Source organism: Sphingorhabdus sp. (assembly GCF_040079335.1).
Classification (GTDB): Bacteria; Pseudomonadota; Alphaproteobacteria; order Sphingomonadales; family Sphingomonadaceae; genus Sphingorhabdus_B.
The window spans coordinates 1-56,078 of record NZ_JBEBKL010000005.1 but is presented as its reverse complement, the minus strand read 5'-3'; the positions used below and the strand labels follow the sequence as shown (position 1 = coordinate 56,078).

The 56,078-nt window shown below is 58.2% G+C and carries 55 protein-coding genes and 4 tRNA genes (1 of these 59 running past the window's edge); 23 read left to right on the top strand and 36 right to left on the bottom strand.

The window, feature by feature from the left end:
* The 3 genes from ABL922_RS03015 to ABL922_RS03005 all read right to left on the bottom strand — a co-directional run.
* Positions 1-2,819 carry the 5' portion of a M1 family aminopeptidase gene (locus tag ABL922_RS03015; RefSeq protein ID WP_349022725.1) on the bottom strand. Its footprint begins 775 nt before the window's first position, so 2,819 of the gene's 3,594 nt are visible here — the first part of the coding sequence; it begins with the start codon at positions 2,817-2,819; its stop codon lies off the left edge, out of view.
* Between the two features lie 12 nt (positions 2,820-2,831).
* The gene (locus ABL922_RS03010) at positions 2,832-3,707 is read right to left on the bottom strand and encodes an ABC transporter ATP-binding protein (protein ID WP_349022724.1); all 876 of its coding nucleotides are present in this window, start codon (positions 3,705-3,707) and stop codon (positions 2,832-2,834) included.
* 110 nt (positions 3,708-3,817) lie between these two features.
* Positions 3,818-5,311: an MBL fold metallo-hydrolase gene (locus ABL922_RS03005; RefSeq protein WP_349022723.1), complete on the bottom strand. Its 1,494-nt coding sequence runs from the start codon at positions 5,309-5,311 to the stop codon at positions 3,818-3,820.
* Positions 5,312-5,443: 132 nt separating this feature from the next.
* On the opposite strand from ABL922_RS03005, the gene parE reads away from it, so the two are divergent.
* The 4 genes from parE to ABL922_RS02985 all read left to right on the top strand — a co-directional run bounded on the left by parE (position 5,444) and on the right by ABL922_RS02985 (position 9,965).
* Positions 5,444-7,447 (top strand): DNA topoisomerase IV subunit B, encoded by a 2,004-nt coding sequence (gene parE, locus ABL922_RS03000; RefSeq protein ID WP_349022722.1) that lies wholly within the window; start codon positions 5,444-5,446, stop codon positions 7,445-7,447.
* 78 nt (positions 7,448-7,525) lie between these two features.
* A complete protein-coding gene (locus ABL922_RS02995; protein WP_349022721.1) occupies positions 7,526-8,056 on the top strand; it encodes a sigma-70 family RNA polymerase sigma factor in 531 nt (176 codons plus the stop codon).
* A complete protein-coding gene (locus tag ABL922_RS02990; RefSeq protein WP_349022720.1) occupies positions 8,053-8,664 on the top strand; it encodes a hypothetical protein in 612 nt (203 codons plus the stop codon). Before ABL922_RS02995 ends, ABL922_RS02990 begins: the two co-directional genes overlap by 4 nt.
* Positions 8,661-9,965 carry a serine hydrolase gene (locus ABL922_RS02985; RefSeq protein WP_349022719.1) on the top strand — a complete coding sequence of 435 codons (1,305 nt, stop codon included), beginning with the start codon at positions 8,661-8,663 and terminating at the stop codon, positions 9,963-9,965. The genes ABL922_RS02990 and ABL922_RS02985 overlap by 4 nt, the downstream gene beginning before the upstream one ends.
* On the opposite strand, the gene ABL922_RS02980 is transcribed toward ABL922_RS02985, so the two are convergent.
* The 11 genes from ABL922_RS02980 to ABL922_RS02930 form a co-directional block, all read right to left on the bottom strand.
* Positions 9,962-10,759 (bottom strand): DUF2785 domain-containing protein, encoded by a 798-nt coding sequence (locus tag ABL922_RS02980; protein WP_349022718.1) that lies wholly within the window; start codon positions 10,757-10,759, stop codon positions 9,962-9,964. The two genes, ABL922_RS02985 and ABL922_RS02980, sit on opposite strands and share 4 nt — an antisense overlap.
* 186 nt (positions 10,760-10,945) lie before the next feature.
* On the bottom strand, positions 10,946-11,614 hold the full coding sequence (locus ABL922_RS02975; protein ID WP_349022717.1) for a hypothetical protein: 669 nt from the start codon (positions 11,612-11,614) through the stop codon (positions 10,946-10,948).
* Between the two features lie 77 nt (positions 11,615-11,691).
* A complete protein-coding gene (locus ABL922_RS02970; RefSeq protein WP_349022716.1) occupies positions 11,692-12,483 on the bottom strand; it encodes a LysR family transcriptional regulator in 792 nt (263 codons plus the stop codon).
* Complete coding sequence (apaG, locus tag ABL922_RS02965) at positions 12,480-12,884, bottom strand: Co2+/Mg2+ efflux protein ApaG (protein WP_349022715.1); 405 nt, start codon at positions 12,882-12,884, stop codon at positions 12,480-12,482. The genes ABL922_RS02970 and apaG overlap by 4 nt, the downstream gene beginning before the upstream one ends.
* Positions 12,881-14,089 (bottom strand): aminotransferase class I/II-fold pyridoxal phosphate-dependent enzyme, encoded by a 1,209-nt coding sequence (locus tag ABL922_RS02960; protein ID WP_349022714.1) that lies wholly within the window; start codon positions 14,087-14,089, stop codon positions 12,881-12,883. The genes apaG and ABL922_RS02960 overlap by 4 nt, the downstream gene beginning before the upstream one ends.
* A 27-nt stretch (positions 14,090-14,116) precedes the next feature.
* The gene (leuB, locus tag ABL922_RS02955) at positions 14,117-15,163 is read right to left on the bottom strand and encodes a 3-isopropylmalate dehydrogenase (protein ID WP_349022713.1); all 1,047 of its coding nucleotides are present in this window, start codon (positions 15,161-15,163) and stop codon (positions 14,117-14,119) included.
* Positions 15,164-15,212: 49 nt separating this feature from the next.
* The gene (locus ABL922_RS02950; protein ID WP_349022712.1) at positions 15,213-15,818 is read right to left on the bottom strand and encodes a recombination protein O N-terminal domain-containing protein; all 606 of its coding nucleotides are present in this window, start codon (positions 15,816-15,818) and stop codon (positions 15,213-15,215) included.
* A 1-nt stretch (position 15,819) separates the two neighbouring features.
* Positions 15,820-17,151: a phosphotransferase gene (locus ABL922_RS02945; protein WP_349022711.1), complete on the bottom strand. Its 1,332-nt coding sequence runs from the start codon at positions 17,149-17,151 to the stop codon at positions 15,820-15,822.
* Between the two features lie 42 nt (positions 17,152-17,193).
* Positions 17,194-17,574, bottom strand: coding sequence for a ribose-phosphate pyrophosphokinase (locus ABL922_RS02940; protein WP_349022710.1), 381 nt, complete (start codon positions 17,572-17,574; stop codon positions 17,194-17,196).
* A gap of 49 nt (positions 17,575-17,623) precedes the next feature.
* Positions 17,624-18,139, bottom strand: coding sequence for a hypothetical protein (locus ABL922_RS02935; protein ID WP_349022709.1), 516 nt, complete (start codon positions 18,137-18,139; stop codon positions 17,624-17,626).
* Complete coding sequence (locus ABL922_RS02930; RefSeq protein WP_349022708.1) at positions 18,136-18,507, bottom strand: VOC family protein; 372 nt, start codon at positions 18,505-18,507, stop codon at positions 18,136-18,138. The genes ABL922_RS02935 and ABL922_RS02930 overlap by 4 nt, the downstream gene beginning before the upstream one ends.
* A gap of 53 nt (positions 18,508-18,560) precedes the next feature.
* Between ABL922_RS02930 and ABL922_RS02925 the strand changes: the two genes are divergently transcribed.
* On the top strand, positions 18,561-19,100 hold the full coding sequence (locus ABL922_RS02925; RefSeq protein ID WP_349022707.1) for a winged helix-turn-helix transcriptional regulator: 540 nt from the start codon (positions 18,561-18,563) through the stop codon (positions 19,098-19,100).
* Here ABL922_RS02925 and ABL922_RS02920 read toward each other — a convergent pair.
* The 4 genes from ABL922_RS02920 to dinB form a co-directional block, all read right to left on the bottom strand.
* A complete protein-coding gene (locus tag ABL922_RS02920; RefSeq protein ID WP_349022706.1) occupies positions 19,097-19,510 on the bottom strand; it encodes a DUF1330 domain-containing protein in 414 nt (137 codons plus the stop codon). The two genes, ABL922_RS02925 and ABL922_RS02920, sit on opposite strands and share 4 nt — an antisense overlap.
* A 113-nt stretch (positions 19,511-19,623) precedes the next feature.
* Positions 19,624-19,698: transfer RNA gene (locus ABL922_RS02915), tRNA-Val, on the bottom strand.
* Between the two features lie 64 nt (positions 19,699-19,762).
* Positions 19,763-20,407, bottom strand: coding sequence for a TetR family transcriptional regulator (locus tag ABL922_RS02910; protein WP_349022705.1), 645 nt, complete (start codon positions 20,405-20,407; stop codon positions 19,763-19,765).
* Positions 20,408-20,506: 99 nt separating this feature from the next.
* Positions 20,507-21,637 carry a DNA polymerase IV gene (gene dinB, locus ABL922_RS02905; RefSeq protein ID WP_349022704.1) on the bottom strand — a complete coding sequence of 377 codons (1,131 nt, stop codon included), beginning with the start codon at positions 21,635-21,637 and terminating at the stop codon, positions 20,507-20,509.
* 136 nt (positions 21,638-21,773) lie between these two features.
* Here dinB and ABL922_RS02900 point away from each other — a divergent pair, with 136 nt between their 5' ends.
* Positions 21,774-23,012: a multidrug effflux MFS transporter gene (locus ABL922_RS02900; protein ID WP_349022703.1), complete on the top strand. Its 1,239-nt coding sequence runs from the start codon at positions 21,774-21,776 to the stop codon at positions 23,010-23,012.
* A 51-nt stretch (positions 23,013-23,063) separates the two neighbouring features.
* Here the strand turns inward: ABL922_RS02900 and ABL922_RS02895 are convergent, their stop codons facing one another.
* The gene (locus ABL922_RS02895; RefSeq protein WP_349022702.1) at positions 23,064-24,587 is read right to left on the bottom strand and encodes an amino acid permease; all 1,524 of its coding nucleotides are present in this window, start codon (positions 24,585-24,587) and stop codon (positions 23,064-23,066) included.
* Between the two features lie 107 nt (positions 24,588-24,694).
* Between ABL922_RS02895 and ABL922_RS02890 the strand changes: the two genes are divergently transcribed.
* The gene (locus tag ABL922_RS02890) at positions 24,695-25,219 is read left to right on the top strand and encodes an MAPEG family protein (protein WP_349022701.1); all 525 of its coding nucleotides are present in this window, start codon (positions 24,695-24,697) and stop codon (positions 25,217-25,219) included.
* Here ABL922_RS02890 and ABL922_RS02885 read toward each other — a convergent pair.
* From ABL922_RS02885 to ABL922_RS02875, 3 genes are read right to left on the bottom strand one after another with little or no spacing between them, the layout of a single operon-like run.
* On the bottom strand, positions 25,216-25,593 hold the full coding sequence (locus ABL922_RS02885) for a histidine triad nucleotide-binding protein (protein WP_349022700.1): 378 nt from the start codon (positions 25,591-25,593) through the stop codon (positions 25,216-25,218). The genes ABL922_RS02890 and ABL922_RS02885 overlap by 4 nt on opposite strands.
* A gap of 3 nt (positions 25,594-25,596) precedes the next feature.
* Positions 25,597-25,914, bottom strand: a complete 318-nt coding sequence (locus tag ABL922_RS02880) for a phosphoribosyl-ATP diphosphatase (protein WP_349022699.1) — start codon at positions 25,912-25,914, stop codon at positions 25,597-25,599.
* A complete protein-coding gene (locus tag ABL922_RS02875) occupies positions 25,914-26,435 on the bottom strand; it encodes a MarR family transcriptional regulator (protein ID WP_349022698.1) in 522 nt (173 codons plus the stop codon). The genes ABL922_RS02880 and ABL922_RS02875 overlap by 1 nt, the downstream gene beginning before the upstream one ends.
* Positions 26,436-26,525: 90 nt before the next feature.
* On the opposite strand from ABL922_RS02875, the gene ABL922_RS02870 reads away from it, so the two are divergent.
* From ABL922_RS02870 to ABL922_RS02850, 5 genes are all read left to right on the top strand, one after another.
* The gene (locus ABL922_RS02870; RefSeq protein WP_349022697.1) at positions 26,526-27,623 is read left to right on the top strand and encodes a branched-chain amino acid aminotransferase; all 1,098 of its coding nucleotides are present in this window, start codon (positions 26,526-26,528) and stop codon (positions 27,621-27,623) included.
* A gap of 74 nt (positions 27,624-27,697) precedes the next feature.
* Positions 27,698-27,772: transfer RNA gene (locus tag ABL922_RS02865), tRNA-Gln, on the top strand.
* A 191-nt stretch (positions 27,773-27,963) separates the two neighbouring features.
* The gene (locus tag ABL922_RS02860; protein WP_349022696.1) at positions 27,964-28,656 is read left to right on the top strand and encodes a response regulator transcription factor; all 693 of its coding nucleotides are present in this window, start codon (positions 27,964-27,966) and stop codon (positions 28,654-28,656) included.
* A gap of 4 nt (positions 28,657-28,660) precedes the next feature.
* On the top strand, positions 28,661-29,953 hold the full coding sequence (locus ABL922_RS02855; protein ID WP_349022695.1) for a FecR domain-containing protein: 1,293 nt from the start codon (positions 28,661-28,663) through the stop codon (positions 29,951-29,953).
* Between the two features lie 30 nt (positions 29,954-29,983).
* Positions 29,984-32,254, top strand: a complete 2,271-nt coding sequence (locus tag ABL922_RS02850; protein WP_349022694.1) for a CHASE2 domain-containing protein — start codon at positions 29,984-29,986, stop codon at positions 32,252-32,254.
* Here the strand turns inward: ABL922_RS02850 and ABL922_RS02845 are convergent.
* The 3 genes from ABL922_RS02845 to ABL922_RS02835 are packed head-to-tail and all read right to left on the bottom strand — an operon-like array spanning position 32,232 to position 34,329.
* Entirely contained in the window at positions 32,232-32,759 is a 528-nt protein-coding gene (locus tag ABL922_RS02845; RefSeq protein WP_349022693.1) for a hypothetical protein, read from the bottom strand. The two genes, ABL922_RS02850 and ABL922_RS02845, sit on opposite strands and share 23 nt — an antisense overlap.
* A gap of 23 nt (positions 32,760-32,782) precedes the next feature.
* Positions 32,783-32,956, bottom strand: coding sequence for a hypothetical protein (locus tag ABL922_RS02840; protein WP_349022692.1), 174 nt, complete (start codon positions 32,954-32,956; stop codon positions 32,783-32,785).
* A complete protein-coding gene (locus ABL922_RS02835; RefSeq protein WP_349022691.1) occupies positions 32,956-34,329 on the bottom strand; it encodes a 3-deoxy-7-phosphoheptulonate synthase class II in 1,374 nt (457 codons plus the stop codon). The genes ABL922_RS02840 and ABL922_RS02835 overlap by 1 nt, the downstream gene beginning before the upstream one ends.
* 262 nt (positions 34,330-34,591) lie before the next feature.
* Between ABL922_RS02835 and ABL922_RS02830 the strand changes: the two genes are divergently transcribed.
* Positions 34,592-35,806, top strand: coding sequence for a cell wall hydrolase (locus ABL922_RS02830; RefSeq protein ID WP_349022690.1), 1,215 nt, complete (start codon positions 34,592-34,594; stop codon positions 35,804-35,806).
* Positions 35,807-35,816: 10 nt separating this feature from the next.
* Here the strand turns inward: ABL922_RS02830 and ABL922_RS02825 are convergent, their stop codons facing one another.
* The 8 genes from ABL922_RS02825 to petA form a co-directional block, all read right to left on the bottom strand.
* Complete coding sequence (locus tag ABL922_RS02825) at positions 35,817-37,202, bottom strand: ATP-binding protein (RefSeq protein WP_349022689.1); 1,386 nt, start codon at positions 37,200-37,202, stop codon at positions 35,817-35,819.
* Between the two features lie 2 nt (positions 37,203-37,204).
* Positions 37,205-37,924, bottom strand: a complete 720-nt coding sequence (locus ABL922_RS02820; RefSeq protein WP_349022688.1) for a response regulator transcription factor — start codon at positions 37,922-37,924, stop codon at positions 37,205-37,207.
* 85 nt (positions 37,925-38,009) lie between these two features.
* A complete protein-coding gene (locus ABL922_RS02815) occupies positions 38,010-38,594 on the bottom strand; it encodes an EF-hand domain-containing protein (protein WP_349022687.1) in 585 nt (194 codons plus the stop codon).
* A 154-nt stretch (positions 38,595-38,748) separates the two neighbouring features.
* Positions 38,749-38,822: transfer RNA gene (locus tag ABL922_RS02810), tRNA-Gly, on the bottom strand.
* A gap of 46 nt (positions 38,823-38,868) precedes the next feature.
* A complete protein-coding gene (locus ABL922_RS02805; protein WP_349022686.1) occupies positions 38,869-39,099 on the bottom strand; it encodes a hypothetical protein in 231 nt (76 codons plus the stop codon).
* Positions 39,100-39,155: 56 nt separating this feature from the next.
* Positions 39,156-39,989 carry a cytochrome c1 gene (locus ABL922_RS02800; protein ID WP_349022685.1) on the bottom strand — a complete coding sequence of 278 codons (834 nt, stop codon included), beginning with the start codon at positions 39,987-39,989 and terminating at the stop codon, positions 39,156-39,158.
* A gap of 18 nt (positions 39,990-40,007) precedes the next feature.
* Complete coding sequence (locus tag ABL922_RS02795) at positions 40,008-41,303, bottom strand: cytochrome b/b6 (RefSeq protein ID WP_349022684.1); 1,296 nt, start codon at positions 41,301-41,303, stop codon at positions 40,008-40,010.
* 13 nt (positions 41,304-41,316) lie between these two features.
* Entirely contained in the window at positions 41,317-41,859 is a 543-nt protein-coding gene (petA, locus tag ABL922_RS02790; RefSeq protein ID WP_349022683.1) for a ubiquinol-cytochrome c reductase iron-sulfur subunit, read from the bottom strand.
* 228 nt (positions 41,860-42,087) lie between these two features.
* On the opposite strand from petA, the gene ABL922_RS02785 reads away from it, so the two are divergent.
* Genes ABL922_RS02785 through ABL922_RS02770 form a run of 4 tightly spaced genes read left to right on the top strand, consistent with a single transcriptional unit; the run spans position 42,088 to position 44,479 of the window.
* Entirely contained in the window at positions 42,088-42,558 is a 471-nt protein-coding gene (locus ABL922_RS02785; protein WP_349022767.1) for a tRNA (cytidine(34)-2'-O)-methyltransferase, read from the top strand.
* A complete protein-coding gene (gene hemF, locus ABL922_RS02780) occupies positions 42,555-43,412 on the top strand; it encodes an oxygen-dependent coproporphyrinogen oxidase (protein ID WP_349022682.1) in 858 nt (285 codons plus the stop codon). Before ABL922_RS02785 ends, hemF begins: the two co-directional genes overlap by 4 nt.
* Before the next feature lie 4 nt (positions 43,413-43,416).
* Positions 43,417-44,004 (top strand): GNAT family N-acetyltransferase, encoded by a 588-nt coding sequence (locus ABL922_RS02775; RefSeq protein WP_349022681.1) that lies wholly within the window; start codon positions 43,417-43,419, stop codon positions 44,002-44,004.
* A 13-nt stretch (positions 44,005-44,017) separates the two neighbouring features.
* Positions 44,018-44,479, top strand: a complete 462-nt coding sequence (locus ABL922_RS02770) for a MaoC family dehydratase (RefSeq protein ID WP_349022680.1) — start codon at positions 44,018-44,020, stop codon at positions 44,477-44,479.
* Here the strand turns inward: ABL922_RS02770 and mutL are convergent, their stop codons facing one another.
* Positions 44,480-46,294, bottom strand: a complete 1,815-nt coding sequence (mutL, locus tag ABL922_RS02765; RefSeq protein ID WP_349022679.1) for a DNA mismatch repair endonuclease MutL — start codon at positions 46,292-46,294, stop codon at positions 44,480-44,482.
* A 178-nt stretch (positions 46,295-46,472) separates the two neighbouring features.
* On the opposite strand from mutL, the gene ABL922_RS02760 reads away from it, so the two are divergent.
* From ABL922_RS02760 to ABL922_RS02735, 6 genes are all read left to right on the top strand, one after another.
* Complete coding sequence (locus tag ABL922_RS02760; RefSeq protein WP_298598190.1) at positions 46,473-47,507, top strand: rod shape-determining protein; 1,035 nt, start codon at positions 46,473-46,475, stop codon at positions 47,505-47,507.
* A 15-nt stretch (positions 47,508-47,522) separates the two neighbouring features.
* The gene (gene mreC / locus ABL922_RS02755; protein WP_349022678.1) at positions 47,523-48,428 is read left to right on the top strand and encodes a rod shape-determining protein MreC; all 906 of its coding nucleotides are present in this window, start codon (positions 47,523-47,525) and stop codon (positions 48,426-48,428) included.
* Positions 48,425-48,982: a rod shape-determining protein MreD gene (gene mreD, locus ABL922_RS02750; RefSeq protein ID WP_349022677.1), complete on the top strand. Its 558-nt coding sequence runs from the start codon at positions 48,425-48,427 to the stop codon at positions 48,980-48,982. The genes mreC and mreD overlap by 4 nt, the downstream gene beginning before the upstream one ends.
* Positions 48,979-50,886 (top strand): penicillin-binding protein 2, encoded by a 1,908-nt coding sequence (gene mrdA, locus ABL922_RS02745; protein ID WP_349022676.1) that lies wholly within the window; start codon positions 48,979-48,981, stop codon positions 50,884-50,886. Before mreD ends, mrdA begins: the two co-directional genes overlap by 4 nt.
* Entirely contained in the window at positions 50,883-51,989 is a 1,107-nt protein-coding gene (rodA, locus tag ABL922_RS02740; RefSeq protein ID WP_349022675.1) for a rod shape-determining protein RodA, read from the top strand. Before mrdA ends, rodA begins: the two co-directional genes overlap by 4 nt.
* A 101-nt stretch (positions 51,990-52,090) precedes the next feature.
* Positions 52,091-52,166, top strand: a tRNA-Lys gene (locus ABL922_RS02735).
* 148 nt (positions 52,167-52,314) lie between these two features.
* Here the strand turns inward: ABL922_RS02735 and ABL922_RS02730 are convergent.
* A complete protein-coding gene (locus ABL922_RS02730; protein WP_349022674.1) occupies positions 52,315-53,088 on the bottom strand; it encodes a DUF6118 family protein in 774 nt (257 codons plus the stop codon).
* Between the two features lie 10 nt (positions 53,089-53,098).
* Positions 53,099-55,984 carry a Ti-type conjugative transfer relaxase TraA gene (gene traA / locus ABL922_RS02725; RefSeq protein ID WP_349022673.1) on the bottom strand — a complete coding sequence of 962 codons (2,886 nt, stop codon included), beginning with the start codon at positions 55,982-55,984 and terminating at the stop codon, positions 53,099-53,101.
* Positions 55,985-56,078: the final 94 nt, after the last annotated feature.

Sequence of the window (56,078 nt, the reverse complement as noted above, 5' to 3'; positions counted from 1 at the left end):
TGGTGGCCCAGTTCGTGTGCAGTGACATAAGTGACATAGTCGATCGACTCCGGATCGGTCACATCTGCCGCAAAACCGATATTCTCCGAATAGGGCATGGTGCCGGCAAAGGCCTGCGCAAACACCTGATAGCCCGGAAACTCGATGATGCGGGCGTGATCGAACTGATAGGGCCCGAAATTCGCCTGATAATAATCGAGCCCCTCCTCCAGCGCCTTGAGCATTGCGGGCACATTCCATTCGTGGCGCGGATCGTGGAAGATCGTCAGTTCAACGCCCTTATAGTTCTTGCTCGTCAGCTTGTACCGCGCCGACTGGATCGACAGGAAATTGTGGATCGGTGCGCTCGAAACGAAATGCGCGGTGCGGCGTCCGTCTTTGGTCGCATCCGTCACCTTGCGGCCCGGAGCGATGGGCACCTGATCGGCATCGGTGGTGACGGTGATATCCGACATCACCCAATCGGTGCGCACATAATTTTCGCGCGTCGCCGACATGTCCTCCAGCTTTGCCGGGCGCAACTCAGCAGGCAGGCCCTGCCGCCGCCGCACGGTTCTGTCCTGCAGCGCGCTCTGCCGGTTCATGCCGATTATCGGCGCGAATTCGAAATTGTTGACGAATGTGCCGTTCAGATTGACGCTGGTTTCGGGCAAGCCATTGCGGAAGCCGCGATGCCAGATTTCGGATTGGAAATTCAGCTCGGTTTCCGCGCCCGGTGCCAGCGGCGTATCGAACCGGTAGAACCGATAGCGATATTTCTCGTCATAACGCGCAAGCTTTGCGCCCTTGATTTCGAGCTCGCCAAATTTCGTGTCGCGGCTTCCCTGGCGGATATGCACTTCGGAAATCGGCGCGCCGGTATCGTTGCGCAGCTTATACTGGCCCGTGACGGCCAGCCGCTTTTGCTTTGGAAAGATCTGCGCGTCGAACTTGACTGCGGTGACGACTGGACGCGGCAGCTTTTCATATTTCAGATAGCGTTTCTCATAGTCCGCGGTCAGCTTTTCGATTTCGTCGCTGGTTTCAAAGCGGTTGAGTATTTTGAAATTGTACCAGGCATAGGCCCCCGTTCCGACCATCGCGACCAACGCCGCTGCGATCAGTGCAAGCGGTGCGCCGCGCAGGCCGTGGCGGATGCGCTGCAACCGGCTGCGCCAACGCGTATCGGTGCCGCGCGGCCAGACGATGTGGGCAACGACCATCAGGATAACCGCAAAGGCCATCCAATAAGCACGCAGCACCCACGCGCCATATGCAAATCCGCCACTGCCGTTCATGTCGCTCAGCGGCTCGGCGGGGTTCGATCCATAGCGGTAGAGCGCGTTGGTGTAGCCCATATTGACGAGAAAAATTCCGGCAATGAACCACACCAGAAACAGCCCCCAGCCCACATATTTGTTGGGACTGAGTGCCTGAAAAAATACCGCCAATATGGCAATCAGCAGCATGTCGACCGTCATCGGAACGAGGAACCATGCGAAATAGCTGGAAAGCCCGAATGCAGGTGCCCCCTTGATCATCTGATAGAGCAATCCGGTGGCCATCGCGACGCCGTTGAGCAGCATGAGGACAAGCAGGATCGCCAGCACCTTGGGCAGCGTGATCGCCCAATTGGGAGTCGGCGTCGAATCGATGATCTCGCCAATCTTCACATCACGTTCGCGCCAGACGAGCTCGCCACCATAAAAGACGGCGATAATCAGGAGGAAAATCGCAAAGCCCTGTTGAACATTGGTGATGATGTTCGCGGTGAGAGGGTGCGACGGCGTCCCGAACAATGTCTGTGTCAAAAACAGACCCGCGCCGGTGTTGATCACGGCGAGCAGCAAAAGCACGATCAGGCCGGGGCTGCGCAACACCTGCATGATTTCGGTCTTCAGTCGGGTCATGAACTGCGCGCGCACAGATCCTGCATCGAACCGCTGCGTAGCGGCCACGACCGCGATCCGGCTTGTGCTGACCGGCGCGCTTTCAGTCGAGCGATCGCGGGCCAACTTCTTCAGCATGCGCTTGGATGGTGCGCGCTCGGCCATCGAAAAACGCCAATAAGTCGCAATCAGCAAAATTGCCGACAGCCCGATTACCAAAGCGCGGTTGATCAACATGTTGCTGTCGAGCGGCAGCAGCTTTGCGTTCATATCCGCTGCTGTCCAATAGCGTGTCGATTCGGACAGCGCGCCAAATCCCAGCGGTTCTACCATCGCCATAATCTGCTGATATTCGATCTTGCTGGCGAGCAGCGTGGTAGTGATCAGATAGCCCATGAAAAAGATGACGACGCCAATATAACTCCACAACATCGAACGGGTGATCGTGGCGAAGCCGAACAACAGGCTGCTCATCAGCAGGATATTGGGTACGGCGAGGATGAGATAGGGCCAGAGATAATAGGCCGGATTGTTTGGCCCGACCGTTTCGGGGTCGACCCACGGCATCGAAACACCGACGAGCATCCCGACTGGTACGGCAAAAAAACCGAGCAAGGCGACACCAAGCCCGCCCATGAACCGGCCAAGCACATAGTTGCGTTTGCCGATTGAGGTTGCCTTGATGATCGGTCCATAGCCAGTCGTATCATCGCGCACGACGGCGTTGGCGACAAAAGAAGTGATGACGAAAAGATAGAATAACGACGACAGCGCGATCATAGAGGCGATCGCGAAAGGCGCATTTTCATGCACCGTTCCCGGCGTGCCCATGCTGACATTCTCGCTGGCAGTCACGCCAAAGCCAAGAAGGAAAAAGAGAAACAGCGAAACCCAAAAAACGGGATTGCGCAGCTGATATTTGAGCTCAAACCGAGCGACGTTCAGGAGCATTGTCGGTCCCCCTTATGCTGCGCGGCGCAAATCGGCGAGCGTGGTGAAATAGACATCTTCCAGCCCCGCTTCGACATCGTCAAAACCCGCAGGCTTGCTGTCGGCAAGGATGTGGATGATCGTGCGTCCGGCGAACAGCCGGGTCGAAATCACCTGATATTGTTCCTGATGCGCCTCAAGCTCGTCGCGGCCGATGGTCTTTTTCCAGATGCGGCCCTTGGTTTGCTGAATCAGGTCCAAAGGCGCGCCTTCAAGCTGCACCTTGCCGCCTGCCAGCACCGCCATGCGCGGGCACAGGTCGGCGACATCGTCGACGATGTGCGTTGAAAGAATGATGACGACATTGTCGCTGATCCCCGCCAGCAGGTTGAGGAAGCGGTTGCGTTCTTCAGGGTCGAGGCCTGCGGTGGGTTCGTCAACGATGATCAATTCGGGATTGCCGATCAACGCCTGCGCGATGCCAAAGCGTTGGCGCATGCCGCCCGAGAAACCGGCGATGAAGTGGCTGCGATGGTTCCACAAATTGGTCTGGTTGAGGAGGGTTTCGACCACCGCCTTTCGTTCACCCTTGTCGGCGATGCCCTTGAGCACCGCCATATGGTCGAGCATGTCCATCGCGGTGACGCGCGGATAGACGCCGAAATCCTGCGGCAGATAACCGAGCTTTTTGCGCAGCTCCTCTGGTTGGGCAAGAATGTCGAGGTCGCCAAATTTGATCGCACCGTCGGTGGGCGTCTGCAATGTCGCGATGGTGCGCATCAGCGTCGATTTGCCCGCGCCATTGGGGCCAAGCAGGCCATACATGCCACGCGGGATCGACAGATTCACATTGTCGAGAGCGCGCGTTCCGTTTGCATAGACATGGCTGACACCGGTAATTTCGAGCATAGCTGACCCCTCTGTATTGCGTTGGCAACACGGTAGAGGTGTAAAGCATTCTTGCCAAGTCTGTTCGACGAGTTGTCGACGCCGTTCGACGGGCGCAATCGAGATTTGCCTTAAAGCTTTGGTGTGCTTTGCTTCGTTACCTTCGCGGCAAAGGCGATCTGGTGCTGCGCATCGACGGTGAAGCGATAGGCTTCGTTCATCCCCGCCTTTCCGCTGTGGGTGAATGCCAGCACCCGTTCTCCATCGGTGCGGATGTGGATGATGCCGAAATTCAGCCGTTCAAATCCTTCATAGCCGGCCTCTTGCTTGACCGTAATTTCCTGATCGATACTCCAGCCACGATAAGCAAAAAAGGCAGCAAGTTCGGTGTTGAAAATGATGCCGGGCCCGGGATCGCGCGAAGCCTTGCCCAGCGCCGACATCAATGTGGCGCGGGGGTGGATATATTCCTTTGCGACGCTTTCATCACCGGAAGAGATCAGCGAAACCACCGGGCTGGCATCGCGCAGAAACTGCATATCGAAATCGGCCGAACCGTGATGTGGCGCTTTCAATATCTCGCATTCGAAATCGGGATTGTTCAACGCATTGTTGACCCGCGCCATCGATTCCTGGTTCATGTCGCCGGTGAGCAAAAGGCGCACATTGCCATAGGTCAAACGCAGGTTGATCGAATGGCCGTTGATGGTGTGTGAGGCGGAATAGCCCGGCTTTTTGGCCGACGGTTTGACCCCCAGCATCAGCCGCGCATCATCGGGCGGCTTGCGCAAAAAGGGCAATGCGGGCCCGCCATGCACAGTCTCAACAATCGGTCCGAATATCTCGACCTTTATCCCTTCGGCGTGGAGGAAATCAAAAAGCTGCGAGGGATCGCTACGATGATCGACGCGGCTGACCGCCATTTGGCCACCCGATCGCGCCTCCCAATGGTCAAGCGTATCGCACCATTCATTAAATGGCGCATTGCGATCTGCTGCAGACACGCTGCGCGGATCGTCGACCAGATCGTTGGCATAGGTAGTGCCATTGTCATCCACCGTGCTGCCGAACATCTCGGTTTCGCTGCGCTCGCTGTCATCAGGCTTTTTGCCCGGGCGTTTGACGATGCCATTATGGTATATCCGCTTGGGCTTGACGAAAATCGCCTTGCCCGGCCTGCGGTCGCTTTCGCTTTTTTTCAGTTCGGATAGCCCTTCGAAATGGTCGGCGTCACCGTGGGTGACGATAATCGCCTCGACCACTTGCGGGCGCGAAGCAGTTGTCGCTGGGTAGCGGGCAGCGGCGTGGCGAGCGAAAAGCTTGTTGTCGCCGCCATCGATCATCACCACCTTGCCCTTCGGCGTTTCAAGGATCATCCCGTCGCCCTGCTGGACGTCGATCATCGAGAAAGTGAGCACTTTCGAGGTCGCTTCCAGCTTCACCTTGTCCGACAACCAGCCAAGCACCAGATTGCCCTCGCGGTCGCGTGTAGCAACGCGCAGCTTGCCCGGCTTGTCGTCGGCTGGCATCCGCTCAACCGGATCGCCCCAGTAAAGCTCCCATGTCGATCCATTGTCTCGGCGAATGGTGGCAATATCATCATCGATATAGGCGGTGGTTGTCATTGCAACTTCCCTTGTCTGCGAGAAATCTCCGGCAACTTATGCACAACTTTTGTGACGGCTTGTGTGACCCGCGTCACGCGTCCTCGATACGACACTTGCCACAAAGAATCGCCGGAGCCTATAGCAGCGCGCATGAGTGATGATCTGTTCGGCGGAGCTATCCCCGCCGGTTCTGAATCTGGCGGTTATGATGCTTCGGCCATCGAGGTTCTCGAAGGGCTGGAGCCTGTGCGCCGTCGCCCCGGCATGTATATTGGCGGCACCGACGAGCGCGCGCTGCACCATCTTGCCGCCGAAGTGCTCGACAACAGCATGGACGAGGCGGTTGCGGGCCATGCGAATCGCATCGAGATTGTGCTTGGGCTCAACAACAGGCTGACGATCAGCGACAATGGCCGTGGCATCCCGGTCGATCCGCACCCCAAATTTCCTGGAAAGTCTGCGCTTGAAGTCATCATGACGACGCTCCATTCGGGCGGCAAGTTTGAGGGCAAGGCCTATGCCACTTCGGGCGGCCTGCACGGTGTGGGCGTTTCGGTGGTCAATGCCTTGTCGACCGACACTGTTGTCGAAGTGGCGCGCAACAAGCTTCTCTATCGCCAGCGTTTCTCCTGCGGCGCAGCCTTGGGCGGGCTCGAAGAATTGGGGCCGACCCCCAATCGGCGCGGCACGACCATAGCCTTCACCCCCGATCCCGAGATTTTCGGTGCGGACGCAAAGTTCAAGCCTGCCCGACTGTTCAAGCTCGCGCGGTCAAAGGCCTATCTCTTTGCCGGTGTCGAAATCCGCTGGAAATGCGACCCCGAACTGGCAAGCGACGATGTGCCGCAAGAAGCGGTGTTCCAGTTCCCCGGTGGGCTCGCCGACCACCTGAAAGAACAATTGGGTGCGCGCAACTGCGTCACCAGCGAATTTTTCCACGGCAATCAGAGCTTCCCCGCCAATGAATCAGGGGAAAGTCAGGGCCGCGTCGAATGGGCGGTCGCCTGGCCGCTCTATTCGGACGGCAGCTATAGCTGGTATTGCAACACCATCCCGACCCCCGATGGCGGCACGCCTGAAGCGGGTATCCGTGCGGCGCTGACGAAGGGCTGGCGCGCCTTTGGCGAGTTGATCGGCAACCAGAAAGCGGCGCAGATCACCGCCGAGGATATTTTCAACGAAGCCGAATTGATGCTGTCGGTCTTCGTCCGCAACCCGCAATTCCAGAGTCAGACCAAGGATCGGCTGACCAGCCCCGAAGCCGCGCGGCTTGTTGAAAATGCGGTGCGCGACCATTTCGACCACTTCCTCGCCGACAATATGGAGCGCGGCAAGGCGATGCTCGGTTTCATCCTCGAGAAAGTCGAGGACCGACTGAAGCGCAAGGCCGAGCGCGAAGTGAAGCGCAAGACCGCGACCAGCGGCAAAAAAGTCCGCCTGCCGGGCAAGCTGACCGATTGCGCATCAGACGATCCCAATGGCACCGAGTTGTTCATCGTCGAAGGTGACAGCGCCGGCGGCAGCGCCAAACAGGCGCGCGACCGCAAGACCCAGGCGATCCTGCCCATCCGCGGCAAAATCCTGAACGTCGCCTCAGCCACCAATGACAAGATCCGCGCCAATGCTGAAATCGCCGATCTTGGACTCGCGCTTGGATGTGGCACGCGCAAGGATTGCGATCCCGATAATCTGCGCTACGACCGCATCATCATCATGACCGACGCCGACGTCGACGGTGCGCATATCGCCACGCTGCTAATGACCTTCTTCTTTCAGGAAATGCCGGCGATCGTCGAGCGCGGCCATCTCTACCTCGCCCGCCCGCCGCTCTATCGCCTGACCAGCGGCAACCAGAGCGCCTATGCGCAGGACGACGCGCACCGGGCCGAGTTGGAAGCTACCCAGTTCAAGGGCAAGAAAGTCGATGTCGGCCGCTTCAAAGGCCTTGGCGAGATGAACCCCGGCCAGTTGCGCGAAACCACGATGGACCCCAAAACCCGGTCATTGATCCGCATCACCCTGCCGCATGAATATCAGAAGCAGATGGCGGTGAAGGAACGGGTCGAACAGCTGATGGGCAAAAGCCCCGAGGCACGCTTTCGTTTCATTCAGGAACATGCGACAACGGTGGACGAGGAAGCCATAGACGCCTGAACAAATTTTCATGGCGGCTGTAAGAAATCCTTTGGCGTGACGACTAATAGCTAAGTCGGCGCGATAGGGAAAACGGGCATGCCATGTACTCAAGGCGATCAGGACAAACTGTTCGAACAGGCGATGGCGCAATTTGGCCAAGCACTTGGGCGTATAGCAGCAGCCTATGAAGCCGATGCCGAACGGCGGCTTGACCTGTTACAGGACCTGCAAATCGCCCTGTGGCGGAGTTTTGCGAGCTATGATCGCCGTTGCTCGCTGAAAACCTGGGTCTTTCGCATCGCCCATAATCGGGGGACCTCATATATTCTCAGGCAAAAGCGTATGGCGCTAAGCCGCCTATGCAATATCGAAGATTACGAATTGCCATCAAACCAGCCTTGTCCCGAAAGTCTGACCGATTTGCAGAATGCCAAGGCGGCCATTCACCAGATTATAGATGCGTTGCACCCGCCCGACCGTCAAATCATGCTTCTATATCTTGAGGACCTAAGTGGCACGGAAATTGCCCAAATCACCGGTGTATCCGCCGGAGCCGTCGCGACCAAAATCAGCCGCTTCAAAGCACTTTTGGCGCGGAAGTTTGCTTTCTCCGGAGATGCGCAATGAACGACCGCCAGATAAAAACTGTGTGGCAGGATTCTTCTTCCCAGTTTCAGCCAATGTCGCTCGGCGAAGTTCATATGCGTGCTGCGCAGTTTTCCGACGTTGTCCGAAAACGGAATCTGCGCGAATATATTGCGGGCTATGTGATCGTGCTGGTGTTCTGTTTTTACATCTGGTTCTTGCCGATTCCAATTTTGAAGATCGGTAGCGCGCTGACCGCGGCTGCCGCTTTGTTTGTGATGTGGCAATTGCATCGTCGATCTTCAAAACCACAGCCAGAAACCGACGCCGAAGCCATCGTTGAGCATTATCGCGCAAATCTGGTTCGTGAACGCGATATGCTTGCATCGGTCGGATCATGGTATCTTGCACCATTCATTCCAGGCTTCGCGCTGTTTTCTGCCGGAAAATTAATCGAAAGGGATCACATTACACTAGGTTCGGCGTTGCTGAACATCGGTCTGCCAGCGGCAATTTTCGCCGGAATCTGGCTGCTAAACAAAAATGCCGCACGCAGGTTGCAGCGCAGGATCGATGCGCTGTATCTACAGCCTGTGGATGTCGAGCGAGCTTTGAACACAGAAGCACTGGAGGAAAAGGAAGCGCCATGAAAATCAAACTGACACTGGCCGTCATGATCGGTATTGGAGCGGCCTTCCAGCCAGCTATGGCACAGCCGACAAAAGCGGCGACCTCGACCCCGGCAACGCCTTTCGATTCGCGGATCGAGCAATTGATCGCTGTATTGAACGGGCAGATGGAACTGGACACATTTTTCACCCCCAGCTTCCTTGCCGCTATTCCGCCCGCTCAAATCAAGGCGATCTCCGACAGTTTCACGCAACAATATGGCAAGGCGCTGTCCGTCCAATCGGTGCAACGTAGTGGGTCGAACAATGCGACTCTTCAGGTTGAATATGAAAAAGCAATTGCAACTATCGAAATAACAACAGAAGTATCTCCTCCCTTCAAGGTAGCTGGCTTGCTCGCCAAAGGCTTTGCGGTCAAAGGCGACAGCATCGATAAAATCAAAACAGATTTTGGCGCGCTTTCGGGAACGAGTGGTTTTGTCGTTCAAAAACTGTCGGACGATGGCGTTGCAACGCTGCACGCGTTGAACGACAACAAGCAATTCGCCACTGGCTCCACCTTCAAACTTTATGTTCTTGCCGAACTGGCCAGCCAGGTTGCTGGCGGGCAACGCCGCTGGTCGGATGTTGTGCCGTTGGGCGTGCGCAACCACAGCTCGGCGGGCACGCAAAACTGGCCGCTCGATACGCCGGTGACCTTGCAAACGCTGGCAACATGGATGATCTCTGTCAGCGACAATGCGGCGACCGATGCACTAATGCGCGAACTGGGGCGCGATGCGGTGGAAGGCAAGCTGGCAACAATCGGGCACAGCGCGCCGGACAAGGCCTTGCCGATGCTCACGACGGTTGAGGCCTTTGCGCTCAAAAGCAATCCGGCACTGCGTCAGCGGTTTGAAAAGGCGAGCGAGGCTGGCCAACGCGAACTTCTCGCCAGCGAACGGGCGGCTTTGTCTTATTCCGCCATTGATATGTCCCATTTGGGCTCCGGCCCGGTGGCGATTGACAGCGTCGAGTGGTTCGCCTCGCCAGCGGATACAGCATTGCTCCTCAACAATCTCCGCAGGTCGAACAGCCAGACCACCCGTGATATCATGGCAGTGAACAGCGGCATTGGCCCTGCAGCAGCCGGAAAATGGCGTTATCTTGGGTATAAGGGTGGCTCCGAACCCGGAGTAATCTCGATGAGTTTCCTGACCCAATCCAAGGCAGGCGATTGGTATGCGATTTCGGGAAGCTGGAACAATCCGGCGAAGGACATCGACAATGCCCAATTTGTCTCCCTGATGACCCGCCTGCTCGATAGCGTTACCGGCAGCTAGGGCAGCTTTTTCAGTGCTTCCATCGCGCCGGTAGCGAGTGGCTTGAGGGCGTCTGCACCGCTGGCCTGTGCATTGACATAGAGGGCCGAGAGAAAGGCCGTCACATTGTGCCGCCGCGCGAGGCCTGCCTCTGACTGAAAAGCGTTATCCCAACTGCCTAGCGCCCCCGGACCTGCAAATTGCGCGAGCCATTCGCCCCATTCCACTTCGGTAAAAGCACCGCGCTGCGCCATGAACAGGATGGGGCGAGCAAGGCGTTCCGGCTCTCCGGTGACGTAGCTCGTTCCGGCAGGAGCAACCTGCAACGCGATGGCGCCCCGCATCCGAACAAGATCGCTTTTTACGATCGCCGGATTGAGCGCCAATTGCATAATCAGATCAGCCGTATGTGCCACCGCATGGCGGTATCCGGCCACCTTATCAAAACCGCGATGGTCGGTGATTGATCGCATATAATCGACCGAGGCCTTCACCAGTTGCGCGCGTTGTTCGGCGGTCATCCACGCCTTGATACGATCGGTTCGCGCCACTTCGGAAAGATTGAGCGCGGCAAAAGGGCGGCGAAAGCCAGACTTGTCTGGCTCGACAAGTTGCGCCTGCAGCTTGGCGGAAAGTTCTGCCAATGCGGTCTCGTTCACCAGTCCTTTGCGCAGATAATGCTGGGTCGCCTCAAAAGCGATGCCGTCGCGCAATTCGGGATCGGGCGAGCCATTGCAGTCGACCAGCGCCAGCACAAAGCGATTGCGTTCGGCATCGTCGGCAATCGTCCAGCTCGCTGATTTCAGCTGCTGCAAATGCGCTTTGCTTTTGCCGAGCGGGGCACAGGTGGCAGTCGCCGGTTTTTTTGCTTCAGCCCCTGACGGGACTACTACTAATGCCGACATAGCAACAAAAAAGGTAAGCCTGAGCATCGAAACTTCTTTGATGGTTGCGGCCAGTCGGAAAAGGGCTGTGCAGATAGAAAATGTCGTCTGGATCAGCTATCGCCGGTCGATATCATAAATGCCGCCGGCCTTTTGAAGGTCGGTCAACTGCTTAACAGTGATGTCCATTTGCCCTTCATAATAATCGCTTGTTTCAGTTTCACCGGCCGAGATATCCTTTCGTACACCGCTGGCACGGCTGTACACCAATTTCGGAGCATCCAGAACAACCTTGTCACCTTCAATCTCGGCAACACGGAAGGCTCCATAATCACCGCCAATGGATCCTTTTTCGAGCGCCTCATTCGGGAGCAGCTTCTCTACATCGACAGTATAAATGTCCCCGACCTTCGGAGCAGAAATCATTTCCGCTTCTTCCTTTTTATCGGCATTTCCGGCGATGCCTGCAAAAATGACGAAAAGAGCGATGACGCCCAGTGCCACCAGCCAGCCCAGTCGATCAAAAAACGGGATATGATTGGCTTGCTTCTCTCCCGTCAGATTATGCGCATCGACATCCGCCTGCTCCACCGGAAATCCATTGCCGCATGTCGAACATAGTTTGAGGTATTGGCGTCCCGAAGACCAGCGTATCAGATACCAGATATGGCGCACTTTATAGTGCAATAAATATGAAAAAGTCCGTGTCGCGCCACAGACATTGCAATGCTGCGTCCCCGCATCACCCAGTTGTCGTGACTTTCCCTGCGAACCCCATATCAGCATAGAACTCCCCCTCCGATGCGGCTATAACGATGATGAAATAAAAGCTGCAAGTACATCTTTGAGCTAGTATCCAAATTTCAACCGATTAGCGCCTCAACTAGCGCCTTGACCTTTTTCTGCCGCCATTGCGGCAGGGGTGCGACGAGCCAATAGGCAAGCGCATGTTCGCGGCTATTGTCGATCGCGCGTATCCGTCCGGCATCCAGGTCTGACGCCGCCAGAAGCAAAGGAACCACGGCTTCGCCCAGGCCGATCGCCGCCGCATCAATCGCAAGGCCAGCATCACCCAGCCGAAGTGCGGCAGAACCGTCTGCCACAGGGCAACCCGGCCAACTGATCGGCGTCGTCGCGCCACCTTCAGGACCACCGACGCGAACAAATGCACCAGCCCCCAACCGCACCCCCTCATGCTCGCCGGGGCCCTCGGTCAGGCGTATCGCGAGATCCAGATTGGCTTCGGTAAAGTCGATTTCGCCGTCCGAGGAAATCAGAGTAAATTGCAGGTCCGGGTTCGACGTGCCATATTTGGCGAGCCTTGCGGTCAGCCATTTGGCGGTAAAATCGCGCGGGGCAGCGATGGTCAGCGAATTCGAAGTCTGCCCCGATTGCATCGCGCGAACCGATTCCTCAAACTGCAAAAAGCCCGCGCGCAGGGCATCTAGGCCTTTGTCCGCCTCTGGAGTCAACTCCAGACCCTTGGGCGTGCGGCGGAAAAGGACGACGCCGAGCATATCCTCCAGCGCACGTATTTGCTGCCCGACCGCCGCGGGCGTCACCGCCAGTTCATCTGCTGCCTTAGTGAAGCTTAGATGCCTTGCTGCCGCGTCAAATACGCGCAGGCCGTTTAGGGGAAGGTGTGTGCGCTTCATCGTGCGGTGGCAGGTGCGACCAGTTTGAAGCGCGGAATTTCGACGAGGAAGGTCGAGCCATCGGCGCGGATGAAGCGATAATGCCCCCCCATGATGCCCGAAGGTGTCGCAAGCGGGCAGCCCGAGACATAGTCATGGCTGCCACCGGGTTTGAGCAAAGGCTGCTCCCCCACCACACCATCGCCATCGACATGGTTCACGCCGCCATGACCATCGGTGATTTTCCAGTGCCGGGTAAGCAACTGCACCGGATCGTCACGGTGGTTTTCGATGCGGATATGATAGGACCAGAACCAGCGATTTTGCGATGGACTGGACTGGTCATCCAGAAAATTTGTCACCACGCGCACGGTTACCCCGTCAGTGGTCGCATGTTCGTCAAAGAGCGCGTCGAGTATCACAGGCCTACCTTTAGCAGGGCTTGATCGAGATCGTCGATCAAATCCTGAGGATCTTCCAATCCGATATTGATGCGCAGCATGCCTTCTTCAACCCCCATGATTTCGCGCTGCTCGGCAGAGACGCTATAATGTGTGGTCGAGGCAGGGTGGCAGCACAGGCTGCGGCTGTCGCCGATATTGTTCGAGATATCGATCAGTTCGAGCGCGTTGAGCAGTGCCATTGCCTGTTTGCGGCCGCCGTCGAGCACAAAGCTGAAAATCGGCCCGCAAGCCTTCATCTGGGCCATCGCCAGATTGTGCTGCGGATGGCTGGCGAGGCCCGGATGGAGCATTTTGGGCACGCGGCCCTCAAGGAACCGGCCGACTACCAGCGCGTTTTCAGATTGCCGCATGGCGCGCAGTTCGAGCGTTTCGAGACCCTTGTGCACCACCCAGGCGTTGAAGGGCGAACAATTGGGGCCGGTATTGCGCTGGAAAGGCAGAAGCACGTCGTTGATCCACTTTTCCGAGCCGCAGACCGCGCCTGCCAGCACCCTGCCCTGCCCGTCCATCAGCTTGGTAGCGCTATAAGCGACGACATCGGCGCCGAAATCCATCGGTCGCTGCAACACGCTGGTGGCAAAAGCATTGTCGACGACCGAGGTAATGCCATGCTCCTTCGCCAACCCGCAGACATAGGCCATGTCGACAATATCCATCGTCGGGTTGGCGGGGGTTTCGAAGAAAAAGACCTTTGTGTTCGGCTGGATCGCCGCCTTCCACGCATCATTGTCACGCGCGTCGATCGTCGTGGTGGTAATGCCCCAGCGCGGCAGCAGACTATCGGTCAGCCAGCGGCACGATCCAAAGGCGGCGCGAGCGGCAACCACATGGTCGCCCTGGCTCAACTGGCAAAGCAAGGCGGTGGTCATGGCGGCCATGCCGGTCGCCTGCATCCGGCACGCCTCTGCGCCTTCCATAAGCGCGATACGTTCCTCGACCATCGCGACAGTGGGATTTTGCAGGCGGCTATAGGTCATGCCTTGCTGCTCACCGGCAAAGCGGGCGGCAACGGTTTCAGCATCATCATAAGTATAGCCGGAGGTCAGGAAGAGCGCCTCCGACGTCTCGCCATGCTCACTACGCCATGTGCCACCGCGCACCGCCTGCGTAGCAGGCCGCCATTTGGAGGTGATTTCGCGATTCAGGCCAGTGGTCTTTTTCATCAGGGTGCTTTTCGGCTGGAGATGGCTTCAGGTCAATGCCGCGAGAACGGCATCTCCCATTTCGCGGGTCGAATGGCTGCCGCCCAAATCGGGTGAACGTGCTCCAGCGGCGAGTGCTGCCGCGACTGCTGCTTCAATCCGGTCGGCGGCTTCCGGTTGCCCCAACGAATAGCGCAGCATCATCGCCGCCGACAGGATCGTCGCCAATGGGTTGGCCTTGCCCTGACCAGCTATATCAGGTGCGCTCCCGTGGATGGGTTCGTAGAGCCCCTTCTGGTCGATATTGAGCGTGGCGCTGGGCAGCATGCCGATCGAACCGGCGCACATCGATGCCTGGTCAGACAGGATATCGCCGAACAGGTTGCCCGTAACGATGACATCAAACTGGCCGGGATTACGCACGAGCTGCATTGCGGCATTGTCGACATACATGTGGCTCAGCGCGACCTCGGGATAGTCCGTCGCCGTTTCGATCACCACATCGCGCCAGAGCTGGCTGGTTTCGAGGACATTGGCCTTGTCGACCGAGCAGAGTTTCTTGCCGCGCGCCATCGCGGTTTCAAAGCCGACGCGCGCGATGCGGCGTACCTCGTCTTCGTTATAAGACATGATGTCATAGCCTTCACGCTTGCCATCGGCGGTTGTGCGCATGCCCTTCTCGCCGAAATAGACATCGCCATTGGTTTCGCGGACGATCACCATGTCAATCTGGCTGGCCACTTCGGGGCGCAGCGCAGAGGCATCGGCGAGTTCAGGGAACAGCGTGGCAGGGCGTAAATTGGCGAATAACTCCAGTTCCTTGCGCAATCCCAGGATGGCCTGCTCGGGCCGCAAATGCCGCTCTAGCGCATCGCAATCGGGATCTCCCACGGCGCCGAACAATATCGCATCGGCGCGCTTCGCCAAATCCAGCGTGGCTTGCGGGAGCGGATGGCCGCTGGCCTTATAGGCTGCACCACCCACCAGTGCCTCTTCGAAAAGCATATCGGGTAGCGCCAAAGCCTCAAGCACACGGCGCGCTTCGGCGATGACTTCGGGACCGATACCGTCTCCGGGGAACAGGGCAATGAGCATGAAAGACTCCGAACAAAGGCTGCGAAGCCCCTAGCCTTCGCTTGCCCTTTTAAGCAACCGCCCTTTTCAGCCGATCGACCAGCCTTTCGCGCGCGGCCATCACATCGGCGCGCTTTTCGCCGAGAACATGCTCGATGAGCGCCTCGCGTTGCGATGCCATTGCCTTCAACGCTGCAGCCGTTCCTTCGCCAGCAACCAGGTCTTCGCCACCATAGCCAAGCTCAGACAGCAGCAGCGCCTCATAGCGTGCCATCGAGGGGGCCCAGCCACGCGCTGCAGGCGCCAACTCGACCGCAGCAAGCAGACCATCGAGCGCCGAAAACAAACGCGGATAGGGATAGGCTTCGGGAACCGCGCTCGCCGTCAGCGTGCAGGCCCATTCGATGGCGGCAGCGGCCAGCGGCTCACCCAGCAAATGCCCGCGGCTTTGCACCGGTTCGACCGACAGCGACGCGAGTTGCCCGGCAACGCGCGCTCGCCATTCGCCTTTGACAATATTTCCGGGGATCAGCACCGGTCGCAACACACGACCGCGCGCACCCTGCACATAGCCCGCGAGCAGGCCATGTTCCTCGGTCATGCACCGTACAATCGCGCCAACTTCGCCATGCGGGCGGACGGCGCAGATGATGGCCTGACCCGCGCTGGACTGCATCTCAGCCTTTCAGCCAGCGCGCCTTGGCAGCGGCCAATGAGGCATATTTGGGGCTGTCATTGGCAAGCTTGGCCAGCATGGTCGCACGGAGTTTGGGCAGCAGTCCGGGGGTAGCCAGCGATGCCCTGCCCTCCATCAGTTCGACAGAAAGCGCAGCATCGTGCGGATCGACCGGGTTTTCGGCTTCGCGAATGAGCATGCCGAGCGCGTTCATCGCCACCGCCGCCATGAATTTTTCACGGCCAGCGGTCTTGGCTTTCACGCCCACATCGACCCATTCACGGATCGCCTCGAGCAGTTCGACCGACGATGGTTCGCCTGCACGGCGGGGTGGAGCGACGACAGGTAGGACTATTGGCTGGCGCTCCGCCTCGGGCGCGTCGTCCTCTAGCAGGAGGAGCAGGTCGACCTCATTCTCGCTGGTGCGGCGGCCAATGACTGCGCGTTCGAGGTTACGGTCGGCCCCCAACCGCCAGATTTCCGCCATCTGCATGCAGCCCAGCGCCCACCAGAGCGTGCGATAGACCAGCCAGAAACGGAAGCGGGCACGATCGACCTTACCGCCTCCCGAGGCTTCATAAGCCGTGAAATATGTGTCGAGATCGCTCGCGCCAAAGGCGGGCTTGTCGAAATGGCCAAAGCGCCACACCGCCATGCAGCCATAGGCCAGATCCTCATGCGCATCGCCCCAATGCGCCAATTCCCAGTCGAGCACCGCGGCCAGGCCATTGGCATCGGCCATCACATTACCCATGCGGAAATCGCCATGCACCAGCACGGGTTCGGCAGGTGGCGGCAGATTATCCTCGCACCAGCGCAGCGCGAGCGCGACCACCGGTCGATCGCCGCCATTGGTCAGGAAGCGCTTCTTAAGCTCCGCCAGCGCGGCTGCGGTATCCATATACGGAATGGGAATATCCGGCGTGGGCTTGATCGCATGGATGCGCGCCAGTTCGCGGGCAATGTCATGTACCAAAGATGCGGGTGGGTCAGCGAGTATCTTCGCCGGGTTCACCTCCGCCTCGACACGGTACATGATATAGCCCGTGCCCATATCATCGGCCGCGGTCAGTTCGCCGACCACCTCTGGCGCGAGTACGCCGCCGCGATGCGCGGTGCGGACCAACTCAGCTTCGACATCATGCCCGAAGGACCGCCCTTCCATGAAAGCAGCCGAGGGCGCACGACGCAGGACATAGCCCTTCCCCGCACGATCAAACGACCAGCTTTCCATGTTGGCGCCACCGGAAAGCCGACCCAGATTTTCGATATCGGCATGGTCGCCCGCGATGCGATCCATGACGGACGCTAGCTTTTCCTGAATCTCCACCATGCAATTTCGATACGCATGCGCAGCGTCAAGGCAAGCGAAAGCTTAACGTTCGCGCCAGTAATCAAACGCTTTCCTCTGATGTTCGGCAAGATAGACGCGCGCTTCAGAACCTTCCCACGGCCCTTGATAATCATGCCTCGAGACCCACCAGCCCTGACCCGGCAGGCGATCCCCCTCTCTAACGACGAGCGGCGCAAGCGGCGGTTCACCCCGCGCCATCGCCTCGCGATCGACCGCATCCAGCGTTTTGCACAAGGCGCGCATCTTTGGTCGCGTGAAGCGGAAACCCAGGTTTAACAGCATTTCCGAATAGCTGACCGAACGCCCTTCGCGCGCAGCTTGCCGCAAGATCAAGGCTATGCCTGTCACATCAGCCAGCCGGTTGCCGCTATCAGGGCCGTCGTCGAGGAACGGGTTTTCCATCTCGCCACTGTAGTGAAGGCAGAAGCAATGGAAAAGCCGCTGTCGATGGCTATTTATGGTTCAATTTCGATCTGGCGAATTCGTTGAAACTGCCTTCCTTGCCGAGCGCCCAGTCGACGATCTGCAATTGGCCGCCAACTATGGAATAGCTCGATCTGCCGATCTCGGTCGAAGGGCTGCCCCACACAGTCGTCATCGCCTGAGCGTCAAGAGTCCCGGAAATATCATGCAGATTACCGAAATTGTCGACCCATCGCCCATGCCATTTGCGACCCTTGCCGCGCTGAAAGAATCCATGTGCGGCGAAACGCAATTCGGTGGCATCGCCATCTGCAGCCACATAAATACGGTAGTCGAGACTGTAGGCAGCGCCAGCAGCGACAGGCCTTACGGTCAGTTCGACTTCGCTGTTTCTGCCAAATAGTTTTCCCTTGCCACTCCATTCGCCGACCATCCAATCGAGCGTCGCAGGGGCAGCAGATTCGGCTGGCGTCGTTTGCGCATGGGCCGTCGCTGGAATCGCAAGCGCGACCAGCATCGTTGCAAGAGTGAGCGCGCGGATCATGATTGTTGCGATTCCGCAAACATCATCGCATTGCCGTCTGGATCGAAGAAGGTCAGCAATTTCACCAGCCCCGGAATATGCTGGATATCGCCATCCTGACGCACATCATGCGCATCAAGATGTGCCTTGGCCGCTTCGATATTGGCGACGCTCCAGACATTGGTGGCACCACCGCCCTGCACCACAGACTGGTTCTGGCTCAAACCTATCCGGACGCCATCCATATGCGTTTGCATTTCGCACCAGCCAATCTCGTCGACGCGGTACATCAGCGTGCAACCGAGTATTTTTTCATACCAGCCAATCGACCTGTCCAGATCGGTCGCGCCCATTGAAGCGGTCAACTCCTGCACAAAATCCAGCGCCATTGGCTTCCTCCTTCTTGCAACTATGGTCTCGTTTGTATAGTTACACGAATATCATGTCAACGAACACAGTCGAAACGCTGATCGCACTGGGACAGCACCGATGGCTGCCCTATTTGCTGGTCGAGATCGCCCGCACAGACGGCGCCCGTTTCGTCGAACTGCTCCACCGCATGGGGATATCGCGTGAAAGCCTGTCGCGAACGCTGGAAGGCGGGATTTCGCTGGGTTGGATCGTCCGCAATCCAGGACATGGCCATCCGCTAAGGCCCGAATATCTGTTGTCGGAAACAGGCAAGTTTGCTGCAGTGTGCGCATCGAACATCCTGCAAGCCGAGCGACAAAGCGGGTTGCCGCCATTCAGCATGAACCGGTGGAGTCGCCCGATCATTCACGTCATCGGAGAAGGCGAACGCCGCTATTCAGCCATCGCTAGCAAGCTGACAAGGTCTAACCCGCGCGCTTTGACACAGAGCCTGAAATCACTGATCGCGCACCGATTGGTCGACCGTCGCATCCTCGATGGATATCCACCAGCAAGCGAATATGCACTCACCGACAGTGGCGTGATAATCGCCCGGTCGCTGGTCGCTTAACGCCCGACAGGCTTGGTACGAATATTGAGCTGGCCCGCGAGCCCGGCTTTGCGGTGCTTTTCAATCGCCTGATATTCGGGAGACTGCACCATCTGCTGCATCGCGGTGAGCGAAGGATATTCGGCGAGTGCGACCATGTCCCACAACTCCTCGACTTCGCCAAGCAACAGGCCTGTGACCGGCCCGGCATAAACCTGACGCCCGCCGACCGAAGCAAGGCACGCCTGCACGGCGGCGCCATAGCGGGCATAGGCCTGCGCGCCGGTCAAATCGGCGTCAGAGCCGTCTTCATATTCAGCCTTGGGTTTGAATTTGAGCAGGTTGACCATGACGAAAGCGCCATCCTCTGCACCGCCAAAAAAGGCAGCCGCTTGCTCCATTGGCGGGAATACCGCGTTGGTGACCTGCATATATTCTCTCCCTCCCAAATCCTTTGGAAAGGGTCTAGCCGTCCGATTAAGATTGGCAAGCCACGAATGGCGCGCGCCTTGGGGCTTTTGAAATCATCGGAAAATGCAGGAAATGGTGGGCGATACAAGGATCGAACTTGTGGCCCCACCCGTGTGAAGGGTGTGCTCTACCGCTGAGCTAATCGCCCACTCTGCCAAACAGGAGCGCGCCTTTGCCAGAGCTTTTCGCACGGCGCAAGCGCTTATCCCGGTTCAGGTCACAATCTTGAAATGCGGCTGGCCAGAACCCGATCTCGCTTCAAATTTGCGGCCCAGGCCAATGAAGATGGTATCGATTATGCAAGCCAGTTTCTCTTCCGACAATTTATGGTCAAGATAGAGCAAAGCTTCGGGATTGCAGTAACACTGCACGATCTGGTTGATCAGCGACACGGCATCGTCGACCGACAAGTCAGCAAGATAGCCCTCGTCCATTGCCTGCACGACGATTTCAGAGAGATAATGATCGCCAAGATCGACATAGCCACGAACCACCTCAAAATGCTGGTCGCCCAGTTCGAGATAGCTTTTGAACATGTCGGGATCTTCATGGAACTGATCGCGCATCAACACAAAACGGCGCGCGAAGAAATCGAGCATTTTTTCGCGTGACGGCAGATCGGCAGCCACCACTTCTTCCATGATCGCAATCTTGGGTGCGAACCATCGGCCAGCCGCCGCCTCGAGCAGCGCTTCCTTGTTTTCAAAAAAGCGATAGAGATTTGCGGGAGACATGCCGGCAGTCGCGGCCAGCTCGGTCATCGAGAGATCGACGCCGCCGCGCTTGCGCACAAGCTCCTCACAAATGTCGAGCAGTTCCTGCCGACCGGCTTCGATATCCGTTTGCGGACGAGCCATAACACCTTCCCTAAAACACCGGCCCTAAAACACCGGCCCTAAAACACCGGCCCTGTATTGCCCGGCTATAACGCTTTTGTGATTATGTGAATGAAAGCTTCAATTTTCAATATTGTCGAAAGGCAAGCTGGGCTGCACGCCGACGAGAGGTTCTGCAGCAGCGCCAGTCCGATCATTTTGGCCGCTTTGGTCAATTCCGCCCAAAGTTAGCCCCAGCAAGCGGATGCCCATTTCAGCGGGCAAGATCTGATCAAGCAGTGCGTGGCCGATCGCCGAAAACTCGGGGCGGTCAGCCACGTTGCGGGTCAGGCTCTTGCTGCGCGTCAGCGTCCGGAAATCGGAGTAGCGGGCCTTCATCACTACGGTTCTGCCCTGCACGCCGCTGCTCTCGATACGCCGCCAGACTATATCGACAATTTCATCAAGCGCTGCGCGCAATTCTTCATTGCTTTGCTTGTCGTTGAAATAGGTCAGCTCGCCGCCGACCGACTTGCGTTCGCGCGACGGATTGACGCGACGGTGATCGATACCGCGCGCTGCCTTGAACAAATAGCTGCTCGAGCTACCAAAATTGCGTTGCAACCATTCCTCGCTCATCGCGCGCAGATCGGCACCGGTATGAATGCCAAGCCGCTGCATCTTTTCCGCCGTGCGCGGACCGACCCCGTGGAATCGGCGTACGGGCAAAGTCGCGACAAAGGCCTCCCCCTGTTCGGGCAGGATGACACACAATCCGTCGGGCTTGTTCTGGTCGCTCGCCAGCTTGGCGATGAATTTATTGTAGCTGACCCCGGCACTCGCTGTCAGCCCGGTCTCCTCGCGAATGGCGGCACGAATGGCCTTGGCAATCTTGACTGCGGAGCCGATGCCTTGCTTGTCTTCGCTAACGTCGAGATAGGCCTCATCGAGCGCCAGTGGTTCGATAAGGTCGGTATGGCGGGCGAATATCTCGCGAATCTGGCGCGACACGCTGCGATAGGCCTCAAAGCGCGGTTTGACGAAGACCAGATCGGGGCATCGCCTTTGCGCGGCGATTGACGGCATGGCCGATTTGACACCAAATGCCCGCGCCTCATAGCTGGCGGCCGCCACAACACCGCGTTTCGACGATCCGCCAACCGCCACGGGCTTGCCTCGAAGGTCGGGATTATCACGCTGTTCCACCGACGCGTAAAAGGCGTCCATATCGACATGGATGATTTTGCGGATCGGCGGCGTTTCGTCGGTCATGCCGGGCCTTGGCAACCTCTGAATACCGGCATGAGGGGCGTCACTTGATCCATGACGTTGCAGTAACATTCGAATGCTTTTGCCGCGACCCGAAAACGCGCTGGTTTTCGCAAGTCTGCTTCCGCATAAGCGCCCGATGCAATCTCCCAAAAAACAGAAGCACTTCGGCGACCGCGAACTGATCGTAATGATGGCCGCGATCATGGCGCTCAATGCGCTCGCCATCGATGCCATGCTGCCCGCCTTCCCGCGCATGGCAGCAGGCCTGGGCGTTGCCGATGCGAACAGCATCCAGCATGTGATCACATCCTATCTGCTTGGAATGGGCGCTGGTTCGTTGGTGCACGGGCCTTTGTCCGATCGTTTCGGGCGCCGTCCGATCCTGCTAATAGCTATCGGCGGCTATATCCTCTGTGCGCTGGCGTGCAGTTTTGCGACCAGTTTTGAAATGCTGATCGCTATGCGCGTGGCGCAGGGGCTATGCGGGGCTGCATTGGGCGTTCTCGTCACCTCGATCATCCGCGACCAATTTGAAGGCGATGCAATGGCGCGGCGGATGTCGACCATATTCCTCGTCTTCATGGCCGTTCCCATCGTCGCACCATTGGTGGGCTCTGCCGTGCTGCTGTTCGCAGGCTGGCGTACAATTTTTGTCCTGTTTGCGATCATGGCCGTGCTTGTGTTCAGCTGGGTCGCTGTTCGCCTGCCCGAAACGTTGGCGCCGGAAAATGCGATACCGATCGAACCGCGTGCCTTGGGCCGAGCATGGAAACAGGTCGTCACCAACCGTTCAGCCAATTGCTACATGCTGGCGGGGGGCACATCGCAGGGGGCGTTGTTCGGCTATCTTAACAGCTCGCAGCAGATTTTTGACCGGACCTTTTCCGCACCCGATTTCTTCCCGATTGGCTTTGCCATCATCGCAATCGGCATCGCTTGTGCCAATTTCACCAATGCGCGGATCGTGGAGCGGTTTGGCGCACGGCGTGTCTCGCAGACGGCGCTGTTCGCCTTCATCACGTTGGCCATCGCGCAGGCATTGGCGGCGACCTTTGCGCCTGCGTCCTTGCCGCTGTTCCTAGCCCTTATCACGCTCAACATGGCGATGATCGGGTTTGTTGGCTCGAACTTCTCGTCGATCGCGATGCAGCCTTTTGGTGCGATAGCGGGGTCTGCCTCGTCCTTCCAGAATTTTGTCCGCACCATATGGGCCGCGTTAATCGGGGCTATGATTGGCCAGCAGTTCAACGGTGCGGTCACACCCGTTGCGCTTGGTTTCCTTGGGTGCGGGTTGTTTGCCCTAACGCTGATCCTGATTGGAGAGCGTGGCCAATTATTTACCCGCCCGGGAACGACACGGCACGTGCCTTTGTAGCGCAAAAAAGGGAGGCCGAAGCCTCCCTTTTCTTTATCCGATTAGCGCCAATCAGTTGATCGGCGGCACCGACGTCGGCGGAGCGTCAGGATCGTCCTCATGCACTTCAACAAGGCCGCGGCCCACATGGCTCGCCTTGCGGCTATAGGCATAATAGACCACCAGCCCCAATGCCGCCCAAGCCACAAACAGCAGCAGCGTATAACCCGACAAGCTGAAGAACAGGTAGAGACAGCCAAGGATCGAGATTGGTGCCACGATGTTGACGGCCGGTGTGCGGAACGGACGGACCCGGTTCGGATCGGTGCGGCGCAATACCATCACCGCGATAGAAACCATCGCAAAGGCAAACAGCGTCCCCGAGTTCGAAATGTCAGCCAGAGCGCCAACCGGGAAGAAGGCGGCGAACATGGCGACGAACACGCCGGTGATGATCGTAATGATATGCGGCGTCTTGAACTTCGGGTGGACGGTCGACAGCTTCTCGGGGAGAAGGCCATCGCGGCTCATCACGAAAAAGATGCGGGTCTGGCCATACATCATCATCAGGATAACCGAAGGCAGCGCCAAACCGGCTGCTAAACCGATAAGATCACCGACCTTTTCCCATCCGATTTCGCGCATGGTCCATGCAAGTGCTTCTTTCGAACAGACAACGGCATTGTTGCCGATAGCATTACAGGCTGCAGTCAATTCAGCGCTTCCCGGCGCCAGTCCAATGCCCTCCGGAGAAAGCATTGGCTGAGCGCCTACGGTTCCGATAACCCCGGCGGCGACCAGCATATAGAAAACGGTGCAGATTGCGAGTGAGCCGATCAGGCCGATCGGCATATTGCGTTGCGGATTCTGCGTTTCCTCGGCAGCCGTCGAAACGGCGTCGAAGCCGACATATGCGAAGAAGATCGACGCCGCCGCAGCCGAAACACCGCCAAAGCCGAGAGGAGCAAAGGGCTCAAAATTATCGGCTTGCATGACCGGCACTGCCAGCGCGACAAATAGCGTCAGCGCCGCAACTTTGATCAGAACAAGGACTGCGTTGACGCGGGCACTCTCCGTCGTTCCCAAGACAAGAAGGGCTGTCACCAGCAAAGCAATCAACATCGCAGGCAGATTGATAATACCGCCGCCCGATGGGCCCGCCGTCAGGGACAAAGGCAGCTCTATGCCAAGAACACTGTCGAGAAGCCCGACAAAATAACCCGACCAGCCAACCGAAACGGCACCGGCAGCCACGGCATATTCAAGCACCAGTGCCCAACCGACCATCCAGGCGAGCATTTCGCCCATCACGGCATAAGTATAGGTGTAGGCTGAACCGGATACCGGCACCATCGATGCCAGTTCCGAATAGCAAAGCGCAGCGACCGCACAGACAAAACCGGCAATGACGAAGGCCAGCATCATGCCGGGACCAGCCTTTTGCGCAGCTTCAGCGGTAAGGACGAAAATACCTGTGCCGATAATCGCACCGATGCCGAGCATCGTCAGCTGGAAGGCACCAAGTGATCGGTGGAGGGACTTTTTTTCCGCCGTCGCCAAAATGGCGTCTAGCGGTTTGACCCGGTCGAATATCATCAGATTCTCCCCAAAAATATATTTCTGGGGCGGAAATTAGAGCCTAAATGGCTGTGCGCAACAAAATTTCCCGTGCAACCGATAAAAGCTTGGGGGTAAAATGGACTATGGTGTTTGATTCAGAGCAACGCGCAATCCGTAACGGCGCATTCGCGGCGCTGATGGTTACGATAGCAGCATTCTCCGCGTGTTTGCTCATCGACCAGCCAATGTTTGAAATAAGTGATGTCCTGCACGGCAAAGGCATTTTGGCAGTCATCGCCGCTTTGCTCGCCAGCTGTCTGGCGGTTGCGATCATGATCGTTGCCAATCAGCGCTTTTTTGAGCCTCTTGATCGGAATGCAGCGGTTGCGACGACTGCCACCGAAAAATCGATTCTGCTACAGGCCATCCTGCGGAACACCCACGAACAGGTCACGATCGCAGCTCTGGTCTATATAGTCGCATTGCTAACTCTCCCGCCAAAATGGACTGATGCGATATTGGTAGCAGCAATTCTTTTCGTATTCGGACGGATTTTCTTTACCCGTGGATATTCCAAAGGTGCTGCAGGGCGGGCCTTTGGCTTTGGCCTGACTTTTTATCCCTCCATCCTGCTAGCGCTGCTCAGTCTTTACACGGCGCTGGTTTAGCGCATCAGCATCGGCCCGAGCGCTTTTCCACCGAAAAGATGGACATGGAGGTGCGGAACCTCCTGATGGCTGTCGATCCCGGCATTGGCGAGCAACCGGTAACCGGGTGCCACCAGCCCCTGTTCCCGCGCGACATGGCCCACCGCACGAATGAATCCGGCAATCTCCGCTTCGCTGGCCTTGCCGCTGAAATCATCCCAGCTGACATAGGTGCCCTTGGGGATCACTAGAATGTGGATTGGCGCCTGCGGATTGATATCATGAAAGGCGAGCGCCCATTCATCTTCATAAACCGTGCGATTGGGAATTTCTCCGCGCAGGATTTTCGCGAAAATATTCTGGTCGTCATAAGGCAAAGTGGCGTCAACGGGCACGCGTCATCCTTTCCTGCTGGCTTTTTCGTCAATGCCGGATGTGCCTTCGCGGCACTCCAATTCTTGCAAGATGTCGTCGAGGCTCAACCCTGCGTCCGCCAGCAGTATCGCAAGGTGGAACAACAGATCCGCCGCTTCACTGGTCAGCTTTTCCGGTCCTTCGCGCAAGGCTGCGATCACCGTCTCGGTGGCTTCCTCGCCCACCTTTTGCGCGATCTTGGCCGTGCCTTTGGAAAAGAGCGCAGCAACATAGCTCGACTCCGGGTCGGCACCCTTACGCGCGCGGATCACCGCTTCCAATCGCTCGATACGCGGGTCCATCACCGCCCCCTGCCCTGCAATTTCATAACCATCTGCCGTTCATCCTCAGGGATCAGGCCTTCAAGCACGCGCCAAAAGCCCGTCACCGACTCCTGCCCCGCCGCCGCATAGGCCGCCGACAAACCGACGCGCAAGGTTTCGAACAATTGTGCCTCAAAAGCTGCACCTTCGTCGGTAAGGCGCAAAAGCTTCTGCCGCCTGTCCTGTTCCCCCGCGCGGGTTTCAACCAGAGCCTTGTCGGACAGATCATTGAGCACGCGCCCCAGAGACTGTTTGGTAATCGACAGAATTTTGAGCAATGCATTTACCGGCAAATCGGGCTGGCGCGCGATGAAATAGAGTGCGCGGTGGTGCGCGCGGCCAAATCCATGATCAACCAACAGCTCATCAACCGAGCGCGTCAGGCGGGTGTAGCCGAAATAAAGAAGCTCGACACCGCGCCTCACTTCATCTTCGCGCAGGAAGAGCGGCGATGCAGCAGGTGAGAATGTCTCTATCGAGGGAGAAGATGGGACAGCCATATTGACGTATCTTGACGCAGCCCATAACTAAGTGCAAGCATTTCCTATATACCCCGATTTTCGTAATTATATTTCAAAATGGAACTTATCATGTCGCAATCTGCCCTTCCGACACTCGAACGCCTGCCGCATCCTTCGCCGGTTGCGGACGATGTGCGTGACGGGCTGATTGCCGATCCGGGGTTCGGTAAAGTTTTCACCGATCATATGGTCACGATCAAATATGGCGAAGGTCAGGGCTGGCACAGCGCGACGCTAGGCCCGCGCGGCCCGCTGACGCTCGATCCTGCAACCGCCGTGCTGCATTATGCGCAGGAAATTTTCGAAGGCTTGAAGGCCTATAGCCTTGCCGATGGATCGATAGCGCTGTTCCGGCCTGATGCCAATGCGCGGCGCTTTAACCAGTCGGCGCGCCGCCTTGCCATGCCTGAAATACCCGAAAGCTTGTTCATCGATTCGATAAAGGCGCTGATCGACGCAGACAAAGCCTGGTTCCCGCCGGTTGAGGGCGGATCGATCTACATTCGCCCCTTTATGTTCGCGAGCGAAGTGTTTCTCGGCGTCAAACCCTCGTCCGAATATTTGTTCATGATCATCTGCTCGGCCGCTGGCAATTATTTCAAGAGCGGCGCGCCGGCGATCAAGATCTGGATTTCGGAGAATTACACACGTGCTGCGCCGGGCGGAACCGGTGCGGCCAAATGTGGCGGCAATTATGCCGCAAGCCTGATTGCCCAGCAGGAGGCAATTGCTCAGGGCTGCGACCAAGTCGTCTTCCTCGACGCAGCAGAGCATCGTTGGGTTGAAGAACTGGGTGGCATGAACCTGTTCTTCGTATTCGATGATGGCAGCATCATCACGCCGCCCACCGACGGCACGATCCTCGAAGGCATCACCCGCGCTTCGCTGATACAGCTGGCGCACGAGGAGGGCCTGAAAGTCCGCGAAGAGAATTACGCCATCGACCAGTGGCGCGCCGATGCGGAAAGCGGGCGGTTAATCGAGACCTTTGCGTGCGGCACTGCAGCGGTCGTAACACCAGTCGGCAGCGTTCATGGATCGCAAGGCAGTTTCACGATCGGCAGCGGCGGCCCTGGCCAACTCACGCAAAAATTGCGCGCCAAACTGGTTGAAATTCAGCGCGGCGCCGCACCCGATCCTTATGGATGGGTTGATCGCATCAATTAAGCAACAGCACGTGTTGCCAAGCGGTTTTTGAACGCTATAAGGCCGCTCTCCCGAGCCGGTCAGGCTTAGGCTGCTGGGGTGTCGCCAAGTGGTAAGGCACCGGTTTTTGGTACCGGCATTCGCAGGTTCGAATCCTGCCACCCCAGCCAATTTTTCCCTGAAATCACATAACTCTTTGACTTTAGGTATATATATCCTAGGTTAAGTTTTGTAAAAGGTCGTAACTATTCGACCGCCTGTATAGCGTAACTTGTAAATCCGCTTTAATTGGCCGCCAAAGGGCGATGTGACCGGCGGAACTCAAGAATAGTCGGTCCATCGTGGGTAGATGGGTGGATATATGCGAATTGCTATTGCAGACGATGAAAGTGATGTCGTCAGTTTCCTGAAGAATCTCGTCGAAGAATTGGGGCATATTGCCACAACTTTTTCGGACGGTGCGGCCCTGTCGCAATCATTGGTCCGGGAGACCTATGATCTTGTGATCATGGACTGGACGATGCCAAAGAAAGATGGTCTGGCCACGCTCAACTGGATGCAGTCTTCGATGCAGGAGCGCCCTCCTGTTATCATGATGACCAACCGCACCGCAAAGAAAGACATTAGCGATGCTCTGAATGCCGGTGCGGACGATTATATCACCAAACCGGAAGATCCGGTGGTAATTTCGGCGCGCATCAATGCTCTGTTGCGCCGAAGTGCCGGTAGCGGCGCCTTTGAATCAAAGGCCGTTTACGGTGCCTATGAATTTGATCGCATTGACCAGACGGTAACGATCGAAGGTAAGGTTGTAACCCTGACAGCCAAGGAATTCGAGCTTGCCGACATGTTCTTCCGCAACCGCGATCGAACCTTGTCGCGTAACTATATCATGGAAACAATTTGGCGGACGACGGCGGCGCTCGCAACCCGCACGCTCGACATGCATATCTCGCGCGTTCGCGCCAAGCTGGACCTCAAACCGGAAAACGGGTTTCGCATCTTCACGGTATTCGGCTACGGGTACCGTCTGGAGACTATCGAGAAAAGGTAACGCCATGGGGAAACTGGCTTTATCCGTCGCAACATTCTCGCTTGCGATGTGCCTGTGCGCACCCGCAAAGGCTGAAGATACGATCAGCTATAAGGTGGTCCGTGGCGATACGCTGATCGGGCTTGCCGAAAAATATATGCTACGCACCGGAGATTACCGCATCATCCAGAAGCGGAACCGGATTGCCGATCCGCGAATGATCCCCGTAGGCACCACCCTCAAACTGCCCCGCGCACTTCTGAAGTTCCAGCCATCTACCGCTCGCCTTTCTTCGGTGAAGGGGCAAGTCACGATGATCGACGGCAGCACCGCCAAGGCTGCATCATCAGGCCTGCTTCTTGCCGAAGGCCAAGCTGTAAAAACATCAGGCGGCTCCTTTGCCTCGCTGCTGCTCGAAGACGGCTCGCGCATTTCGGTGCCCTCCAATACCGATCTGAAGATTGTTCGTCTGCGCCGCTACATCCTCGAATCCGCTTTGGACTATGACTTTCAGGTCGATCGCGGCAGCGCCCGCTCGAAAGTTGCGCCGCTCAAATCCGCGAATGACCGGTATCAGGTGCGAACCCCGCGCGCCGTTTCAGCTGTGCGCGGCACCGATTTCCAGACGCGATTTGACGAAAATACAAATCGCGACTTTGCCGAAGTGGACGAAGGCGCGCTTGCGGTTGGCGTGAAGAGTGGCGAAACATTGTCCGTGCCGGCGGGCAATGGGCTGGCCGTCAATGCAGATGGCAGCGCGATCACCGAAGCCCTGCTGCCTCCGCTGAACATAGAGGGGGCGGGCAAGCTGCAAAATGATATCTCTGTCCGCTTTGCCCTGTCTGACCAGAAACCGGCTATTCGCGTAAACATTGCCAAAGATGCCGGATTTGAAGAGCAAATTGCCGAACAGATTGTTTCGGGCGAGACAGCCGATTTCGGAAATCTGGACGACGGCAACTATTTTTTCCGCGCCCGCGCGATTTCGGCAAATGGTCTTGAGGGCCTGCCTGCAACCTATGCGTTCAAACGGCGGCTGAACTCGGTCAGCGGGACGGCTGGCGCATCGGACGAAGGCTGGGTGTTCAAGTGGAGCGGCCAAGGACGGGGAACCATCCGTTACAATTTCCAGCTTTTCAAAGGCAACACCGATGGCCCTGCTTTTGTTGACGAAACAGGCCTGACGGAGCAGCAAATTATCCTGTCCGAACTTCCCGATGGCGACTATTACTGGCGGGTCGGCTCTGTTCAATTTGCAGACGGCGAAACCAACACCAACTGGACGCCCCTTGAAAAGATTATCGTCGCATCGAATTGATAGGCAGCAGGCAATAACTGGCGACGACACATGAACCTTCGTCGCCGATTGCTGATCGAATGGGCTTTGATTGCCTTGTTCGGCACGCTCGCCGTCATACTGGCGACGCACTGGCGCGGCACTTCTGCGTTCGACAATCTGGTTTACGACCAGCTTTCCTCGTTCTCCCGTCCACAGCCTGACGATCAGATATTGTTGATCAATATCGACGAAGCCAGTCTGGCCCGGATTGGCAAATGGCCGTGGAACCGGAATATCCATGCGCGACTGATTGACAAACTCGCCGCCGCCGGCCCCCGCACCATATTGCTCGACGTGCTGATGAGCGAAGCCGCCAATGAGGCTGATGATAGCGCACTGGCCGACGCGATGCGAAAGTCCGGCGCGGTTTTCCTGCCGCTGAATTTTCACAGCCCCGGAAGCGATGGCAAAGCCTATGATACCGAATATCCGCTGCCCACACTTGGTGCGGCGGCAAAAGGAGTGGGGCACGTCAACATCACCTTTGACAATGACGGTATCGTGCGACGGGTAAATCTCTGCTTTGCCAGCGATGAGCGTCGCTGGCCGCATCTGGCCGAACTGGTGTATCGCAACGGCGCACGGCCCTCTCGTGCATTTGCTAGAATGCCGCGTTGCGGGCAGGAGTTGCTCCTGCCTTATGCGCCGCGCGACAGTTATTCGGAAATTTCCTTCGCCGATGCGCTGGAAGGCGGCATTCCCGAACAATTGGTCAAAGGGCGCGACATCATCATCGGTGCTACTGCCGCCGGAATGGGGGACAATTATCCTGCCCCCTTCAGCGATGGTGGCATCGTATCTGGATCTGAAATCATGGCAAATATGGTTGCCGCACTTCGCCGTGATGGCTTCATCACACCGGCGCCGACTTGGCAAATTGCCCTGCTCTCACTTTTGCCTATGTGGTTATTGATGCTGGGCTTTCTGCGCTGGCAACCCCGAACGGCGTTGATCGTTTCGCTGTGCCTGATTGCGACCGTGTTGTTGGCAAGCACGAGCGCCTTGTCTGCGAATATCTGGTTTCCGTCGGGTGCCGCGCTGATCGGCATCATATTGGTCTATCCGTTGTGGGGCTGGCGTCGTCTGCAGGCGATGAGCGCCTTCATGCAGAGCGAACTGGGCGAACTCGAGCGCGAGGGCGAGATCGTTCCGTTGGCACTGAACCCCGACCGAGGGAGCGATTTGGTCGGGCGGCAAAGTGCAGCCCTAGGCAGCGCCATCGACCACTTGCGCGATCTGCGACGCTTTGTTTCAGATTCGCTGGAGCATTTGCCCGATCCGATGTTCGTGACCGATACCGTCGGCACAGTGACAATGGCGAACCATCGGATCGAGGAGTATCTGGGACCAAAGCTGAAAGGCACGACGCTGAAATCTTTGCTCGATCGCATTGTTGCGCCCGCGCACCGGCGCAATGTTGATGAGTATTTGCGAGAGATAGAGCGCGAACCAGACGGCGATCACCAGCCATTTGTGCGCTTTGTCTCGCCTGACGGCAGCCATTTTGTTATGCGTAGCGCCCCGGTTGTCAACGACGTCGATGTGCATGTCGGGCAAATCCATTATCTGGCGGATATCAGCGCATTGGCGCAGGCGGAAAACGATCGCGAGGAAGCGCTGCAACTGCTGTCGCACGATATGCGTTCGCCCCAGTCAGCCATTATCGCCTTGCTACCTACCGTGCCGGACAAGGATGTCAGCCGCCGCATAGAGGGTCACGCCCGCCGGACAATCGCGCTGGCGCAGGACTTTGTGGATGTCGCGCGCATGGGCGAAAGTCCGTTCGAAGGCAGCGATGTTTTGCTGGCCAACCTTGCGCACGATATTGCCGACAACCTTTGGCCGCTGGCGCGGGAACGCGAAGTGACGATAGAAGTCACCGATCAAAGCGACAGCGCATTTGTGCTGGCAGAGCCGGACAGCCTGAGCCGGGCGATTACCAATATCCTCGACAATGCAGTCAAATTCAGCCCGCTTGGCGGTTCGATACTCGTAACCACCCGGCGCATCAGCGATGTTGCAGGGAATATGCTCGAGCTGACGATTTGCGATAATGGGCCGGGTATCGACCCTGAGCTGCTGCCCAGACTGTTTACCCGATTTGCGGCTCGGTCGGCGCCCGATGCGCGCATCAAGAGCAGCGGCCTTGGCCTGACTTATGTCCGTGCGGTTGCGGAACGGCATGGTGGCAAGGTCTGGGTAGAAAATGGCACGAAAGGCGCATGTTTCCACCTTCGCTTGCCCGAAGCGGTAGATCCTATTCCAGACCCTGACGCGTAATTTTATAGGCACCTTTGGGCTGCGAAAGATCGGCGAGGGCAGCGGTGACCAGAGCAGGAAGAACCTCCACCATTTGCGCCTTGCAATGATATTCTGACGCCGTGCCGCGATACAATTCTATACCGTCGGTAATGCGCGTCAACGTGACCGCCAGCCGCATCTCTCGATCGGCGCAACTCTGCAGCGGCTTGTGCGCTTTGGCAGCGGCAATGTCCGCCACGGTATCGCCGGACTTGGTTTTTACCGATATCGCTGCATCGCGCTCCGCAAAGGCGACGTGAAGCTGGACGTCGCCGGCCTGTGTTTCGCGATAACCCTTTTCCGTTAACAGCGTGATCACAGCAGCGCGTGCTTGTGCGGCAGTTGAGGAGGTTGGAAGAGCTTCCTGAAAGATGGTCGTCGATGATGCAATGCCGGGCCCTGCGCTATTCACACGCGTTTCCACAGGACCGGCACAAGCAGCCAGACCCAGCATCAACGAACTCAAAAGCAGGCGCGACCCCATGAAGGGTCTTTAGCAGAGGGCGCTCACCGCGTCAGCAGGAAATACACGACGTAAAACCAGCTGAAAAATCCATGGATGATCGCCCACAATACCGATTTATGCGCGGTGTAACTGATCACTATCGCCAGCGCGCTGCCGAAGCCGATGCCCGATTTGACGACATCGCGCTGGATTATGCGAACACGTTCGCCTGTCATCACGCAGCCTGCTTGGCGCGTTCAGCCAATTCCTGATTGAGCATTTCTGCCAGCAAGAAGGCCAGTTCGAGCGACTGCGCCGCATTCAGGCGTGGATCGCAATGCGTATGATAGCGATCTGCGAGCGCCTCATCGGTCACAGCAATCGCACCGCCGGTGCATTCGGTGACATTCTGGCCTGTCATCTCGATATGGATGCCACCGCCAAAGCTGCCTTCCGCCCGGTGTACGGCGAAGAAACCACGCACTTCTGCCAATATCCGTTCAAATGGACGGGTTTTGTAACCGCTGGCCGACTTGATTACATTGCCATGCATTGGGTCGCACGACCAGATAACCGGATGGCCTTCGCGCTTCACCGCGCGCACCAGCTTTGGCAGACCGGTTTCGATCTTGTCATGGCCGTAGCGCGTGATCAGCGTCATCCGGCCCGGAACGCGTGCCGGGTTCAGCGTGTCGAGCATTTTCAACAAGGCATCCGGTTCCAAGCTGGGCCCGCATTTCATGCCGATCGGGTTGCCGATTCCGCGCAGGAATTCGACATGCGACGAACCCTCAAAGCGGGTGCGGTCGCCGATCCACAGCATATGCGCCGAGGTGTCATACCACTGATTGGTCAGCGAATCCTGCCGCGTCATCGCCTGTTCGTAGGGCAATAGCAGCGCTTCGTGGCTGGTGTAGAAGCTGGTACCCTTGATCTGGGGAACCGTTTCCGGCGTGATGCCGCAGGCTTCCATGAAGGCCAGAGCCTCACCGATACGGTCAGCCACATCCTTGAACTTTTTCGCCCAGGGCGAACGACCCATGAAATCATGCGTCCAGGCATGCACCTGTTGCAGGTTTGCATAGCCGCCCTGGCTGAAGGCGCGCAGCAGGTTCAGCGTCGCCGCAGCCTGACTATATGCCTTGACCATACGTTCGGGATCGGGCTCGCGCGCAACGGCTTCGAAGGCGATGTCGTTGATAATATCGCCGCGATAGCTGGGAAGCTCTACACCATCGATCACTTCGGTATCGGTCGAGCGCGGCTTGGCAAACTGGCCCGCCATCCGGCCGATTTTCACGACCGGCAGCTTGCTGGCAAAGGTCAGGACAACGGCCATTTGCAACAGCACGCGAAAGGTATCGCGGATATTGTTCGGGTGGAATTCGGCAAAGCTTTCGGCGCAATCGCCACCCTGTAGCAGAAACGCCTTTCCTTCTGCCACATCGGCGAGTTCCGAGGTCAGGTTGCGCGCTTCACCGGCGAATACCAGCGGCGGAAAGTTGCGCAGCGTTGCCTCCGTCGCGGCCAGCGCTTGCTGATCGCGATAGGTCGGCATCTGCTTGCCGTCATGGTTGCGCCAGCTTTCGGGCGTCCAATTCGCCGCCATCTTCATTACTCCACTAAGTCTATTGCGGGCGGCCTTCTAGGCGCGATGCCGATGATGGTGCAAGCAAAAGCGCCTATTTCCGCTGCAAACGCAAGTTTGTTGCTGCGCTGCACAATTTTTTACAAGCGCCGTTAAAATATGTCGCGTTAATCCAAGGCTTTCCGCGCGTCCCGCGATGGAACAGCGCCAAAATAGCACTCCAGATTGTAATGCTTTGCGCCTATAGGCGACTCGTTACAGGGGTATAACTTTCGTCACAGCCATGCTGCACCAACCGTTCCAGACTGATAGCGCGCCGCCAAAACGGCAAGCGCCTGCCAAGCGCCAACGGCGCTTGTTCGGCTGGCGCGAGGTGCTGCTGGTGGTTGTCGCCTTCCTGCTGTTAGCCCTATTGCCGAGTTCTGCCCAATGGGCGTGGAGTGTACCGAGCAAGCCTTCGACCAAGGATCTGCTTGCGGATGCCGCCGAACGGGCAGACGAGAATTTCTCGGGTTCGGCATTCTTCTTCCTTGATCCGGATATGAATGCCCCTGCGGCACCCGAACTCAAACTGGCGAAGTCGTCGGCGAGCATTTCGCCGGAAACATCGGCATTGGTTGCCAAGGCCGATCTATCGGCATTCGAAACCAATGCTGCCGCGGCCCCCTTTGTCATGAAGGCAGGAACAGTCGATTATGGTCGGGCGCTGAAATGCCTGACCGACGCGATTTATTATGAAGCGGCGAATGAACCCGATGCAGGCCAGCGTGCCGTCGCGCAGGTAATCATCAACCGTATGCGCCACCCAACCTATCCGAACAGCGTCTGCGGCGTGATCTATCAAGGGTCGGAACGCTCCACCGGTTGCCAGTTCAGCTATAGCTGCGACGGATCGATGGCGCGCACCCCTGCACGCCCGTCCTGGCTGCGCGCACAGCGTGTTGCGATGCAGGCGCTGTCAGGTTCGGTTTATGCACCTGTGGGCATGGCGACGCATTATCACGCGACATATGTTTATCCTTATTGGGCCCCCAGCCTGAACTTCATCAGCACCATCGGTGCCCATCGTTTCTACAGCTGGAAAGGCAGCGCAGGCCGCCCTTCTGCCTTCTTCCGCAGCCATGCTGGCCGCGAGCCATTCCCGGGTCCCAAGCCACGCGCATGGAATGCCGAAGCGACACCTCTGCTCGATCCGATCGAATTGCAGAAGCAATATGAACGCCAATTTGCGGCGGTTCGCCTGAAAGCCGAAGCCGAAGCCATCGCTGCTGCCAAGGCCGGGCTGGCTGGTGGGTCAACCGGCGCCGCAGCTTATGCCGACATCTCACCCTATCGCCCTGCCCGCGCACAAAGCTACAATGTGCCCGACTATTCTGCAGACGCCCGAGCAAAGGGTGGCGACGCGGCTTATGCTGGCGGCAAGCTGCCGACCAATGGCGATGTGAAGAGCGAATATCAGGCGAGCGGCAGCTGGAAGAAACAGCCCAGCGGGATCTGACCTTCGTAAGTCAGCCCAGTTTCTTGCTGATACGCAAAATCGCCCGCAAACCGCCCTCAGCGCGATTTTCCAGAACCACATCGCCGCCATGCGCCCGGGCAATCGCGCGGGCGATGGTCAGCCCGAGCCCCGAACCACCCGATGCCCGGTTGCGCGAGCTTTCTGCGCGCGCAAACGGTTCGAACAGGTTGGTCAACTGCTCCGTCGTCAATCCCGGCCCCTGATCGTCAATCGTGATCGACAACTGGTTTCCGTCGCACGCGGTCGAAATCTGCGCCTTGCCGCCATATTGTAGCGCATTGCCCATCAGGTTGCGCAAAGCCCGACGCAGCAAGACAGGGCGGACAGCGGCGCGGCATTTTTCAGCGCTCTCGACGACCTTAAGGCGATCCTCGCCGTCGAGTTCATCGGCGACCATTTCCACCAGCGCACTAACATCGGTGAGCACCAGCGCCTCTGCCGATTTGCCGAGGCGGGCGAGGATCAATATATCGTCGAGGATGTGAACCATCTCGTCGACGGTCGCCGCCATCTTCATCCGTTCATCTTCATCCTCGACAGATTCGATGCGCACGCGCAGCGAGGCCAACGGCGTTTTCAGGTCATGGCCAATGGCACCGAGCATAACATCCTTTTCAGTCAGCATCGCGTTGACGCGCTGTTCCGCCGCGTTGAAGCTGTCGATCAGGCTGCGGATGTCGTCCGGCCCTCGCGGCTCGAGCGGAGGAGCACCGCTGGCTAAACCTTCATGCGCCAGACGATCATTCAACTGGCGCAACGGCTTCGAGATCTGCCGAATGACAAGCAACAATGGGATCATCACGGCGAGATAGATCAGCAAAGTCTCGATTGCGATCAAGGTCAAGGGCTGGGAATAGTGTGGTCGTACACCCAAAATGGCATGGACCCATCGGCCATCGTCAAACTTCAGCGTTAGCAGAAGCACCTCTTTCGGCATCTTCCCGCCCCTCGAAATCCAGGGGCGGCCTTGATGGTCGAATTTAGGTTCGCGCATATTTTGCGGAAGGTTACTTTCTGGGCCCTTAGACAATCGCACCGAATCTATTTGTGGATAGATCGACTGAAGGGGCGCAGCCACTCGTTCAGCTAATTCGTCGGTGCTGGAAAAGCTGGGGGGCTGTAGCGCCCGGTCAGTTATCCAGATGGCCACTTTCCGCTTTCGGATCAGCGAATCTTTGGCGCCTGCATCTATAAGTTCCATCTGGTTGGCGACCGTCGCAGCCAGATGAGATGCAGCCTCAACAACCGAACGCCCCTGAAACGCGCGATAGCGTATGACGGTATTGATGCCCTGCACCAGCAGCACGCCGAGCGCCGTTACCAGCATTATCCTGCCAGTCAGCGTCTTCGGGAAGAATCGGAGCCATCTCGCCATTCTCAAAACTTTTGCACTTCAACCGAGAAGCGGTAACCGCCGCCCCAGATCGTCTTTATATATTTCGGGTCCTTGGTGTCAGGCTCCAGCTTGCGGCGCAGGCGGCTGACCTGATTGTCGATCGCGCGGTCGAACGGCCCTGCGATGCGGCCCTTGGTGAGGTCGAGCAGTTGATCCCGATTGAGCACCTGCCCTGCCCGCTCCACCAGCGCCTCAAGCAAGCGATACTCGCCGGACGACAGCGGCACGAGTGCGCCGTGCGGATCGAACAATTGCTGCTCTGCGGTCTTCAACTGCCAGCCATCAAAGGCCCAGATGGTGCCGCCATTGCCATTGGCAGGCTGCGCACCGTTGGTACGGCGTAGCGCCACTTTGATCCGCGCGACCAGTTCGCGCGGAGAAAAAGGTTTGACGACATAATCATCGGCACCGATTTCGAGACCTACAATCCGGTCGGCTTCTTCGGAACGTGCGGTCAGCAATATGACCGGCGGGCCGGCATTTTCGGCGATGAAGCGCGTCAGGCTTAACCCGTCTTCACCCGGCATCATGATATCGAGCAGGACGACATCAATGTCATAACCTTTGAGCGCATCGCGCGCATTCGCCGCATTGCCAGCCTCAGTCACGCGATAGCCCTGTTTCTCCAGATAGCGCGCCAAAGGATCGCGGATCGACAGTTCATCGTCGACCAACAGGATATGGGGGCGGGTCTTGGGCATCGGCTGTTACTATCGCGCCAATCGGTAAAGGGGAAGCGGGGCGGCGTCATAGGGGTGAAGCCGCCCCGCTAGGGGAGAAGGAGGCTTAGTTTGTGGCAGGAGCCTTCATGCGTTCGCGCATCGCGCTGCGCATGGCATCATGCTCAGCGCTCGAAATCTGGCCGTCCTTGTTGGTGTCTGCTTTGGTGAAATGGGCGTCGATCGCGGCGGTCATCTCCGCCTTGGTGATCGCCATGTCGCCGTTGGTGTCGGCCATTTTGAGCATCTTCATGCCACCACCGCCGCGATGGCCTTTTCCTTCACCATGATGGCCACGACCTTCGTGATGGCCGCGCATCTTGCCTTCGCCACGTTCGCCACGTTCTGCCATACGCGCTGCATGGGCTGCGGTGAATTCGGTTTCGCTGATGCTGCCATTTTTATCGGTGTCGATTTCGCCGAACTTGGCTTTGTGCTTGGCTTCACGGTCGACAGCATTGATCTGGCCGTCGGCGTTGACGTCCATCTTGGTGAAATGGGTGTTGGCCATCGCGGTCACTTCCGCCTTGCTGAGCGAGCCATCGCCGTTGGCATCGGCTTTGCTCATCTGGCCGGGGGCTGCAAAGGCAACTGCTGCGGCAATTGCAGCAGTCGCAACCGCGCCGCCGCCGATGAGGAGTTTCTTTTTCATGTCACTTGACCTTCGTGTCTGTCCATAGAGCCGCTATGGCCGGTTACCTGCTGTTTAGGAGGCAAAGGTCGCAGAACTATACGAAGCGCGCATGAAATTGTCGCAAATGGTAACGGCTGTAAAAGCGGCAGGTGTTCTTAAAATGTGGGAAGTTTGGAGCGGGTAAGGGGAATCGAACCCCTCTAGCTAGCTTGGAAGGCTAGTGCATTACCACTATGCTATACCCGCCCGCTCCGATGGCGGCGCTAATGCCATTGCATTCAAAGGTCGTCAATCATTCTTCTACCAGATATACTTTCCGGAATCCCCACTCGGCGACTGCAGCACCGAGCACCAGAAGCACCACTATGAAAAGTGGCACTCCAAAAAAATTTGTGCTCGCGGTGAGAGCAGCGAATACGCCGATGGCTATGCCGATACGGGATTTCAGTTTGGGGGAAATCAGCTTGGACCCGCATTTGCGGCACTGGAACGGCTTTCCCAAGCCGCCAAAAATCATCTTCAAAGGTATTGTAGTCTCGCAGCGGGGGCACCCGCCACGAGACCATGACTTCTTTTCGATCAATGCTTTTTGTCGGCCCAGATGGTGCGGTATGACAGATAGCACAGGGCAGTGAAGATGATCAGGAAGATCAGCGACGCCCAGCCAGCGGTCTTGCGCGCTTCCATCTTTGGCTCTGCAGTCCATGTCAGGAAAGCAGCTACGTCCTTGGCCATCTGGTCCTTGGTTGCCTTGGTGCCATCGTCAAACGTCACCTGATCGTCACCAGTCAGCGGCGGGGCCATCGCAAGGTTGAGGTTGGCGAAATAGGGGTTGTAGTGCAGCCCGGTGCCCGGACGGTTTTCCTTGGGCAAAGTTGCCGGAACAGCCTGATAACCGGTCAGCAGCGAATAGACATAGGCGGTGCCGTTGTGGCGTGCTTTGGTCATCAACGAAAGATCTGGCGGAAGTGCGTTGTTATTGGCTGCGCGCGCAGCTGTTTCGTTCGCATAGGGCGAAGGTATCTTGTCCGCTGGCAGGCCCGGGCGCGTAGCCGGCTCGCCGGTTTCCGGATTGATCGAGGGAATCTCGGTCTTCCAGCCCTTGGCAATCGCCTTCACTTCATCTTCGCTATAGCCAAGATCTTCAAAGTTACGGAAGGCGATCTGATTGAGGCTGTGGCAGGCAGAGCAGACTTCGGCGTAAACTTTCAGGCCACGTTGCAGTTGCGCCTTGTCATAGGAACCGAAGGGGCCGTCATGCTTGAACGACACCTTTTTCGGATGCTTGAGGAATTGCGATTCCACGGTGGGCGGAACAGGTTCGGTAACTGCAGTATATGCACCCGTGACGAGCGAGATCAGCAGCATTCCGCTGAAGAACAAGCCGACCAGACCAGCGATAAGACGGACCATGATGCTATTCTTTCCCTGTTAGGCAGCAGCAGTTTCGAGCGGCTTGCCGGTGACCGCTTCGGTGATAGAGTTGGGCAACGGCAAGGTTTTTTCAATCCGCGACACGATCGGCAGGATGATCAGGAAGTGCGCGAAATAATAGGCAGCAGCTATCTGGCTGATCATCACATAGGGCTGCTCTGCTGGCATCATGCCGCAATAGCCAAGAGCAACGACACTTGGGAGCAAGCCGAACCAGAAGAACTTCCGGAACAGCGGGCGATAATTGCCCGAGCGCACTGGCGAGGTATCCAGCCAAGGCAGGAAGAACAGCAGCAAGATCGAACCGAACATTGCGAGCACGCCCATCAGCTTCGCCGGGATGATAACAATACCCGTGAAAGGAATACCGAAATCGACCGTGAACGCCTTGAGGATCGCATAAAACGGCAGATAATACCATTCAGGCACGATGTGCGCCGGCGTCGAAAGCGGATTGGCCTGAATATAATTGTCCGGGTGACCCAGCATGTTCGGCGAGAAGAATGTCACGGCCACAAAGGCGAGCAGGAACAGGCCAAGCCCGAACCCGTCTTTCGCAGTGTAGTAAGGATGGAAAGGCACAGTATCACTTTCCGCCTTCACCGAAACACCGGTTGGGTTCGAAGAACCCGGAATATGCAACGCCCACACGTGCAGGATGATTGCGCCCAGAATGACGAAGGGCAACAGATAGTGCAGCGAGAAGAAGCGGTTCAGCGTTGCCTGATCAGGCGCATAACCACCAAGCAGCCACTGGCGCAGCGGCTCACCCACAACCGGAATGGCGGAGAAGAAGCCGGTGATCACCTGCGCACCCCAATAGCTCATCTGCCCCCAGGGAAGCACATAACCCATGAAGCCGGTTGCCATCATCAGCAGGAAGATAACCACACCGAGCAGCCACACCATTTCGCGCGGCGCCTTGTACGAGCCGTAGAACAGCCCGCGGAAAATGTGGATATAGACCACGATGAAGAAGAAGCTGGCGCCGTTCATATGCGCATATCGGAGGAACCAGCCACCATTCACATCGCGCATGATATGTTCGACGCTGTTGAACGCGCCATCGATGCTCGCATAATAATGCATGGCAAGGATGATGCCGGTGATGATCTGGATCACCAAGGCGACACCCGACAACACGCCGAAATTCCACCAATAGTTGAGGTTACGCGGAACAGCGTAGCCGCTCCCGATGGCGTTATAAACAAAACGGGGGAGCGGCAGGCGTTCATCGACCCACTGCATCACCGGATGCTGAGGCTTATACTCGTTGGCCCAAGGGAAACTCATTTCGGTGCGCTCCTCAACCGATTTTCACGACTGTGTCGGACATGAATGCGAATTCGGGAACCTGCAGGTTCAGCGGTGCCGGACCCTTGCGGATGCGGCCGGCGGTATCATAGTGCGAACCGTGGCAGGGGCAGAAATAGCCCCCAAACTCGCCCTTAACTTCACCAGCGGCAGCGCCCAGCGGCACGCAACCCAAATGGGTGCAGACACCCATGGAGATCAGCCAGTTTTCTTTGCCGGGCTTGGTGCGTTCGGCCAGCGTCTGCGGATCGCGCAGAGTGCTAACGGCAACCTTGTTGGCTTCGACAACTTCGGCCGGAGTCAGGTTACGGATGAAGACCGGTTGCTTGCGCCAGCTGGTCTTGATCGCCTGACCTGGCTCGATCGCCGACACATCGACCTCGATCGAAGCGAGCGCGCGGACATCGGCACTGGCCCCCATCTGATTCAATAGCGGCAAGGCAACTGCGGCGGCACCAACGCCTGCCCAGCTGACTGCAGCGATGTGTATAAAATCCCGACGGCGAACGCCATCTTCGGCAACTGTTTCTGTCATGCTTTCCGCCTGTTCGACCGTAGCCATGTTTTGCCCTCAAACTCCGCTGAGATGCGACAAAGTGTCGCGCGGTTAACCCCTATATTCTTGTCATTCTTGCACAGTCTTGCCTGCAGGCCAACTGTGATTCCGCGGCCTCATAGACGCGTTGCGCCCGATTTGCCAACCGGGAAATTGGCTAATATGTGTCATTCGCCTGTGCATAAGTTGCAAAAAACGGAACCAGATTTGAAAATTGCCCTTTACCAGCCAGACATCGCGGGAAATGTCGGTACGATTTTGCGCCTGAGCGCGTGCCTTGGCGTGCCCTGCGCGATCATTGAGCCATGCGGTTTTCCCTTTTCGGACAAGGCGCTGAAACGGGCGGGCATGGATTATGCGGAAGCCGTCGAGGTGCAACGCTTTGCGGACTGGCAGGCTTTCAACCAAAATGCCAAAGACGAAGGTCGTCGGATTGCGCTGATGAGCAGCAAGGGCTCAAACTCCCTCTACCAAACCGATTTCATGGCCAGCGACATCTTGCTCTTTGGCTCAGAAAGCGCCGGCGTACCTGATCATGTCCATTCAGCCAGCGACCTGCGCATCCGGATTCCGATGCAACCCGGATTTCGCTCCTTGAATGTTGCCGTGTCGGCTGGCATCGCGCTATCCGAAGCCCTGCGCCAAACGGGGCAATTGCCACTGGAGATTATGCCATGACGCTGACGCTCGACGTCCAGCAACAAACCGCCCGCGAATGGTTCGAAAGCCTTCGCGACCGGATATGTGCCGAATTCGAAGCGATCGAACGCGAAGCCGGATCGGACGCAACCTTCGACTATCTCGGCTGGGACCGCACCGATCATGACGGCTCGCCCGGTGGCGGCGGGGTGCGCGGCGTGATGAAGGGCAAGGTCTTCGAAAAGGTCGGCGTCAATGTTTCTACCGTGGGCGGCGCGTTCAACCCCGAATTCGCTCAGACCATCCATGGCGCCGCTGAAGACCCCAGCTTTTTTGCAACCGGTATCAGTCTGGTCGCGCATATGGCCAACCCGCATGTGCCCGCCGTGCATATGAATACCCGCTTCCTCGCAACCACCAAGCGCTGGTTTGGTGGCGGGGCGGACCTTAACCCGCCCATTGCCTATGACGAAGACACCGAAGATTTCCACGCCCGGTTGCGCGCGGCCTGTGCGCCGTATGGTCCGGACGTCTATGAACGCTATAAGAAATGGGCCGACGATTATTTCTGGATACCCCACCGCCAAATGCATCGCGGCGTGGGCGGGATATTCTACGACCATCTCGAATGCGAAAATGACACGATGTTCGAACGGAATCTGGCTTTCACCCGTGAAGTGGGTGAGGCCTTTCTCGACAGCTTCCCCAAGATTGTGCGCAAGCGGATGGGGCAGGAATTCAGCGAGACGGAAAAGCAGGCACAGCGCATCTGGCGCGGCCGCTATGCCGAGTTCAACCTTGTCTATGATCGCGGCACCACCTTTGGCCTGAAAACCGGCGGCAATGTCGATGCAATCCTGATGAGCCTGCCGCCCGAGGTGGTCTGGGAATAGACCCTTGGCTTACTCCGCGATTCCCAACGGCCATATCGCCGCAATAGTCACCTCGCTCGAAATGACCGAGCGCCCGCCATTGCGTCCAATGCCGGCAGGTGAATTGCGGCTAGAGCGGTGGGAGGCCCCTGCCCTCGAAAAATACCGCCTGCTCTACCGCCGCGTTGGTGAACCCTGGCTCTGGTTCTCACGGCTGGTGATGCCGGATGAAGAACTGGCGGCGATCATCCATGATCCCGACGTGATGATCTGGGCTGTGACCGACCGGCGCGGGATCGAGGTCGGCATTCTCGAACTCGACTTCCGTGAAGGCGGCCAGTGCGAACTGGCTTTCTTTGGTCTCATCCCAGCGCTCAATGGCAAGGGTCATGGGCGCTGGCTGATGGCGATGGCGCTGCAGGCCGCATGGGCGCGCAATGGGGTTGAACGGCTTTGGGTACATACCTGCACACTCGATGCACCCGGCGCGCTAGGCTTCTATGTCAAAAGTGGCTTTATCCCCTATCAGCGTCAGCTCGAAACCTTTCCCGACCCGCGCCTGACCGGCCATTTGCCACGCGATGCTGCGCCGCAAATTCCAATTATCGATTAGGAACCAATATTTTATGCTCCACTTCGAAGACATCGTTGTCGGTACCAAATCCAGCTATGGCCGTTATGAAGTCACCCGCGAGGAAGTGATCGAATTCGCCAGCAAATATGATCCACAACCCTTCCATTTGAGCGACGAAGCCGCAGCCCAAACCTATTTCGGGCGCCTTTCCGCCAGCGGCTGGCACACCGGCTCAATGGCGATGCGGATGATGGTCGACAATATGAAGGTCAACCAGCAGGCCGGCCTCGGCTCCCCCGGCATCGACGAACTGCGCTGGCTGAAACCGGTCTATCCCGGCGACACATTGCGCATCGAAAACGAAATACTTTCTAAACGCCGCTCAAAATCGCGCCCGGAAATGGGCAGCTTTGTCGGACGCACCACGGTGTTCAATCAGGACAATGTTGCGGTAATGTCGATGGTTTCGACGGGCTTGATCAGGGTACGAAATCCGGAGGGTTCGGGCGAGTAATCACTTCCTCCCAAACAGCTTCTCAACATCCCCCAACGCCAGTTTCACCCAGGTCGGCCTGCCATGGTTGCACTGGCCCGAACGAGGCGTAACTTCCATTTCGCGGAGCAAAGCATTCATCTCAGCCACGCTCAGCACGCGGCCAGCGCGGACGGAGCCGTGGCAGGCCATGGTTGCCGCGACTAGATCGAGCCGTTCTTTCAAGCTGATCGCTTCGTCATAGGCGGCAAGATCGTCGGCAAGATCGCGAATCAGCGACTGGACATCTTTGGTGCCGAGCAAGGCGGGCACAGAGCGGACCAACATCGCTGCCGGGCCGAAGCGTTCGATTTCGAGGCCCAGATCGGCAAATTCGGCCAGCCGCGCCTCCAGCCGGTCGCAGGCGGTTTCTTCCAGCTCGACGACGTCGGGCACCAACAGGCCTTGGGTTGCCACCCTGCCCTGTGCGGTCGCGGCGCGCATCCGTTCGAGCACCAACCTTTCATGCGCCGCATGCTGATCGACGATGACAAGGCCATCCTCAGCTTCGGCGACGATATAGGTCGCCGCCACCTGCCCGCGGGCCACGCCCAACGGATGACGGACGGCTTCGGGCACAGCTTCTGTCGAAGCCTCGGCGCGGCCCATCAAGGGAGCCAAATCTTCACCGGCAATCGCCGCCAGATCGGCAAAGCTCGACCGCGCTTCTGACAGTCCGGCAAAAGCCGGACGGCGCGCATAATTGCCTTGATAGGCAGTTGGCGGTGCGGCGAAGATCTCGCCTTGCGCTGTCCGCACAGGTTCCTGCTGCCAGTTGGCCAGCGCCGCCTCGGCAGGTCGCTGCACGCTGCGAAAGCCTGCTTGATCGATGGCATGGCGCAATCCCGAAACGATCATCCCACGCACGAATGCCGGATCGCGGAAGCGAACTTCGGTCTTGGCCGGGTGGACATTCACGTCAACCTCGCTCGGCGGCACATCGAGGAAAAGAGCTACCACCGCATGCCGATCACGTGCCAGCATCTCGGCATAGGCACCGCGCACCGCACCGACGAGCAGCCGGTCCTTTACTGGCCGCCCATTGACGAACAGATATTGATGATCGGCAACGCCGCGATTGTAAGTCGGCAGCGAGGCGATGCCACCAAGGCTGATCCCTTCGCGCTGGAAATCGAGTCCAACGCTGTTGTCCGCCAGTTCGGGCGCGGTCAGCGCGGCAACGCGTTCGGGCCGGTCCATCCCCGGCTGCACCGCCAACGTCCGTCGCCCGTCATGTTCAAGCGTAAAGCCGATATCGGGTCGCGCCATCGCCAGCCGCCGAACCGCATCAAGCGCGGCTGCATATTCGGCGCGCGGGCTGCGTAGGAATTTGCGCCGCGCGGGTATATTGGCGAACAGGTTTTCGACCCGCACCCGCGTGCCCGGCGGAATCGCAGCTGGCCCTTCGGAGACCAGTTGCCCATGGTCGACGACCCGATTCCAGCCTTCGCCGCCGCGCACCCGGCTTTCGACGCTGAATTTCGAAACGCTGGCGATCGACGGCAGGGCCTCTCCGCGAAAGCCCATCGTCAAAACCTGATCGATATTGTCGTCGGGCAGTTTCGAAGTCGCATGCCGTTCCAGCGCCAGCGCAATCTCGTCCGGCGTCATCCCGCAGCCATCGTCGGTGACCTCGACCAGATCGAGTCCGCCCGCACCCAGCCTGATCGAAATATTCTGCGCGCCCGCATCAATGGCGTTTTCAACCAGTTCCTTCAACGCACTGGCCGGTCTTTCTACCACTTCACCGGCTGCAATCCGGTTGATAAGCGCGTCGGGAAGCCTTCTTATTGACATCTGCGCGCACCTAGCCCAAGCGCCGCCCTCAAGCGAATCCTTTCATGGTGAAGAAGCGCGATTTTGCTGTTTTGAAAGACGGCAAATTCCTGTAGTGCGACGCGATTGCGACGCGCCGTCATCAAAGGCATTTCAGCCCGCAATCCCACAAACCTCTTTCTGGGTGGAAGATTAGAGAATGTTCAAGCTTTTCCGGTTTGCCTCGCAAGACATGGCAATCGATCTCGGCACGGCGAATACCGTGGTCTATGTGCGCGGACAGGGCATCGTTTTGAACGAGCCTTCGGTGGTCGCCATCGAAACGATCAATGGCATCAAGCGCGTCAAAGCTGTGGGCGACGACGCCAAGCTGATGATGGGCAAGACCCCTGACAGCATCGAGGCGATCCGTCCGTTGCGCGATGGTGTGATCGCCGACATTGATGTCGCCGAACAGATGATCAAGCACTTCATTCACAAGGTGCACGGCAAGCCCCGCATGTTCAGCTATCCCGAAATTGTGATTTGCGTTCCGTCAGGTTCGACTTCCGTCGAGCGGCGCGCGATCCGCGATGCGGCCTCGAATGCTGGCGCGAGCGCGGTCTATCTGATCGAAGAACCGATGGCAGCTGCGATCGGTGCCGACATGCCAGTGACAGAACCCATCGGCTCGATGGTCGTCGACATTGGCGGTGGCACCACCGAAGTTGCAGTGCTTTCGTTGCGCGGCCTCGCTTACACCACCTCGGTGCGTACCGGCGGTGACAAGATGGACGAAGCCATCGTCTCTTACGTTCGCCGACACCATAACCTGCTGATCGGTGAAGCCACCGCAGAGCGCATCAAAAAGGACTTCGGCACCGCTCGCGCGCCTGCCGACGGCATTGGTCACACGATCCACATCAAGGGCCGTGATCTTGTGAACGGGGTTCCCAAGGAAATCTCGATCAACCAGGGCCAGATTGCCGAAGCACTGTCCGAACCCATCGGCACCATCGTCGAAGGTGTGCGCATCGCTCTGGAAAACACCGCACCCGAACTGGCCGCCGATATCGTCGATCAGGGCATCGTGCTCACCGGCGGTGGCGCTTTGATGCAGGGACTGGACGAGCATCTGCGCGACGAAACGGGTCTGCCCGTCACCGTTGCCGAAGATCCGTTGACCTGCGTCGCCATCGGCACCGGGCGCGCAATGGAAGACCCAGTCTTCCGCGGCGTCCTCCTCACCGCATAAAGCTGGGACAAGGGGATGGCGCCGCCACGGCATCGGCGCCCGGGTTTTTCCCGAAGAGCGCAATATAGCCTGTTTGTAACCTATGTGCTGGCGATTGCCGGCGCGATTGTGGCTGGCATATTGCTGCTGATCTCGATTGCCGATCCGACGGGTTTTGCCGCGCTGCGAGCGGGTGCCGCCGAAGTGACCGCGCCTGTCGCGCGCGGCTTTCACGCCATCCGCCGCAGCATCGCTGGCATTGGCGAGAACACCTCAGCCTATCTTGATGCGGCTTCGCAAAATGCTGCGCTGAAGCGACAGGTTGCCGCAAACCAGACCAAGCTGATTCAGGCCGATGCGCTACGCGTGGAAAATCGCGAACTGAAAATCCTGCTCAACCTTCAGCAGGAGGAAGCAGACAATGTCGTAGCAATCGGCAATCTGGTCAGCAGCACAGCTTCGAGCAGCCGCCGGATCGCCATATTGTCGGTGGGCAGCAGCGATGGCGTCGCGGTTGGCTATCCCGTGCGGGCCGCACGCGGCTTGATCGGTCGCGTCATCGAAACCAGCCCGACAACGGCCAAGATATTGCTGCTGTCTGATGCGGAAAATGTCATCCCCGTCATCCGGGTGCCCGATGGCTTGCCCGCGCTGGCCAGCGGCCTTGGCGATGGCACGATCATGATCCGGCCTGTGGATCTAGGGGTCAATAATTTCAAACGTGGCCAAGTGGTTACCACCTCGGGAAGCGGCGGGCTTTATCCGCCCAACATCCCCTTTGCGACCGTCGTCCGAAAAACCAATGACGGTGCCCTCGCCCGCCCGATTGCCAGCCCTGCCTCGAGCGAACATGTGATGGTGTTGAGGCCCTATCAGCAAGCCGCAAAGCAAGTGCTCGACACAGCGTTGGAGGCTTTGCCGAAGAGCGAATCGGCCGAATGAACCAGTTGCTTGCAACAGGGCGCAAACTGCTGGGCACTGGCCGCGAATATGAAAGCCGCATCGATCGCGAGCAGTCGCCGGCAAGGATGCTGCTCGTCCCGATTCTCTCGGTGATGACAGGTTCGATGGCGACATCGACTTTGCCGTTGGTGGCGGGAACGCCATTGCTCCCGCCCTTTGGCCTGTTGATCCTCCTCGCCTGGCGGCTGATGCGGCCCGGCATGTGGCCTGCTTGGATCGGACTGCCGCTGGGGTTGTTCGACGATCTGTATAACGGTCAGCCCTTTGGCAGCTCGGCCTTTGTCTGGTCGCTGTGCATGATCGCTATCGAACTGCTCGACCTGCGCGGCGTGTGGCGCGATCATTTGCGGGACTGGCTAATCGCATCGGTGCTGATTATGGTCGCCTTGCTTGCCGGGCTTGGCATCACCGAACTGGCCTACCAAGCGCCGGAGGCTTCCATCATCGTGCCGCAGATTTTCGTCTCGATCCTGTTTTACCCGCTTGCGGTCAGGCTGTGCGCGCATCTCGACGGCTGGCGGCTCGCTACATGAACGAGAAGCGCGGGCCGACAACCGGACAATTGGAATTCACCTTTTCCCGCCGCGCACTTTTCATCGGCGGGGTGCAGGCGACTGTCGGTGCCGTGGTTGCCACGCGGATGGCCTATATCGCGGTTGCCGAGAACGAAAAATACAAGCTCGCATCCGAAAGCAACCGCATCAACCTGACGCTGATCCCGCCACGCCGCGGCTGGTTCATCGACCGGATTGGCAAACCCATCGCCACCAATCGCGCCGATTTTCGTGTCGACATCATTCCCGACCGCTTGCAAAACCGCGAACAGACGCTGGGCACGCTGACCCGGTTGCTCGACCTCAAACAGGAAGATGTTGAGCGGATCGAAAAGGAACTGAAGGAAGCGCAGGGCTTCCAGCCGGTGCAGGTGGCAGCGGGCCTAGATTATGAAAGCTTCGCCCGGGTCAGTGTGCGCTTGCCCGACCTGCCCGGCATCAGCCCAAGGCAGGGCTTTTCGCGTTTTTACCCCAGCGGTGCTGCGGTGGGCCATCTGCTCGGTTATGTTGGTACGGTTTCCGCCGAGGAATATCGGCTCGACAAAAACCCGTTGCTGATCACACCTGGCTTCAAGGTTGGCAAACAGGGTCTTGAAAAGACGATGGAAATGCGCCTACGCGGTAAGCCTGGTGCTAAGCGGACCGAGGTTACTGCGCGCGGCAAGATCGTGAGGGAGCTTTCCACCCGTTCCGATACGCCGGGCAAGCCGGTGCAGCTGACTATCGATATCGATCTGCACAATTATGCTGCGCGGCGTTTGGGGGTCGAATCAGGATCGGTCGTGGTGATTGACTGCCTGACGGGCGATATCCTCGCTTTGGTTTCGATGCCCTGTTTCGATCCGAACAGCTTTTCCGAAGGCATTGGTCGCCTTGAATGGAAAATGCTCAATTCGGATGAGCGCATCCCGATGCTCAACAAATCGCTGCAGGGGCTCTATCCACCCGGATCGACGCTAAAACCGATGGCGGGGCTGGCTTTCCTGAAGCATGGCATCGATCCCGAGGAGACAGTCAGCTGCGGTGGCGGCTACCGGCTTGGCAATCGCGTCTTCAAATGCCTTGGCAGACACGGATCGATGAACATGCGTTCGGCCATCATGAAGAGCTGCAACACCTATTTCTATTCAATGGCCAACCGCGTCGGTTATGATGCGATAGCGCCGGCCGCAAAGCAACTCGGCCTCGGTCAGGAATTCCCCCTTCCTTTCCAGTCGCAACGCTATGGCACAATTCCCGACAGCGCCTGGAAGCAGAAGAAATATGGCCAAGCGTGGAGCCGATCAGACACGCTGAATGCGGTCATCGGACAGGGCTATGTCAGCGTCAGCCCGTTCCAACTGGCCGTCATGGCCGCGCGGATCGCTTCGGGGCGGATGCTCGAACCCGAAATTCTGCTGAAACAGCGCGGCGCCGCCCAGCATCTGCCTTTCCCCGACGAGCATTTGCAGGTCGTTCGCGACGGCATGGATCTGGTTGTCAATGGCGCGGGGACCGCAGTGCGTAGCCGGCTCGATCTGCCCGATGTCACCATGGCCGGAAAAACAGGAACTGCGCAGGTGCGAGCCATCAAAGGCGGACAGCGGGGCCAGAGCGGCGCCCGCAAATATCGCGACCACGGCCTGTTCGTCTGCTTTGCGCCCGTCGCGCAGCCACGTTATGCGGCCGCAGTGGTGATCGAACACGGACTTGGCGGCGCGCGTGCGGCGGCGCCGGTGGCAAAGGATGTGCTGACATTCCTCTATGATCGCGAAAAGGCGATAGCCTCGCTCGAAGCACTCGAGGCAGGCTGGGGCGGCGGCATCGAAGAACGCATGGCGCGCCAATATGCTGCTTTCCAGGCAGGGCAAGGCGTACCCGCTACCGAACGGAGCGAGATGTGAACGGCATCGTTCCGGCCCCGATAGCGGCGCTTCCCTGGCGCGTCATCTTTGTGCTGTTCGGCCTCGCGACCTTTGGGACCGCTGTGCTGTATTCCGCTGCCGGGGGAAGCTTCGCCCCTTGGGCCGGAAACCACTTCCTGCGCTTTTGCGTATTGATGACGATGGCCGTCGTGATGTCGCGCCTTCCCCTCGATTTCTGGAAGAAAATCACTTTCCCGCTCTACATCATATTGCTGCTCATGCTGATCGCGGTGGAGTTGATTGGCTTTGCCGGCGGGGGCAGCCAGCGTTGGATCAACCTGGGCATCATCACCTTTCAGCCGTCCGAATTGATGAAACCGACAGTGGTGCTGGTAACCGCATGGTTTTTTGACCGCCTGCCGCCATCCAAAATCACCGGCTGGGACGCGATCTGGCCAGTCGCTATCATGCTCGTGGTGCCGAGCATCCTCGTCATCATCCAGCCCGATTTCGACGCGGCCTTGGCTTATATTTTCTGCGCAGCAGTCGTCGGATTCCTTGCTGGCTGGCCGTTGATCTATTTTATCGGCGGCGGACTGGCAGTCGCGATACTTGCCCCTCTGGTCTTCTTCTTCGGCCTCCGCCCCTATCAGCAGGACCGCGTCCTTATATTCCTCAATCCCGAAAATGATCCGCTGGGCGCAGGCTATCACATCACCCAGTCCAAAATCGCGATCGGATCGGGCGGGATATTCGGCAAGGGCTTTGGAAATGGCACGCAAAGCCATCTCGATTATTTGCCCGAAGGCCATACCGATTTCATCTTTGCAACGATGGCTGAGGAATGGGGCTTGCTCGGCGGGCTGATCATCATATCACTCTATGTGCTGCTGATGCGCTGGGGCCTGAAAGTCGCGATGGAAAGCACTAACCGCTATGGCCAACTGGTTGCGGGCGGGCTCACCTGCACAATATTCTTCTACATCATGATCAACCTTTTGATGGTCGTCGGTTTCGCCCCTGTCGCGGGCTTGCCCTTACCTTTTGTAAGCCACGGAGGTTCGTCGATGCTGACCATGATGATCTGCGTCGGCATCATCATGTCGATCGAACGCCACCCGGGAAGGCGCGCCTTTAGCTAAGCTCAACATTTGGTCGCAACCGGGATTGACATCCGAACCGAATCCCGCCAAAGGCGCCCCTCCAAACCGGTGCGAAGGGATCTGCCCCGCACCTGAAATGGGGACGCTTAGCTCAGTTGGTAGAGCAGCTGACTCTTAATCAGCGGGTCGTGGGTTCGAACCCCTCAGCGTCTACCATTCAAGTCATTTATCACTTTGTTTTCAAAAGAATAAATGGCCCATTCAAAAATCTGAACCCACACTCGTTCCCACATTTTGAATTGGACATATTGGGTGGTGCTGGGCCTCGGTGGAACCGAACATCGGATGATATGATGCTTGGCCGTCAATTGCGATGCTCGCTCCCAGCCCGAATTTTGACCGTGCAACGCACCGGCTGCTTCGCATTCGCGGCATATTTCTGGCAAGCCTCGATAGCCTCTCGGTTGTCGCGCAGCAAATCGGCTGCCCGCTCAAGCGCGTTCAAAGCCGGAGGGCTTTCGCTGCGCATGAGGCGCGTGCCTGCATCCCAGCGCGACGATTCGCCGACCATCCTCGCTGCCATTCGCTCGGGCCAGTGCCAATTTTCCGGAAGGGCACGGGCGATAGTTCCGGGAAGGAACGACCAGAGAAGGATGCCGCCCAGCACTCCGCCTCCGACCGCCTGAAAAACCTTGCGGCGTTGGTCCGCACTATTGCGGGCGTGGGATGTGACACTGCGCATATCCTGCGTCGCCTGCCGAAGCTCATTATATGCGTTGTTGATTCGCGTTTGATCGCCGCGCCGCGCTGCCTCCGCTGCGGCTTCGATCCGCCTGCCAAAGCTATCGGGAGTCACCTGCATGGCTGGGTGTTCCTCGATGCAATCAAGATTCTCTGCCATCTCTTCGAGCCGCTTTGTCATCTCCGTCAGGGTCGCCCCATAATCCGGGATAATGATATCCGCTCGCTCGGCGGCTAGATGCTGGACTGCCCGCCGCATGAGGGCCAATTCGCCTTCAAGCCTTGCGAATGCTTCGGCAGCGGGGTCGCTCTCGACCGCGGCCATTTTTGGCTGTAGCTCCGCTTCGGCCTCCTCCTCAATGTCCAGCGTCACTTCTTCGGTATCGGCATTATCCACTTCACTTCTCCTACAGGCTCATTCCAATCGAGCGGGTTCGCTCGAACGACACAGACGCGGCAAGGTCGCGCGACAAATCGCGCCCGATGTCCTTGCCGAGACCAAGTTCCCGCGTCCGGTTGCGGAGCAGCGATTCCACCTGTGGGTCGCGTTCCAGACCTTTCGCCATGTCAGCCATGCGCCCTGCGATACGGCCTGCACCATTGTCGTTGCCGCCTTGCTGCATGACGGCGCGTACCTGCCCTAGCCGCTGCCAGTCATTCACAAAGCGGTCGGCGCGCTGCACAGGATCAACACGGATTTCAGATTCAAGCTGCATGGCGCGGATCGCGCCTTGGCTTCGACCATCGGCTGCCTCGCGGGTCAACTCAGGTTGGCGCTGTAACGCGCTCGCAAGGTCGGCGGCAGCATTGGGCCTGATCGCGTCGAGCGCCTTCCCAGACTTTTCCAATGCCTCCCATTGGTGGGGAAGCACTGGCAATCCTTGCTCGCGCATCTTCGCCATATCGTCGGCGGCACGGGCAAAGCGTTCGACCGCACGACGCTGGTTGGAAAGCCCGTGCTGTTCGGCGGGAAGAGTTTCGAGCTTTTGCGTTTGAGGTCGGAAGCCCGCAAAGATCGACTTTGCCCGTTCTGGCAATTGCCTTGCGATTTCAATGATGCGTTCGCGAAAGGTGATCCCGCGCCGCTCGGCAAATTGCTGTTCTGGGTTATAGTCGCTTGCCATGTCTTTGCCGCGCTCACGGCTGAGCGTGCGAACAAGTTTCGACTGATCGGCAAAGTCATCGCGTCCATAATGCAGGTCAACGCCGTCACGGTGGCGGGACAGCGCGACATAGGCACCGTGGCTGTCCATTCCCGGCGTGGCGAGCACATGCGTCCGGTCTACCGTCATGCCCTGCGCCTTATGGATCGTGGCAGCGTAGCCGTGATCGACATGCGCGTAGTCCTTGGTGTCGAACGTCACTGCACGGCCGTCGTCGGTGCGCACCGCCATGCGCTGCGGCTTTACCTGCTCGACGATGCCCAGTGTGCCGTTCTTGACGCCAAGCCCGCGCTCGTTGCGAAGGAACATGATGCGGTCGCCGGACGCAAATGCACGTTCACCACGCTCGGCTTTCACCGAGACATCGCCGCCCAACTCTCCGCTCGCGCGCATCTTCCCGCGCGCCGCTTCATTGAGTTGACGCACCTCGTCATTGGTGTGGGTGACGATGATCCGTGTATCACCGGAACTGCCCTGCCTGTCACGATCCCAACGCTCGATCAACTCTTCGCGCGCTGCCTCCCGCGTTTCGGTTGGATGCACCATGCCGCGCTCGCCATAGGCCTGAATGGCAAGTCCGGTGCGCCCGGTGGCAAGGTGCCGGGTCGCATCCTGCTGCCAGCCGTCATGCTGGCGGCGGACTTCGCTGATTTCGACGCCGCCATGCCGTTCGTGGATGGCACGGAACGCCGCTCCGGCTTCAATGGCCTGCAACTGCTGCGGGTCTCCAACCAGCACGATTTTCGCGCCTGCATCGGCAGCGCGGGACAGCACGCGCTCCATCTGGCGCGTGCCGACCATGCCCGCCTCATCGATCACCAGCACGTCGCGCGAAGTAAGATGCTCGCGGCCCTTGCCCCATTGATGTTCAAGGCTGGCAATGGTTCGCGACGCAATGTCCGAACCCTTCTCCAGTCCTTCGGCGGCAATACCCGATAGCGCAGCGCCGCGAACAGTGTAGCCAGCGCTTTCCCAAGCCTCGCGCGCGACGCCAAGCATCGCGCTTTTGCCGGTTCCTGCATAGCCGACAACGACGCTCAGGCCGCGCCCGTCTGTAACATGCTCAAACGCCGCGCGCTGCTCTCCCGATAGCAGTAAGCCGCGCTCTTCGGCGCGCGCCAGCGCGCTCGTTTGTTTGTCCTCGCCAACGCGATGCCGTTCGCGCTCAGCCATCAATTCCGATGCGCGCTGCAACCGCTGTTCGGTCTCAATCATCTGGCGCGATGTGAAGCGGTCATCACCGCGTCCGTCCTTGCCCAACGCGATGAAATCGGGCGATGTTCGCACTGCACTTAGCGCCGCATCGAACTGCTCCTTTCCGTCGCTGTGCCGATGCACGAAAATGGCGAGGTCGCGGTTCGTGAAGGTGGCTTGGCTGTGCGTGATCGCATCAAGCGCGACACAGGGATTTGCGATGATCCGTTCGCCGTTGCGCTGTGCAATAGCGCGATGTTCCTCGATGCGTTCGGCCTCAAGCCCGCGCCCACCGATGCGTGAGGCAGCCGGGCCAATCTTGTCCTGCGGCTCCAGCTTGATGCCTTGCGCGTCCAGACTGCGGTGATCGACGCGGGCGTCGATGTCGAGTTCGACTAGCCGCTGATTAACATGATCGGCCCAGCGCTCGCGCCACTGCTCGACCAGCTCTGACTTGTTCCACTCCCGGACCTTCGCGCCGAACCCATCCTTCCCGACTTCGCGCATGGTCAGCATGACATGCGCGTGCGGCTTGGCCAGCCCGTCCTTGCCGATATCCCAGTGGACATTGAGGTCGGCAATCATGCCCTTTTCAACGAACTCGGCTTTGACAAAGTCGCGGGCCAGCGCAATGCCTTGGCTCTTGTTCAGCTCGCGCGGAATCGCGAACTCTACCTCGCGGGAAAGCTGCGCGTCTTTACGTTTCTCGGCGGCCTCGACCGCGTTCCAGAGCTTTTCCCGGTCGGCGAACTCGGGCGGTGCGCCCTCGGGCAGCATTACTTCGGAATGAACGACGCCGTCCTTGTTCGTGAAGTCATGGTCGCGGTCGAGCCGTTCATCGTGCAGCCGTTCGGCTGCACGGTAGGCCGAAGCTGCAACAGCACTGCGCCCGCTGGCGCGGCTGATAACTTTTACCGAGAGATGGAAGATAGCCATGATGGCAATCCATCTACGCCATCAAAGCCACGTCGGCACGACGTATAAGCGCGCCCTCCCATGATAAAATCCTGCTCGGGACTAGGTGGTGTCA

What these genes read in the sequence shown, in the direction of transcription:
- ABL922_RS03010 (WP_349022724.1), bottom strand. Translation starts at nt 3,707, where the DNA reads ATGCTCGAAATTACCGGTGTCAGCCATGTCTATGCAAACGGAACGCGC.
- ABL922_RS03005 (WP_349022723.1), bottom strand. Translation starts at nt 5,311, where the DNA reads ATGACAACCACCGCCTATATCGATGATGATATTGCCACCATTCGCCGA.
- parE (WP_349022722.1), top strand. Translation starts at nt 5,444, where the DNA reads ATGAGTGATGATCTGTTCGGCGGAGCTATCCCCGCCGGTTCTGAATCT.
- ABL922_RS02995 (WP_349022721.1), top strand. Translation starts at nt 7,526, where the DNA reads ATGCCATGTACTCAAGGCGATCAGGACAAACTGTTCGAACAGGCGATG.
- ABL922_RS02990 (WP_349022720.1), top strand. Translation starts at nt 8,053, where the DNA reads ATGAACGACCGCCAGATAAAAACTGTGTGGCAGGATTCTTCTTCCCAG.
- ABL922_RS02985 (WP_349022719.1), top strand. Translation starts at nt 8,661, where the DNA reads ATGAAAATCAAACTGACACTGGCCGTCATGATCGGTATTGGAGCGGCC.
- ABL922_RS02975 (WP_349022717.1), bottom strand. Translation starts at nt 11,614, where the DNA reads ATGCTGATATGGGGTTCGCAGGGAAAGTCACGACAACTGGGTGATGCG.
- ABL922_RS02970 (WP_349022716.1), bottom strand. Translation starts at nt 12,483, where the DNA reads ATGAAGCGCACACACCTTCCCCTAAACGGCCTGCGCGTATTTGACGCG.
- ABL922_RS02960 (WP_349022714.1), bottom strand. Translation starts at nt 14,089, where the DNA reads ATGAAAAAGACCACTGGCCTGAATCGCGAAATCACCTCCAAATGGCGG.
- leuB (WP_349022713.1), bottom strand. Translation starts at nt 15,163, where the DNA reads ATGCTCATTGCCCTGTTCCCCGGAGACGGTATCGGTCCCGAAGTCATC.
- ABL922_RS02950 (WP_349022712.1), bottom strand. Translation starts at nt 15,818, where the DNA reads ATGCAGTCCAGCGCGGGTCAGGCCATCATCTGCGCCGTCCGCCCGCAT.
- ABL922_RS02945 (WP_349022711.1), bottom strand. Translation starts at nt 17,151, where the DNA reads ATGGTGGAGATTCAGGAAAAGCTAGCGTCCGTCATGGATCGCATCGCG.
- ABL922_RS02940 (WP_349022710.1), bottom strand. Translation starts at nt 17,574, where the DNA reads ATGGAAAACCCGTTCCTCGACGACGGCCCTGATAGCGGCAACCGGCTG.
- ABL922_RS02935 (WP_349022709.1), bottom strand. Translation starts at nt 18,139, where the DNA reads ATGATCCGCGCGCTCACTCTTGCAACGATGCTGGTCGCGCTTGCGATT.
- ABL922_RS02930 (WP_349022708.1), bottom strand. Translation starts at nt 18,507, where the DNA reads ATGGCGCTGGATTTTGTGCAGGAGTTGACCGCTTCAATGGGCGCGACC.
- ABL922_RS02925 (WP_349022707.1), top strand. Translation starts at nt 18,561, where the DNA reads ATGTCAACGAACACAGTCGAAACGCTGATCGCACTGGGACAGCACCGA.
- ABL922_RS02920 (WP_349022706.1), bottom strand. Translation starts at nt 19,510, where the DNA reads ATGCAGGTCACCAACGCGGTATTCCCGCCAATGGAGCAAGCGGCTGCC.
- ABL922_RS02910 (WP_349022705.1), bottom strand. Translation starts at nt 20,407, where the DNA reads ATGGCTCGTCCGCAAACGGATATCGAAGCCGGTCGGCAGGAACTGCTC.
- dinB (WP_349022704.1), bottom strand. Translation starts at nt 21,637, where the DNA reads ATGACCGACGAAACGCCGCCGATCCGCAAAATCATCCATGTCGATATG.
- ABL922_RS02900 (WP_349022703.1), top strand. Translation starts at nt 21,774, where the DNA reads ATGCAATCTCCCAAAAAACAGAAGCACTTCGGCGACCGCGAACTGATC.
- ABL922_RS02895 (WP_349022702.1), bottom strand. Translation starts at nt 24,587, where the DNA reads ATGATATTCGACCGGGTCAAACCGCTAGACGCCATTTTGGCGACGGCG.
- ABL922_RS02890 (WP_349022701.1), top strand. Translation starts at nt 24,695, where the DNA reads ATGGTGTTTGATTCAGAGCAACGCGCAATCCGTAACGGCGCATTCGCG.
- ABL922_RS02880 (WP_349022699.1), bottom strand. Translation starts at nt 25,914, where the DNA reads ATGGACCCGCGTATCGAGCGATTGGAAGCGGTGATCCGCGCGCGTAAG.
- ABL922_RS02875 (WP_349022698.1), bottom strand. Translation starts at nt 26,435, where the DNA reads ATGGCTGTCCCATCTTCTCCCTCGATAGAGACATTCTCACCTGCTGCA.
- ABL922_RS02870 (WP_349022697.1), top strand. Translation starts at nt 26,526, where the DNA reads ATGTCGCAATCTGCCCTTCCGACACTCGAACGCCTGCCGCATCCTTCG.
- ABL922_RS02860 (WP_349022696.1), top strand. Translation starts at nt 27,964, where the DNA reads ATGCGAATTGCTATTGCAGACGATGAAAGTGATGTCGTCAGTTTCCTG.
- ABL922_RS02855 (WP_349022695.1), top strand. Translation starts at nt 28,661, where the DNA reads ATGGGGAAACTGGCTTTATCCGTCGCAACATTCTCGCTTGCGATGTGC.
- ABL922_RS02850 (WP_349022694.1), top strand. Translation starts at nt 29,984, where the DNA reads ATGAACCTTCGTCGCCGATTGCTGATCGAATGGGCTTTGATTGCCTTG.
- ABL922_RS02845 (WP_349022693.1), bottom strand. Translation starts at nt 32,759, where the DNA reads ATGGGGTCGCGCCTGCTTTTGAGTTCGTTGATGCTGGGTCTGGCTGCT.
- ABL922_RS02840 (WP_349022692.1), bottom strand. Translation starts at nt 32,956, where the DNA reads ATGACAGGCGAACGTGTTCGCATAATCCAGCGCGATGTCGTCAAATCG.
- ABL922_RS02835 (WP_349022691.1), bottom strand. Translation starts at nt 34,329, where the DNA reads ATGGCGGCGAATTGGACGCCCGAAAGCTGGCGCAACCATGACGGCAAG.
- ABL922_RS02830 (WP_349022690.1), top strand. Translation starts at nt 34,592, where the DNA reads ATGCTGCACCAACCGTTCCAGACTGATAGCGCGCCGCCAAAACGGCAA.
- ABL922_RS02825 (WP_349022689.1), bottom strand. Translation starts at nt 37,202, where the DNA reads ATGGCGAGATGGCTCCGATTCTTCCCGAAGACGCTGACTGGCAGGATA.
- ABL922_RS02820 (WP_349022688.1), bottom strand. Translation starts at nt 37,924, where the DNA reads ATGCCCAAGACCCGCCCCCATATCCTGTTGGTCGACGATGAACTGTCG.
- ABL922_RS02815 (WP_349022687.1), bottom strand. Translation starts at nt 38,594, where the DNA reads ATGAAAAAGAAACTCCTCATCGGCGGCGGCGCGGTTGCGACTGCTGCA.
- ABL922_RS02800 (WP_349022685.1), bottom strand. Translation starts at nt 39,989, where the DNA reads ATGGTCCGTCTTATCGCTGGTCTGGTCGGCTTGTTCTTCAGCGGAATG.
- ABL922_RS02795 (WP_349022684.1), bottom strand. Translation starts at nt 41,303, where the DNA reads ATGAGTTTCCCTTGGGCCAACGAGTATAAGCCTCAGCATCCGGTGATG.
- petA (WP_349022683.1), bottom strand. Translation starts at nt 41,859, where the DNA reads ATGACAGAAACAGTTGCCGAAGATGGCGTTCGCCGTCGGGATTTTATA.
- hemF (WP_349022682.1), top strand. Translation starts at nt 42,555, where the DNA reads ATGACGCTGACGCTCGACGTCCAGCAACAAACCGCCCGCGAATGGTTC.
- ABL922_RS02770 (WP_349022680.1), top strand. Translation starts at nt 44,018, where the DNA reads ATGCTCCACTTCGAAGACATCGTTGTCGGTACCAAATCCAGCTATGGC.
- mutL (WP_349022679.1), bottom strand. Translation starts at nt 46,294, where the DNA reads ATGTCAATAAGAAGGCTTCCCGACGCGCTTATCAACCGGATTGCAGCC.
- ABL922_RS02760 (WP_298598190.1), top strand. Translation starts at nt 46,473, where the DNA reads ATGTTCAAGCTTTTCCGGTTTGCCTCGCAAGACATGGCAATCGATCTC.
- mreC (WP_349022678.1), top strand. Translation starts at nt 47,523, where the DNA reads ATGGCGCCGCCACGGCATCGGCGCCCGGGTTTTTCCCGAAGAGCGCAA.
- mreD (WP_349022677.1), top strand. Translation starts at nt 48,425, where the DNA reads ATGAACCAGTTGCTTGCAACAGGGCGCAAACTGCTGGGCACTGGCCGC.
- mrdA (WP_349022676.1), top strand. Translation starts at nt 48,979, where the DNA reads ATGAACGAGAAGCGCGGGCCGACAACCGGACAATTGGAATTCACCTTT.
- traA (WP_349022673.1), bottom strand. Translation starts at nt 55,984, where the DNA reads ATGGCTATCTTCCATCTCTCGGTAAAAGTTATCAGCCGCGCCAGCGGG.